This is a genomic window from Streptomyces sp. NPDC048191 (assembly GCF_040652655.1).
In the GTDB taxonomy this organism is placed as follows: domain Bacteria; phylum Actinomycetota; class Actinomycetes; order Streptomycetales; family Streptomycetaceae; genus Streptomyces.
This window is the reverse complement of sequence record NZ_JBEZMO010000019.1, coordinates 115,343-156,272: the sequence shown is the minus strand read 5'-3', so window position 1 is coordinate 156,272 and position 40,930 is coordinate 115,343. Positions and strand designations below refer to the sequence as shown.

The window sequence follows — 40,930 nt, the reverse complement described above, 5'->3', positions numbered from 1 at the left end:
GGGGCTTTCCTTGGCCTTTGACCCGACTTTCCGGTGGGGAGTGAACCTCTCTCCCCGAGACACCGTCCTAGAGGGCGCAATGTCGCCGGATGCCCATTCGGCCTCGGAGCGCGGGCCGCACAGTGAAGTGCAACGGCTGCGAAGCACACTGATTTCTGGTCGGTTCAGTTTCCGGCCGGCGGCTGGATGTAGTCCTCCAGGCGGGCCACCGCGAAGCCTTGTTCCCGGATGCGTTCGAGCAGATTGGCGAACATCTTCGTCATGGTGGCGCCCTTGAGTTCCGCAGGGCCGCGGAAATGGGCGAGGATGATGTCGCCGGGACGCAGTTTCTTGCCTGGCTCTTGGTACTGCATATTGCGTACCTGCATGGACTCGCGCCACCAGACGATCGCTCGCGGCCCGCACTCTCCCACCGCGATCTTGGTGTTGTTGTTGTACGCCCCGTAAGGCGGCCGGAAGAGGAACGGGGCGGTGCCGAACTGCTGGGTGAGGATCTTTTGGTCGCCGCACACCTCTTGCTTCTGGCGGACCAGGGGGATGGTGTTCATCGCGGGATGGTGCAGGGTGTGATTCTGGATGTGGTTGCCCATCGCCTGCAGTGCCTTGAAGTACCCGTAGTCCGACTTGATGGCGTCGTTCATCAGGAACATCGTGATCGGGATCTTCAGTTCCCGCAGCATCTCGATGAACCTGGGGTCCTTCTCCAGCCCGTCGTCGACGGTGATGAAGACGACCTTCTGGGATGTCGGTACGTGCGCGAAGACCGGAACCGGGCCGGTCGCGGACAGCTTGATGGGTTTGTCCGCCGGGGGCTCGGGAGCCGCGGGCAGCGGCGTCAGGCCCCACTTGTGCCAGGCGGCAGGCTCAGCCGTGACGTGCGACGCGGTCCCGGGCCTGCCGCCGACGGTGGCGGACGCCGACGGGGTGGCCGCCCGACCGGTTGCGCTGCCACCGCTCATGCCGCAGCCGCCTGCGGACAGGGCCAGGAGCATGCCGGCCAGCGGGGCGCAGAACCTGCCACCGCCTATGTTGCGTCGCTTCACCGTATCGGTCTCCTGACTGCAGAGCTGACCTTGACTCTGCTGGGAAGGTAACCGCGGCACGAAAGGCGAAGTTCAGCGGAGGGTGAGAATATGACCAAAGCCGACACCACCTCCGGGCACCATGGGGCTCATCACAGCCAATTCACGGCAGGAGGGAGGCCGGTGCTGCGGGTCCTGGCGGCCCGCGTAGCGGAGCGACGCCCGGATCGGGTGGACGACACCGGTCCCAGGTCGAACCGACGTCGCACCCCATGCCCGGAGCAGTCAATCGGCCTGGGCCGGCGCTGTCCTGTCGGGATCCGCGCGTGGGTTGCACGCCATTTTCAAGGCGGGGTACGCGCCCCGACCGCTGACTGGGACCCGCCACAGGGTCGGACCGGATCACAAAAAACCCACAAGAACCGCCCCTACGGTGCCTCGGCGGAAGTCGGCAACGAGGGGGAACACCGTGGATCGTTCACGTCGTCTGGGCGGACGCTACCGTCTGGAACAGGTCCTGGGGCATGGGGGGATGGCCGAAGTATGGCTGGCGTACGATCTGCTGCTGTTCCGCCCGGTCGCAGTGAAGGCGCTCCGGCCGGAACTGGCGGCCGATGCCGAACACTGGGCGCGTTTCCGCCGTGAGGTCGTCTCGACGGCCCTGTTGGGCCACCCGTCCGTCGTCGCCGTCTACGACGCGGGCGAGGACACGATCGACGGCCACCGCGTGCCGTACCTCGTGATGGAGTACGTCAAGGGCAACACGCTGCTCCAATTCGTGCGCGAGGCACGGATCGCTGGACCCGAGCACGCCCTGGAGCTCACCGCCGGCGTGCTGGAGGCGCTCGATCATGCCCACCGCCACGGCATCGTCCACCGGGACATCAAGCCGGCGAACGTCATGCTCTCCCACGAGGGCACCGTGAAGGTGGCGGACTTCGGCATCGCCCGCTCGGTGGATCGGGCGGGTACGACCCTCACCCGCACCTCGGTGGTGGTGGGCACGGCCGAGTACCTCTCGCCGGAACAGGCCCGGGGCGAGCAGGTGGACGTCCGTACCGACCTGTACTCGACCGGCTGCCTGCTGTACGAGCTGCTCACCGGCCGCCCCCCGTTCACTGGTGACACCCCGCTGGCCGTGGCCATGAAGCATCTCTCGGAACCACCGGTGCCTCCCTCTGCCCATGCCCCGCAGCTGCCTGCCGCCTACGACACCCTGGTGCTGCGCGCGCTGGCCAAGGACCGTGCGGACCGGTACCAGACCGCCGAAGATATGCGCGACGCCATCGGGGAGGTACTGGCGGGCCGTGCCATGGCGGTCACCTCGCCGTTGCCGGATCCACCTGCGACGGTTCGGCACACCCAGCTACCGCCGGCCCGGGGTCCCCGGAAAGAACCCCCCGTGCGCCGACGGCGCATCCGTCGGCCACTCCAGGCGATGGCGGTGCTGTTGGCGGCCGCCGGCGGCACCTACGTGATCGCCGGATCCCCCGCCCTTGCTCGTCCCGGGGTCGAGGCACCCTCGCTGATCGGCGAGACGATGCACCAAGCCCGATCGAGCGCCCAGGCAGTCGGCGTACGCGTCCAGGCCATCCGACACCGAGAGTGTCCTCACCCGGGCACGCCCGTCGGCCGAGTATGTGAGCAGACACCCGCGCCCGGCAGCGAGGTGCCACGTCACGCCATCCTGCGGGTCACTCTGTCTCCGGGCACACCTCATCAGGGGTAGAGCGGCCCTTGCGCCACCACCACCGTATCGTCAGCCGTCAACACGCCTCTCGGACACAACGCTTGAACATACGGTGACGAGGGCCTCGACCTTACGGTCGTGGTCCTCGTTTCGTGTTCGTAGCGGATGGTGATGCCCAGGGCGTCGTAGAGCGGGCCTTTCTTCTCGACGGCGGCAGTCTGCATGCGCTGTGCAATATCTCCAAAACTCTCAGTGATCTCCCCGATCTGTCGCGCGTCGAGCGGCGATTGCTTCTTCCGGTGGACGGCGGGGTGGGCGTCGAGCTTCTTCTGCGCGGCGTCCTTGTCCCGCTGGGCCTCGTTGATCCACTGGGTGACGACGGTGGGGTGGACTCCGGCGTCGAGGGCTGCCTGGTAACGGGCGAGCCGTCGCTCGCACTCCTTGATCGCGTGGCGTGCTTGAGCCTGCTCGGGCGTCTGGGGCTCTGCGATGCTCGCTGCGGCGCTCGCGTGGCTGAGCGCTTCGATGGTGGCGGAGAGCCGGTCCGGGGCGAAGGCCCGGGCGATCCAACGGTCCAGGGCCTGGCACACGGTGTCTTCGCGCAGGTAGACGGTGCGTGGGTGGGTGAGATCGGGGTAGAGGGGGGCTTCTTCCTCCTTGAATTCGCAGCGGTAGTTGATGCGGCTGCGGAGGGTGGCGGGCTGTCTTGTCTCGGTTGATGCTTGACGTTGTGGCTTCAACGGCTGCCGTAGAGCCTCGATGATGGCCCACGCCTCAGATGACGGAAGGCTGGGGTCTCAGTTGCAGGTGCCGCTGCCGGAGTCGCTGTACTGCAGCGCTGTGGAGTCGAAACCGGGGCCGGGCAGGACGGGCTTGTAGTCCCAGCTGTAGCTGTCGGACTTGAGGGTGAGCTTCATGACGCCGAAGGCGCTGGCCTGGGCGGTGACCACGTTCGGGTTGTCATAGTCGCCGGGCGAGCCGGCGAGGGTGTCGAGGGCCTCGCCGCCGGAGCCGACGATGAACTCCGGGATGCCGTGGGTCGGGTCGTACTGGCCGGCGGGGTTCATCGGGCGCAGCCGGGCGTACGCGTGCTCGTGACCGTTGAGGATGAGCGTGGCGTGGTGCTGGTAGAGGAGCTTCCACCAAGCGTCGGTCGCTGCACCCTCGGCGCCGCCGGCGCCCGGCGCGGAAGCGGGCACCGTGGCGGTAGAGGCCGTCGTGGCGCTGAAGGTCGCCTGGTGCCAGTACGCAATTGTGCACTGACGCCTGTTGGCGGCCAGGTCGTTCGATAGCCACTGGGTCTCCTGGCCAAGGAGGCCGCTGTCCGTCGTGGAGCAGTCGTGGTTGAACGCGTCGGAGTTGCACTCGGCGTTGAGCGAGACGATGTGCCAGTTGCCGAGGTTGTAGGAGTACCACCCCTGCTTGTCGGCGGTGTCGTCGCCGGCCTGGCCCTGGGTCTCCGGCGTGCCGGCCTGGTCGTGGCCGTTGAAGTAGCCGAAGTATCCGGCACCGTTCTGCCCGGCCTCGTTGTCGCCCTTCTTGGTGTACGGGTAGTACTCGTGGTTGCCCGGCGCCGGACGTTCGAGCATCCTCAGGCCGCCCCATGCCTGCTCGAAGGACTGTTCGAAGTCGGTCAGCTTGCCGACCTGGTACTGCTCGTCGCCCAGCAGTGCCACGGCGTCGGGGTGCATGTCCGTGGCCTGTTTGGCGGTTGCGAACTCGGCGCTCATGCCGCCCAGGGTGGGGCTGCCGCACTTGAGCGATGCCGGGGTGGCGGCGTTCTCGGCGTCGTCGGGCTCGCAGGCGATGTCGCCGACGGCCGCCAGGGTGTACGAGGCCGCGCTGTGGTGGGCGTAGGGCCAGTCGTTGTCACTCTGGTTCGCGGCGGCGACGGCGGTGCCGGTGACCGCGAGGACGGCCAGGCCGACGGCTGCGGAGGAGATCTTGGTGACGCGTCTCATGTGCGGTGTCCTTCCACGGCGGGAGTAGCCAACGCACGTTAGGCAGTTGATCTATCAGTTGACACAAACACGTTCCAACGGTTCGGTGAACTCCGTTCGTGGCAGGGCGACCGGGGCATCCCTGCTGTGGACGGCTGCAAGGTGGCCGTCTGGCCGGTCTGCCACCGCTGTTGCCCCGCCCACCGAACAGATCGTCGAACGGCCCGTCGGCAGCGTCGGTGGCTTCGTGGTCGCCGGACAGCGCATCCAGCTTGGCCGTGGCTATGCCCGCCAGGGCGTCACCGTCCACCTGAGCGAGAACGTGATCTGCGCCTTGCGCCGGTGATTAAGTCGTGTGCGCAGGCTGGCAGTTCGACGCCCTCTCGGTGGGGGAGCGGCAGCCTGGTCGCCCCGACGGTTCCGAGGCCATCGGTTCTCATGGTCCGCGCTGGCTTGCTGGTCGGCGTCAGAACGCTGGACGCAGCGGACACCCTCATCAATGCGTGGGATCTCAGTTGTGGCGAGGTCTGGGGGATGAGCCCCTTTGGGGGCAGCACCAGTGCCTCGGTGTGGGACAAGGTCGACCCGCGCCTTTTCCTCCAGGACGGCGGCCGACTCTCCCGCGCCCAGGCAGCGTTCAGAACGCCTACAACCTCCCACGGGTCGGCACTATCGCCGTGGGCACCGACAAACCGTCCCACCTGGGGGAACTCGTCGGACGCATCGCCCGACGCGGCATCGAGAACTCCACACATCTGGGCCGACACCGCTGGGTCGTCGAATGCACCATCGCCTGGCCCACCGGCTGCCGGCGCCTGCACCGTCGCTACGAGCGCAAGCCCGACCACTTCCTGGCCATCCCGCGCTGGCAGCTGCCCTCATCTGCTACCGCAGACTCCCCAAATGAAATGACCTGTTAGGAGATGACCCACGCATCCCTGCCCAGCTAGTTGTAGCCGTCGTCCATCGTGTTGGACGAGAGGAAGACTGGCCGCGTGAGCAACCGATCGCCGGCCCGCTGCAGGCACAACGCCACACCGAGACTCTCCGACCCCATCTCCCCTCCAGGTAGGTAGAAGAACTCGGGATCGGGTTCTCGGCGCTCGGCACGCACTTCCACCCAGCGCTCCAATTCGGAGGGAACACGGCCGACCAAACGCCGTGTCGTCCGCAAAGACCTGCGGGCCCCGAAGGGCGTCAACGTGCTGGAGCAGTTTCCGCGTCCACCTCGCCCTGCTGATCTGCGCAAATTTCGCGGCCGATCCTATCCCACAGCGCGGGGCGAAACCTCGTAGGCGTGCGCGTCAGCCGCCGGAGACCGCCCGCGGCGTCGGGGCTGGTCAGCCGCCGGGCAGGGGAAGCGCTACCCGTAAAACGTACGGATACTTACCCGGAAAACTGCCTCGTTCCTATGAAGTTACGCGCGCTCCAACAGTCTGTAATCAGGCCTCTGAGCTGGGACGATGCACGTCTGGAAGGGGTGAGCGGGCGTGCCGTCGTGGGGTGGAAGATGCCATGCCAGGCGCTACTCCGCGCCAGCCACCCCAGGGGGAATCCGTGGTCCTGCAGACCGTCATCCTTGCCAGCATCCCGGCGCTCATCAGGGCCGCGGGGAGCATCACCTCTGGTTCGGGACGCGGGCGGCGACTCTGCGGACGTCGTCGCCGACGACCAGGTCGGGGACGGCGCGCAACGCCTCGGTGAGCCTCGAGGAAATGGACGTCTGAAGCGCTCCGGATCTGATGGAGGGTCCCCTGATCCCGGAATGCTTCACACGCTTCCCAACCGCTACCCAAAGTCTCAGATGGTCGGCGTACCGGCTCCTTCGTCGAGCCGGTCGATAAGGATCACCGCCACGTCGTCCGCCAAGCGGCCTTCGGTGTGGCCGATCAATGCCTGGTGCAGTTGCTCAAGAAACTCCTGAGGCGTGGTGCCGCAGTTGATCGACTCCATGACCTCCGGCAGCGGGAAGAAGCCGTTGCCGGGGTTGCGGGCTTCGATCACGCCGTCGGTGTAGAGGAGTAGACGGTCTCCGGATACGAACGGATAGGTCTCAGGTTGCTCGGGAGGGCCGGTGATCAGGTCCTCCAGGCCCAGGGGCGGGTGCGGTGAGGCGGGCATCAAAGCCTGAGTTCGGCCCTTGTGAAGTACCAGCGGGGGCGGGTGGCCGCGGTTGACCAGTTGCACAACGGGTTCGTCGTTCGGCACTTGGGCGATGAGTGCGGTGGTGAACCCCTCCATCAGGGCTTCCTCGGGAAAGGTGCCCGGCACGGCGGCCTCCCGGCGCAGCGCGGCTGCGCAGTGGTTCATGACCCCCACCAGGTCGTTCTCGTAGTGCGCGACCACCCGGAACGCGCCCAGCGCCACCGCGACGGCGTGCATGCCGCTCAGCCCCTTGCCGCGGACGTCGCCCACGATCATCCGGACGCCGTACTGCGTCTGCACGGCCTCGTACAGATCGCCGCCTACCTGCGCCCCGGTCCCGGCCGCCAGGCACAGGCTGGCCGCCCGCACGGGGCCCAGGCGCTCGGGGACCGGCCGCAGAATGACCTCCTGTGCGGCAACGGCGATCCGGCGGACCTGGTCGAGCTCGCTCCTCCTGTACGCACGCATGACGCTGCTCGTGATGAAACCGGCCACGGAGACCAGAGCCAGCGCCAGGAAATTGGTATAGACCTGCAAGGTGCCCCATGCCTGGTTGTACGTGGCCGTGGTCACGCTGACCGCCAGCGCAAGCACCACCGCCAGGGCCGTGCGCTTAGGGCCCATCGTCACCGCCGCCAGCGCCGGCACCGCAGCGAGAAAGGGACCGGTATAGATGAAATGAGCAGGGGTGAGCTCGATGATCAGAACGGCCAGCGCGATCACAAACGGCACGCACTGCGCCAGCGCGAGCAGAACCCTGCTGTGACCACCCGCTCCCGTTCGAGAGGATGAGCAGAAGAGCGACACCACACCTTCAGCCTGCCTCGCCGACACCCTGACGGCCTCCCGGGGGACCAGCCTCCGCCAAGGGAAGCCGTCTCCTTCGCGGTCAGCCCGCGGGTCGGATCGACAAGGATCACGTGCCGGGACCGGGCAAAGCCGAAGAACTGCCGCAGCACGGTCAGCCGGCGCCTTCGGCCCTTCGGCAGTAGCACCAGGAAGGCTCCTTTCCGCGCTGGCTTGCGAGGAACACTCCGAGATCGCGCATGGTGGCGAGGGCGGCCTCCAGGGTGAGGTTGCTGCGGGGGCGGGTGCCAGCTCGGCGGGCCCGGTCCTGGGCCCGCATCCGCGGGACATCGAAGGCGGTGACAGTCGGGCGGAGGCGTTCGGGGACAGCGTCGACGCGGCGCTTGCGCCGTCCGGCGGCGAGCCGCTCGGCCTGGTCGGTGGGGAGAGTCAGGCCGCGGGCGGTGAAGAAGTCCTCCAGAGCGCGGGCGAAGATGCCCATGGACCCGCCGGGGCGGGGTTCGGCGTGTTCGTGACGCTGGACGACGGCCCCGACGACCCGGCCTTCCCTGGCGCCCCCAACCGGACCCCTTCCAAACATTCGCCGACCGCACTGCGGTGCGGCAGAAACTGCACGGACGGGTCACCAAGCTGGTCCCGTTCGGTGCCTTCGTCCAGGTCACCGACGGGATCGAGGGACTGGTCCACCTGCGAGAGCTCACATCGACGCCCGTGGAAAGTCCGTCAGATGTCGTCCAGGCCGGCGACGAGGTCACGGTCGTCGTCACTGAGATCGACCGGGAGCGACGCAGGCTGGTTCTCTCTCGACGACAAGACTCATCCGACCACCGGTGACTCCTCTACGCTTCCGCGACGCTTCCTCACGCGCGTTCCTGACCGTCTGAGCGCCGCCCGGCGCAGGGGAAGCACCGCTCCAACCCGGTGAACCTGGGAGCGTGTCTCAGCAACCAGCCCCCAGTGCGCCTTTGGGCATGAATCTCATGGCATGGGTGGGGCGCCGGGGAATCCGGCGCCCCACCGTGTCACTTCCTCGGACACGCCTGTTAGCCTGCCCATACCAAACCTTTTGGTATGGAGGAGAGGTCAAGGTGGGTGCGGAGAAGTGGGCGTGGCTGGACCAGGGCTTGACGTTGCTGGCGGAGCAGGGTGCGCCCGCGGTCACGCTGGATCGGCTGTGTGAGCGCATGGGCATGTCGAAGGGCGCCTTCTATCACCACTTCGGATCGATGCCGAAGTATCGGATCCGATTGCTCGACCACTTCGAGGCCAAGTGCACCACGGCGATCATCAACGGAGTTGAAGCGTCCGACACGCTTCCGGCCCGGGAGCGGCTGGCCAGGCTCCTGGCTGAAGTGACCAAGGACGCCGGCCCACCGCTGGAGATCGCGATGCGGGCCTGGGCGAAACAGGATCCCGAGGCGGCGCGGGTGCAGGAGCGTGTCGACGCAACCCGCATTGGATATCTGCGGGATCTGTGCGAACAGGCCGGCCATGGCAGACCGGATCAAGTGGCCAAGATGCTCTATCTGATGTTGGTCGGGGCGGAGCACCTCACGCCCCCGCTCCCGAAGCCAGAGCTGCGCGGCATGTACGAGCTGCTGATGCCGCTCCTGGACCGGTTGGCCTCCTGACTTCATGGCGATCGAGACGGATCTCTCACCCGACGTTCCCGGAAGGAACACTGCGTCATGAATGCCTCCGCCCGCCCCGAATCCCGTACATCCAACGCCAGAGGTCTCCGTCTGTGGGTTCCCCGCCTGATGCTCACTGCCGCAGCGGTGCACATGATGGTTGGCGTCGTCGCCTCGTACTCGTACTGGAGCGGCATCGTCTCCGACGGACTGTGGAACACCGTCCGCAACGACGACTACACCCGCATGATGGCCCTTTGGTTCATGATCAGCGGAGTTGCCTTCTTCGGCCTTGGGCTCCTTTGTAGAAGAGTTGTGCTCGCCGTAGGCGCGATGCCCGTGGAGACCGGATGGATCCTGCTGGCACTCGGAATCCCGGTGGCCGTACTGGAACCGGTCTCAGGCGGCTGGTCACTGATTGCCATCGGCGTGCTGGCAGTGGTGGCGTCGCGGCGCGACAGTGGCATGAGGGACTTCGACCGATCGGGTGGTCGACGAGCGGGAGGAACGCTCGCTCCAGGCGCGACCCCACTCAATACCGCGCCCTCTGAATAGGTGCTCTGCACCAGTGTGCGGTTCATGATCACTTGTGCGAGATGATCTCGGTATGAGGGGTGGCGATGGGCTGTTCGAGGTCGAACTGGTCAAGAAGAAGCAGCCGCAGGGTCGTCCGGCATCCGTGGACAAGACGTTCCGGGCCTTCGATCCGCACCAGGTCCTGTTGCTGCCACCTTCGCTGGACGAGTGGCTGCCCGAGGACCACCTGGCCCGGTTCGTCGCCGACCTGGTCGACGACGTACTCGACCTCGGGCCGGTCCTGGCGGACTACACCGAGAAGCGCGGCTACCCGCCCTACGACCCGCGGCTGATGGTGCGACTGCTGGTCTACGGCTACACCGCCGGCATCCGCTCGTCCCGGGCGATCGAGCGCAAGTGCGCCGACGATGTCGCATTCCGGTTCCTGGCCGCCGACCAGGCCCCGGACTTCCGCTCGATCGCCCGGTTCCGCCGCCGCCACCTGGACGCGCTGGCCGACCTGTTCCTCCAGTCGCTGCACCCGGCACAGAAGCTGGGCATGGTCAGGCTGGGCCGCGTCGCCCAGGACGGCACCAAGCTCGAGGCCAGCGCCTCCAAGCACAAGGCGATGAGCTACGGCCGTCTGGTCGACTATGAGGAACGGATCGAGGCCGAGCGCTCGCCCTTGCTCATGCCGCCGAAGACGGACATGACCAGGTCGTGGGCCTCGTTGTCCGGGTCGATCGGGCCGCCGACCTCCGGGACCCACAGCGGAATGCGGAAGTGGACGAAGATCGCGAAGGTGTTGCCGAACTGGCTGCCGTAGAAGGTGTGTTGCGGCTCCCCGATCACGACGGCGTCGAAGCCGCGGTTGGGTTTACGGAGGGCTTGGAGGGGAGCGTGACCAGGTGGTGCGAGCATGAAGGCGCGGGCCGCGCTGACCACGCTCATGACGGTCGTCAGCACCGCGGTTTCAAGGCGGCGCGCGGGGCGGGCGGACATGAGATCGGCCCGTCAGGATCCGGTGCCTCCAACGACGGGGCTGGGGCGCGGCGGGCGGGCGGGGCCGGCGGGCGTGACCGCACGCGAACCGGTTGCGCCCCGGGTCTCGGCGGCGAGCGTGCGGACGACGGCGTGCAGGCCCTCCTTCCCGGCGACCCGTCGCAGCCGATGAGCGGCGCCGCCGTCGGCCAGGGCGCGCTCCAGCAGTTCGTGCACGGTCCCCCAGTCACCGGACGTCTCCAGCGCCGGGCGCAGCCGGGCCAGCATGCCGAGCAGGACCACGCGGGCGGGCTCGGGGCACCGGGTGACCGGGTCGACCAGAGGGCCCTCGAGGCCCGACCGGGCGGCTCGCCAGGTGGCGCCCCGCAGCCACTCGTGACGGCCGGCGCACGCGGGGCCGTCCCGGTGGGCCAGCCGCTCGACCGCGTGCTGGACGAGGGCCCGGAAGAGACCCGCGACCAGCACGACGGTCTCCACGCGTGGGCAGGCGTCGCAGATCCGCATCTCCAGCGTGCGCTGGTGCGCGGAGGGCCGTACGTCGTAGTAGGCCATTCCCTCGTCACTGATGACGCCGGAGCGGATCAGCTCCTCCAGTGCCGCGTCGTAGGCGGCGGAACCGGAGTAGCAGCCGGCAGGTCCGGCGGTGGGCCAGCGCTGCCACAGCATGGTCCGCCAGCTCGCGTAGCCGGTGTCCGTGCCGAGCCAGAACGGCGAGCTGGCGGACAGCGCGAGCAGCGGCGGCAGCCAGGGCGAGACGAGGCACATGGCACGTACGCCCGTGTCCCGGTCCGGTACGTCGACGTGCACCTGCGCGCTGCACATCAGCTGTTCGTCGGCGACCCTGCGGTACTCGTCGGCCATGTGCCGGTAACGGCGCCCGGCGCTGACGTTGCGGGGGCTCGGCCGGGCCAGCGGCACGGTACCGGCGGCCACCACGACGAGGCCGAGCGAGGAGGCCGCCGCATCCAGCAGCCGTCGTGACCGGGCCAGGTCCGCGAGGAGGGCGTCAAGTGTGTCGTGCACCGCGCTGTTGCTCTCCACGACCGACTGCTGGAACTCGGTGGTGAACCCGGGCGTGTGCAGTCGGTCCAGTACGGCGCGGCCGCGTGGCACCAGGCGGCCGCTCTCCACGTCCAGCACGTGGAACTCTTCCTCTGCCCCGATACGCAACGTCATGGCACGGTCTCCCCTTGCCTGGGTGATCACTGGGCCGTCGCGTCCGCGTCCCGCCGGGAGCATCGCGGCTCCGGGAGATCCGAGTGCCCAGGCCGGGGCCAGCACAAGCGCTTCGCCCGTCGTCGGAGTTGGGCTGCGAATCTCACTACTCTGCTCTGGGCTTACGGCTCTCGCCGTCTGGGCCTCTCTCTGGCACATGGTCCGTGGCCGCGGCGAATTCTCCGTCAATCAACGCGAAGAACCCTCTTTCACTTTTCGTTGTGGCCGCCTCGTTCCATCAAGGATGAGGCCGGGGAAAGCGTACTTCCGATAATCCTCGGAACTTATGCCGAACCCCATGGCGCTGGCGATATCGGGGTAGTCCATGGCTAGTCTCGTGAGTTCAGCTTGAATCACCCGCGACGCTTGGAGCTGGCTCGTCCGGAGCTGTCGGGACTCCAGCAGCAAAGTTATGAACACTCCAATCAGCGCAATGGATGAGATAAGTTCCGATATTATCGCAATCTTTGTATCCATATTGCCGCCAGCCGGGCAATTGTCGGCGTCAATCAAGCCGCCTCAGCCGCCAAAGCGCTGCGCCACTGTCGATTCGAACCCATGGTAGGACCATTGCCGGTTCCCGGCAGAACAAGGAGACCACTCCATCTGCGGCTGGGTTTTCCTTGGTACTCAGGTTGCATGCGCGGTGTCCGGGGTGGTGACGGGGTGTGATCCCTGCGCTACGACCGGCTCATGCGGTACGCGCGAGGGGGCGGGCCGACGCCTGCCGAGCAGGACATGCGTGAGGCGTTACGGCTGGAGGCGGTCAAGCGGTTCGAGTCCGGGGCGGGCACGGCGCAGATCGCGGCCGAGCTGCGGGTGACGGACCGGTCGGTGCGCCGGTGGCGGGCGGTCTGGCGGCGTGGAGGTGCGGCGGCGCCGGCTTCGGCCGAGCCGATGTCGGTGGCAAGACTGGTCGCATGCTGGAAACGGTCATCACTTCATACCCTCAACGGCCTCCTGAGCGACCGCTGGCCAAGTGCCGCAGCCTGGCCCAGTCCGCTGGAGGTTCCGGCTCGGGGATGCCCGGGCGGTCGCGTGGCACCCGCACGCGCAGCGCGCCCGGCCAGGTCGTGGAGGTCACCGGCGTCGACATGGTCACCGCCTCGCCGTCGACGCCGACCGGGATCTGCGCCGCATCGGCGGTGATCTCGATCCGTTGCGTGGTCAGCTCCGTGACCCCCTTGGCGCTGTTGCCGCGGAGCAGATCGATGGCCTGACCGGCGGTGCGCACCCTGACACCGATCACGCCGAGAACGCCGCCATCCAGCCGTGCGCGGCGGCCAAGGCCGGCGATGTCATCTGTTCGGTACGGATTGTTGGACACCAGCAGCGCCTGCGGCGCCTCGATCCGTGTGCCGCCCGCTTGGGCTGTCAGCCGCGCTCCGTGGTGTCCTTGCAGCAGGTCCGGGAGCAGGTTCAGCGTCGTGCCGATCTTGTCGCCACGGTAGGCCGGGTTCTCCACGACCTGGGCGTAGGCGCCGAAGGAGGCGTTGTTGACGAACGGCTGTCCGTTGATCAACCCCAGGTCGACCCGCAACTCCACGCCGTCGGCCAGGGCGCCAAGGCAGGAGGCCGGGTCCTCCCGGTTCAGCCCCAGGTCCAGGGCGAAGTGATTGCGGGTGCCCGCGCTGATCACCACGAACGGTAGGCCGTGCTCGGCGGCGATACCCGCTACCAGTGCCTGGGTGCCGTCACCGCCGGCCACCCCCAGCAGGTCAGCGCCGTTGGCCACCGCCCGCCGAGCTACCTCGGCCACGTCAGTCGACCCGTCCAGGACGAACACCTCGGCGCCAAGGGCTTCGGCCTTGCGCTTGAGATCGAACTTCTCGACCTTCCCGCCGCCCGACTTCGGGTTCATGATCAGGTACGGATGCCGGGCCGGTGGCTGCGCCGGATACTCGGGCATTCGCCAGTCCGGCTGGTCCCCCTTCAGCGCCTGGCGCGCGGCCAGGCCCGCGAGGAGCCAGACTCCCGCCGACACGACGGCCACCCACAGCACGCCGCCGACCGCGAAAATGACGACCACCGCGATCGGCACCAGGACGAAGACCCCAAGCGACAGCCACCGCACGATGCCTCGCCGGGAGAGGAAGAAGTAGGCTGCCGCCACGCTCACCGCCGCGGCAGCCAGACCAACGGCGAACATGGCCAGGCTCTTCAGCTCGGCGAAGACCACCAGGATCACGACAGCCAGGCATGCCAGCACGAAGCTGAAGCGCGCTAGCCACCGCTGGGCGGACGTACCCCGTGCGACCGCTGCAGACGTCACTGTCTCAGCGTCGCATGCCGACGGCTCCGGCACCTCACGCAATCCGAAGAGGCAGCACGGCGTACGCCGAACCCGCTGACCAAGCCCATGATCAAGCACACCTGGACGCCCGACACCTGAACTCCTTGCACCGGTGGAGGGCCGCCCGCCCGGTACTTCGCGGTCTTGGCCGGTGGCCCTGTCTACTCGGCGGGGGTGGTGCCCGTCGCGGTGGCGGCGGGCCCGGTCCCGGTGCCGGTGACCGCGGCGACGGTCACCGTGTAGGACGTGCCGGGCGTCAGGCCGCCGACGACCCGGAACATGCCCTTCGCCGAGGGCTGCGTCACCAGGGCGTCCCGCCCGGTGACCTGGACCGTCCGGGCCGTCCCCGCCGGGTCGGTCAGCACGATCCGGTAGCCGGTGACGTGCGAGTCGCCGGTGGCGGTCGGCGGGGTCCACGACACCGTGGCCGCGGTCGCCTGGGCGTGCAGCTTGACCCCGGTGGGTGCCGACGGAAGAACGCTGCCGGCGGTGGGGGCGAGAGGAGCGGAGGGAAGCGATGGTGCGCTGCTGCCACGGGAGTTGAGCGCGCTGACGGTGACCCGGTACGGGGTGCCGTCGGTCAGCCCGGTGAGCGTGACGAGCGCCGAGGTGCCGAACTCGGCGGCCGGCACCGTGGTGGTCGCCGCGATGTGCCCGGCGGCGTCCACGGCGGTGGCCCGGTACCCGGTGATGGGCGAACCGCCGTCCGCCCAGACCGGATTGAAGGTCACCAGCAGGGTTCCGCCGGCGCCGGTCGAGGTGCCGACGCGGGTCGGGGCCGCGGGCACGGACACCGAGCCGAACCGCTTGCCGAGCAGCCAGCGGTAGGCCGGCTCGAGCCCGCCGTTCGCCACGACGTCGGCCGGGGCGTCGGCCGGCGAGGCGATGATGTGGTTGCCCTGCGTGACCAGGCCCTTGTTGGAGCTGTCGGCGTCGCCCTGCTCCCACCAGTTGCCGGACACCAGCGTCGGGTCGTTGTTGCCGAGGGCGTCCCGGTAGTCGGTGTGGCGGCTGGCGACGTTGGCGTACGACGCCCCGTACAGGACGTTGCCGGAGACCGTCTCGTAGGTGCAGCCGTTGTCGGTGTAGACGCTCTTGCCCAGGCCGAACTGGGTGTGGATGACGTTCCCGGTGACCTTCTCCCCGTCGGCCATCGAGGTGCCCGTCATGCCCTGGGTGTAGATGCCGCCGCCGTCGTCCAGACCCTGCATGTAGTCGGTGATGAGGTTGTCGGAGACCGTGTTGTCGTGGCTGTCGTTCGGGGTGGCCGGAGAGCCGATCTTGTCCGGCCAGCCGCCCCAGCCCATCGAGATGCCGGAGTAGCCGACGTGGTCGATCTGGTTGTGGGAGATCAGGTCGTGCTGGGTGTAGCCGTTGACGATGGGGACGCCTCCGGTGAACTCCCGTGGCAGGGCGTAGAGATGGTTGTCCGTCACCTGCACGTTGCGGGTGATGTCGCCGTCGTCGGCGGGCAGCGCGTTGCCGACGCCGCCGATCTCCACGCCGTTGCCGGAGATGTCGGTGAAGACGCTGCCGCGGACCTGGGAGTCCTGGGTGCCGTCGGCCAGCTCCAGTCCGGCCGCGCCGAGATGGACGAAGGCGTCGCGGGAGAAGTCGATGTTGCGCCCGTGGGAGACCGTGACGTTGCCGGGTTCCTTCGTCCATGCGCCGAACGGGCAGGCGCCGCCCTGGACGAAGCCGCACAGGCCCTCGGTGGCGTAGCCGGTGGGGCCGGAGATGGTGTAGCCCGCCTGGATCTCCGAGAACCCCTCGGGTGAGGACGGCGTGAGCCAGGTCGCGTAGCTGAACTGCAGCCCGCGGAAGGCGATGTCGTGCACCGGTGCGGTCGTCGTGCCGCGGCCGTCGACGAGCTTGTCCAGCAGCGGCGCCTCCACGTCGGCGCGGTGCAGGTCCTCGCCCTTGCGCGGCATGTAGTAGACGGCGTGCGCGCCCCGGTCCAGGTACCACTCGCCTGGAGTGTCCAGCAGTTCGCGGGCGTTCTCGATGTACGTGGCGTGGGCGCCGTTGGTGAGCGAGCCGGGGCCGACCATGCTGACCGTGCGGCCGGGGATGTCAGGGAACTCCACCCGCTTGTTGGAGTTGTCCCAGCACGGCTGGACCATGGTGATCGTCGTGCCGGAGGCCGAGGCGATGTCGCAGCGGGGCTGGGTCCACTGCCCGAGCCCGTCGCGCTGGACGTTCCACAGCGCCTCGCCGCTGGTGTAGACGAACTCGGCGCCGGCGATGTCGGGCCAGCGGGCCAGGGTGTCGCTGGAGGCGGTGTACCCGGTGTCGGTCCTGGTCAGGGTGACCGGGACCTCGCCCGCGGCGCGGTCGGCGCGCACGCCGTCGACGTACAGCTGCCGCGTGTCCGTGAGCCCTCGGGGTGCGGGCGCGGACCACAGGCCGGGATGGCCGGGGACCTCGTGCCAGCCGGTTACCCGGCGGCCGCCGCTGATCACGGACGCGCCGCTGCCCTGCCACACCACCTGGTGGCCCCCGGAACCGGAGTCGCGGGCGTCGAGGGTGAGCGGCGCGGACAGCCGGTAGGTGCCGGAGGCCAGATGCACGGTGAGATCGCCGGAACGGTGGCCGTCACGCGCCCGTACCAGTTGCTGGGCCCGCTGCAGCGTGCGTACCGGATGTCTGGCGTCACCGCTCGCGTGGTCGTCGCCGTTCGGGGCGACGTAGACGTCGGACGCCGCGCCCGCGTCCGCCCGCGGTGCGGCGTCCGCGGGTGCGGCCGCGACCAGGGCCCCCACGGCGAGGGCGAGCGCCGCCAGAGCCGGTACCAGTGGATGTCGGGACACGGCCATCCTCCTCCAGAGAGTCGGGGAATCGCGGGAAACATACGACCTCTGTCATGTCCGGTCAACGAAATGCGCAGGAACTGCGCTGCGAAAAAGGGGATTTGAGCATCATTCATCGGAGGAATGGCATCGGGCGAGGCCCACGTCGCGTCGAGCGCAGGCGACCGCAGCCCTGTGTTGGAACTGCACACCCTCCAAGGCAACGAATGCCACGTGGGAGTGCAAACAGCCGTCACCACAGCGACCGGGTGGTGTTGCGGGCGACGCCGCCACGCGGGTGGGCCGGCGTCACTCCGCAACATCACGCGCCGGGATCGTCAGTTCGCGCTGGTGGAGAAATCGGCGAAGTCGTCCTGGCTCGGGTAGCCGGGATTGTGGGCGGTGCCGAAGAGGCCGACGTCCTGGGTGACAGCGGCGGATGGGACTTTCGCGCTGCTCAGCTGCGTCCAGGTGGTGCCATCGGTGGAGTAGGAGCCGGTGTAGGTGGTGCCGGAGCGGACCAGCCGGATCCAGCTGGGCAGCACGGGCTTGCCAACGCCGGAGCCGTTGGCGGCGATGCCGGTGTCGAGCCGGCCGTCGCCGTCGGCGTCCCACTGCATGAAGTAGCCCTTTTTGGCGCTCACTCCGACGGTTACGTAGCCGGGCGAGGTGGTCGCGTCGGTGATGTCGTTGCGCACCATGATGCCGGTCTTGGCCCCGGAGTTCGCGTACTGCTGCCAGCTGACGCGAACCGTGGTGGTGGAGCCGTCGTGTTCCGCCCCGGGGACGTAGACCGCGCCGTACTCGTTCTTCGATCCGTAGACGTCGGCGCCGGCCGCGCGGATGCTCACAGCGGCGCCGACCTGCGAGAAGTTCGCCGGGTCCGGTGTGGAGTCGAAGGTGTGGAACGGGGTTTGGACCGGGGCGTCGAGCAGGACGGACGTGTGCCCTGCGGCGGATCCGGCGGCCTTGCCGCCCTTGCCCCGGTCCCAGAGGAAGCCGGCGGTGGCGTCGAGCCGAGCCGTCGGGAAGGGCTGGTCGATGGACGCGGGTGCGGTGACGCGGTAGGTGGTGCGGACGGTGTCGCCGGGAGCGACGGAGGCGAACGACCTGGGTGACAAGGGGGAAGCTGTCCAGCCCTTCGGGACCGCCAGGGCGACGTGGACGTGGGTCGCGGCCGTGGTGCCCCAGTTGGTGAAGTCCGTGGTGAGGGTAGCTTCCTGACCGGTGGCCAGGCTGTCGGGCGTGGTCACCGTGAGGCCCGTCTGTGGGCGGGCCGCGTCCGTGCCGGCCGTCCACGGGCGCACCCGGAAGAGGGCCGCGCCATGGGCGGGGACGGAGGCGGCGAGGGTGTCGCCGGAGGAGTGGGTGACCTCGTGCGTCCACAGGTTGTCGAGGCGGTAGGAGGAGGACGCCGGCAGCCCGGCGGTGGCCGGGGCGACCGAGACGGTCTGCGCGGCAGACCCGGTGTTGAACAGCCCGACGATCACGTCCCCGCCCGGCTCCGTCTTGGCGAAGACCTGCGCGGTCGCGCTCTTGCTCACCCGGGTTGCGTTGACGGCGTCCTGGTCGACTGCGATGACGTCACGGTTCGCCAGCAGTGCGAGGTCGGCCGGGTCGAGCTTGGTCAGGTCCGTGCCGAGGAGCAGCGGGGAGGCGGCCATCGACCACAGGCTCAGCTGGGTCTGCCGCTCGTCGGGTGTCAGCCCGTCGTCGCTGCCGTTGCCGACCTCGATCGAGTCGTAGTCGTTGAACGCGCCTGGTCCGCCGTACGGTTGCCAGGCCGCGACCTGGTCGAACCTGCCCGACACCTTCTGCCAGCTGGTGAGCGGAGTGCTCGATCCGTTGACGCCGCAGTAGCACTCGATGTCGCCGCCGGTGCGCCAGCCGTTGCTGGTGGCCTCCCAGGTGGCGACGTCGGCGATGCTGAGCGAGTTCGACAGTTCCAGGTGCATCGGGCGGCCGGTGGCGACGATGGCCTGGTGCCACGCCTGCATGTCCGGGCGGTTGTCGCCGGGGACGACGCCGCCGCCGGGACCGACGAAGTCCATCTTGATGTAGTCGACGCCCCAGGAGGCGAACATGTCGGCGTAGCTCTGCACGTACTCCTGTGCGCCCGGCTTGCTGAAGTCGATGCGGTAGCCCTCGTTGTTCGTGTTGCCGGGCCGTGTCGGATCCGCGATGTCCCGTATGTGGTAAGGGGTTCCGTAGATCGGGAGGTTTTGCTGGTAGGCCTCGGCCGGAACGCCCGGCGTCAGGTAGATGCCCAGCTTGAGGCCCAGGCCGTGCAGATACGTGGCGAGCACGGGGATGCCGTGGGGGAAGCGGGTGGTGTCCCAGGTGTCCCGCCCGTACGCGTCCAGGTGGTCGGACCATCCGGCGTCGATGTTGACGTACTGGTACCCGTACCGCTGCAGCTTGTCGTGCATGACCCGTGCCTGGGCCTTGATCCCGTCCTCGGTCAGGGTGCTGCCTTCGCGCAGCGCGCTCCAACTGCTCCAGCCCATGGGTGGCGTGGAGGAGGCGGTGGCGGTGGCGTCCGGCGGGGTTGTGGGCGGGGGCGAGGCCACAGCGGGTGACACCCCCGTGGCCAACCCGAGGGTCAGCAGTAGCGGCAGCAGACATCTGGTCAATTTCGCATGCACGAGCGGCTCCTCAGCACGGTCTACGGCAACGCGCCTCGTCTTCGGGGTCTGCGACGTCGGAACGCACACGTTCTACGGGTGAACCACCGTCGCGTCAACAGATTCATCCGATGAATCGGGGGGAGCAGGTCAGCCGCTGCGTGCCGCCCGGCGTCGCAGGAGTGCCCGGCGGTGCCCCGTCGGCGACACCGCAGCCACACTCGTGAAAGCCCCGATCTATCTACGGCGAACCACCTGATGACTCGGCCCAGTAGATCCGTCCCTGGTTGACTCATCCGATGTCTGGTGCTTCCCTTTTTGCCGTCGCCGTCCTGTGACCAGTGAGCGGAGCCCTCGCATGCCCCACAGCGGTAGAAACCGCCGGTCGTTGTCGGTGCTGTTGCTCGCCTACGGCATGGCCGTGGCGCTGGTCGGGCAGGCCCCGGCGGCGAGCGGGTCCACCTCGGCGACCACCGCGTGGCGAAACGGCTCGTTCCACGTCGATGTTCCCGGCATGGTGCACAGCTCCGATGTGGTCCTCGGCCGGCCCAATACCGCGTCAGCCCAGTCCATGCCCTTGGGTAATGGCGACCTCGGCGTCGGTGTGTGGGACGAGAACGGCCTGACTGTGCAGTTGGACAGGGCGGACACCATGCCCGACCGGCTGTCGCCCGGCCAGGTCGTCGTGCCGGGACTGGCGAAGCTGACGAGCGCCCCGGACTACCAGGGCCGGCTCGACCTGTACGACGGCACGTTCACCCAGAGCGGCGGCGGCATGACGGCCACCACTTACGTGCGCGCCGACACCGACCAGCTCGTCATCGACGTGACCGGAGCCGACCCGGCGGCCGACCAGACGGCGCAGTTGCACCTGTGGCAGCCGCGCACCGCGACCGCGTCGGCCGGCGCCACCATCGGCACCCTCGCGCAGACCTGGCAGGACGACACCCAACCGGGCGCGAGCGGCCGGACGTTCGGGGCACTCGCTGCCATCACCGCCGCCGGCCGTGACGTCAGTGCCGGCGTCGTCGACCCGCTCACGGTGCAGGTGAGCGTCAGACCCAAGCCGAACGGCTCGTTCCGCATCGTCGTGGCGTCGCCGCGGTGGACCGGCGGTGACGCGACGGCCACCGCTCAGCGGCTGCTGGCCGGTAGCGGCGACTCCGACACGTTCGGCCGGACCGCGGCCTGGTGGCACCACTACTGGGACGGCGTCGGGATGATCAAGCTGTCCTCGCCGGATGGTTCGGCACAGTACTTGGCGAACCTGCGGACGATCAGCCTGTTCGCCGAAGCTGCGGAGCGCGGCTCCGTACGCCCGGGCTCGCAGGCGGGCGTCGCCGACCTGTTCGACTCCGCCGGCGACACGCATTCCTGGGATCCGGCGTCGTACTGGGGCTGGAACCTGCGGATGCTGGTCACGGCGAACATGGGTGCCGGCGCGTACGCGAACAACGACGGCTACTTCGCCCTCTACCGCGACACCCTGCCGAACACCCTGGCCTGGACAGCCGGCCAGTTCGCCGGCTCGGCCGGCGCGTGCACGCCGGAGACCATGCGGTTCAACGGTGTCGGCGTCCAGGTGCACCTGGCCAACGGCCAGTGGGGCGCCAACCCGTACCTGAACTGCAGCTCGCAAGGGCCGGCCAACTACAACGCCAGGACGCTGAGTACCGGCGCGGAGGTCGCGCTGTTCGTCTGGCAGACCTACCAGGCGACCGACGACCTGGCATTCCTGCGGCAGAACTACCCGGTCATGGCCGACTGGGCCAGGTTCATGCTGTCGTACGCCAAGACCGGCACGGACGGATTCCTGCACACCAGCCCGTCCAACGCGCATGAGACCCAGTGGGATGTCGGCGATCCGACCACCGACATCACGGCGATGACCGCGATTTTCCCCGACGTGATCCAGGCCGCGCGGCTGTTGCACCGCGACCAGGACCTCGTGGCCGCGCTGACCGCGGCGCTGCCGAAGGTCCTGCCGTACCCGCGCACGGATGCCGCGACCATGACCCAGCAGCTCAGCCCGGCCGACGACAGCACCGGGCGGGATGTGATCGGCCAATCGGGACAGCAGGCCGCGAAGACCCACAACGCGGAGAACCTGGGCCTCGAACCGGTGTGGCCCTACGGGCTGATCGGCGACAGTGGCCAGCTGTCGGATCTGGCCAAGCGCACCTTCACCGACCGCCCCTACGTGGAGCACAACGACTGGAGTTTCGACCCGATCGACGCGGCGCGGCTCGGCCTCGGCGACGACATGGCGAAGGCACTGGTCGACCTCACCGAGACGTACCAGCAGCGCCCGTCCGGCCTCGCGTCCTTCGGCGCCACCTACAAGGAGCCCTATGCCGAGCAGGGCGCCGTCGTGACAACGGCATTGCAGGACGCGCTCGTCCAGGGCTACGACGGCCTGCTGCGCATCGCCCCGGCGTTGCCCACCGGCTGGAATGCGGACGCCACGGTGTCCATCCAGCACAAGAGCAAGGTCGACGTGCAGGTCCGCGACGGCGTGCCGGTAACGGTCGCCATTGAGGCCGGCGCGAACACCGCCCAACAGGTCCGCAACCCCTGGCCCGGCCAGAAGGTCAAGGTCGTCGCGAACGGCCACACGGTGGTCGGCCTCATGTCGGCAGCCCAGTTCACCGTGCCGCTGCGCGCCGGCCAGTCGTACCTCATCGAGCGGGACGGCGCGCCGGAGATACCCTTCGCCCCGGTCACCGGATCTCCCGCAACATCGGCCAGAACCCTCGGACCGGTTGAAATCGGTCTGCCGAAGGCGAGTTGAGACTCCCGACGCACGACCACGGGCCGGCCGCGACACCGATCACGGGCTTCAACGACTGGAAGGTGTTCGGTTGTGGGGTCAGCGAGCAGCTGATCGAGCAGACGGCGGATGCGAGGGTGGCCAACCGGACCCTCCGCCGAGCTGTCAGAGGCTGAAGCGTTCCTTCCCCGGCAACGGCCGCACGCGTGAGCGGAAGCCACCGGTACGGAAGGAACGCTGCAGCAGCCCCCGCCGTTGCCCGCACTCAGGTCTGCGGGTGGGTTTCGTACATGCGCACCGCCACGATCAGGCCGGAGGCGGCGGTGAGGGCGGCGACCGTCCAGACGGCGGTGGTCAGGCCGTAGGCGTCGGCGAGGGCTCCGGCCAGCAGGGCGCCGACGGCGAAGCCGCCGTCGCGCCAGAGGCGGTAGACGCCGACGGAGCGGGCGCGCCAGGCGGGGTGGGCGACGTCACCGATGGCGGCCAGCAGGGTCGGATAGACCAGGGCGGTGCCGACGCCGAGGAGGACCAGTGCGGTGGCCCAGACAGGGAAGCTGCTGCCGATCGCCACCAGGGCGATGGCCGCGGCCTGGATCAGCATGCCGGCGGTGATCAGGTGTTTGCGGCCGATCCGGTCGGACCACCAGCCGGTGAACAGCTGCCCGAGCCCCCACACCGCCGGGTAGAGGGCGGCAAGCACGCCGATCGCGGCGACGGACAGGCCGTGGGCGGCGAAGAGGAGGGGGAAGATGCCCCAGGCGAGGGCGTCGTTGAGGTTGTTGACCATGCCGGCCTGGCTGGCGGCGGACAGTGCCTTGTCATGGAAGCTGGTGATCCGGGCGATCTGGCCGGTGGTCAGCTCGCCGTGGTGGTCGGGGTTCTCGGGTGCAGGGTGGCGGGCGGCCTCGGCGCGGGCGTGGCCCCTGGTCTCGCGGACGGCGAGGGTGGACAGGCCCAGGGCGAGGGCGGCGTAGGCGGCGCCGAGGAGGAAGGGGCCGGGCCGCAGCCCCCAGTGGGCGGCGATGGCGCCGGTGGCCATGGCGGTGGCCGCGAGGGCGACGTAGCCGGAGGCTTCGTTGAAGCCCATGGCCAGGCCGCGCCGTTCCGGTCCGACCAGGTCGATCTTCATGATGACGGTGGTCGACCAGGTCAGGCCCTGGTTGACGCCGAGCAGGATGTTGGCCAGGACGATCCAGCCCCAGGCCGGCCCGAAGATCAGCAGCGCCGGCACCGGCAGCGCCACCAGCCAGCCGGCGACCAGCACGGGTTTGCGGCCGTAGCGGTCGGAGAGGGTGCCGGCGAAGAAGTTCGTGATCGCCTTGGTGGCGCCGAAGGCCACGATGTAAGTCAGCGCGGCGGTGTAGGCGGTCAGGTGGAAGACGTCACGGGCCAGCAGCGGCAGGACGATGCGTTCCTGGCCGAGCATGCCGCCGACCAGGGCGTTGACGGCGACGAGCAGGGTGAACTGGGCGAGGTTGGCGCGCATCCCGAGCCGTATGCCGCTTGCCTCGGCTGCGATGGTCATGAGTCCTCCGCGAGACGGTTGCCGGTGGCCCCACGGTCGCCAGGGCCGCCGATGAGGCCGGCAGCGAAGGCCCTGCTGCTCAGCCCGGTGCCGACGAGCGGCGGTGGGTGGGCGTCGGTGAAACCCATCGGATCCTCCGGTTTCCGGACGGGACTGGTCGCTCCGGCTCAGCGGCCGCGCAGCGCGGCGAGCGTGGCATCGAGGTCCGCTGCGCGGGGCCGGTTGTGCGGCAACTTGCCGAGCATGGCCGCCATGCCGCAGGTGTCGGTGAGGGCGGAGAAGACGAGGCCGCCCGCGATGCCGGCGGAGACCAGCTGGAAGGCCGGGTGCACGAGCAGACCGAGAAGCAGCCCCAGGAGCACCACCGCTCCGGCGGTGAAGCGGACCTGTCGTTCCATGCTCCAGCGGGCCCGGGTGTCGCAAGCGGCGGGCTGGTGCAGGTCATGCCCCTGCGCGGCCCACCCGGTGGTGCCGCCCGCGAGGGTGGCGGTCGGGATGCCCTGTTCGGCCAGGAGCTTGCAGGCGTTCTCCGAGCGGGCACCGGAGGCGCACACCACGAGGACGTCTCCGCGCCCGGCCGCGTGCCGGATCTCGGGCAGTGCGCGGCGGATGTGATCCAGGGGGATGTTGAGGGCGCCCGGGAGATGACCGGAGGCGTATTCGCCGGGGGTGCGGACGTCGATGACGGTGAGTTCGCCGAGTCGCTCTCGGGCCTCGTCGGTGCTGAGCGTGGTGGGGGTGAGGGGGCTGGTCATGACAGCGGTGATCCTTGTCGTTTCTTGATGGTCGTCTGGTCGTCGCCGTCCCGAACCGGGACGTAGAGTACCCCTAGGGGTATAGGCAGAGGAGTGGTCGTGGAACTGGAGCTCGAGGGCACGTCCCTGAAGGCCGTGCTGAACCGGCTGCGCCGGGCGCAGGGGCAGATCTCCGGGGTGATCCGGATGATCGAGGAGGGCCGGGACTGCGAGGAGGTCGTCACGCAGTTGGCGGCGGCCTCGCGGGCGCTGGACCGGGCGGGTTTCGCGATCATCGCCACCGGGCTGCAGCAGTGCGTGGCGGACATCGAGTCGGGCAGGAAGAACGGGCAGGACGCGGAGGCGATGCGCGCGCGGATGGAGAAGCTGTTCCTGTCACTGGCGTGAGGGCAGCCGCTACGCCACCGCGTCCACCAGCATGAAGCCGGCCACCGCGAGCAGGACGAGGGCGAACACGCGCTGCAGGGTGTCCCCGGGCAGCTTGGCCGACAGGCGTTTGCCGTCCCAGGCGCCGAGGATCGCCGCGCCGGCGAACGGTCCGATGACGGCCCAGTTCAGGCCGCTCGCCGTTCCGGCGCGCATGGCCAGCGCGGCGAGCGAGTTGATGGTGATGACCAGCAGACTGGTGCCCACCGCCGCCCGCATGCGCATGCCCAGGACGTTGACCAGTGCCGGTACGGCGAGGAAGCCGCCGCCCACGCCGAGCACGCCGGTGACCGCGCCGAGCCCGGCGCCGGCGGCCGCCGCCCGGACGGGCCGTACCGGTGTGGCGGTTCCCGGCGCCGGGCGGTGCCGCAGCATGCGTATCGCGGCGACCGCCGCGACCACGGCGAAGGCCACGGCCAGCGCGGCAGCCGGCAGGCGACCGGCGAGCGCCCCGCCCAGCATCGCCGGCCCGATTCCCGCCGCCGCGAACAGCAGCCCCGTACGCCAGCGGACCTGGCCGTCACGGGCGTGCGCGGACAGCGCCGTGGCGGAGGTGACGGTGACGATGACCAGGCTCGCGGTGGTCGCCGCGACCGGGGTGAAACCCAGCAGGTAGATCAGGGCGGGCACGGCCAGCACACTGCCGCCGCCCCCGAGCGCGCCGAGGGCCAGACCGATGACGGCACCGGCGATCAGCGCGAGGATCACAGCGCTCATGCGACGGTCCCGTCCCTGCCGTGCGCGTCCACCACCGGCAGTCCGGCGACGGCCCAGTCCTGCATGCCGCCGATCACGTCGACGGCCTCCACGCCTCTGGCGAGCAGCAGTCCGGCCGCCCGCTGCGAGCGGTTGCCCGAACGGCAGATCACGACGACGGGCTGCCGGCTCTGTGCTGCGGCGGGCAGTCCGGCACCGGCGGCGAGCGCAGTCAGGGGCAGGTGTACGGCGCCGGGCGCGTGCCCGGCCTGCCACTCGTGGGGTTCGCGTACGTCGAGCAGCAGGGCGTCACCGCCCCGTCCGGCGGCATGACCGGTGCGGATCGCGGCGTCCTGCACCGTCACCCGTCCCGGACTGCTTCCGCTGCGTCGAAAGAGGCTCGGCATGGTTCTCGCTCCTGTTCTCTCTCGGTTCTCCGGCCTGGTCACGGGGCGCCGACGGTGAGCCCGGCCGTCTCGGCCGAGGCGAAGGAGTCGTCCACGGCCACCACCTCCCGGCCGGCCGCGTCCAGCAGGGACGCGGCGATGGCGGCGCGCATACCGCCCGCACAGTGCACCCACACCTGACCGGCCGGCACCTCGCCGATACGGGAGTGCAGGGCGTGGACGGGGATGTGGACAGAGCCTTCGATGAAGCCGGCCGCCCGTTCGGAGGCCCGGCGGACGTCCAGGACGACGACGCCGTCCCTGGAGCGCGCCGCGAGGTCGGCGAAGGTGGCCCTGGGGAAGGAGGCGAGGGCCTCGCCGTCCCGTACCCAGTCGGCCGGCTCTCCGGTGGCCGCGGCGGCCGGCCGGTCGATGCCGACGCGGACCAGCTCGCGCTGGGCGGCGGCGAGCTGCTCGGGCGACTCGGCGAGCAGGGTCACCGGCTTGCCCCACGGGATCAGCCAGGCCAGGTAGGTGGCGAGCTGCCCCTCGGCCTCGAAATTGAAGGAACCCGCGAGGTGGCCCTCGGCGAAGGCGACACGGTTGCGCAGGTCGACCACCCACTCACCGGCGGCCAGCCGGTCGGCGATCTCCTCGGCGTCGGCGACGGCGGGCGGAGTGAGGTCGACCGGCGCCGGTCCGTTGGCGTTGGCCGGACCCATGTGGGCGTAGTAGGCGGGGACGTCGTCCAGGCCGGCCAGCAGGTCCGCGACGAAGGTGTCCACGTCATGGGTGAGCGCCTCGTTGGCCGCCTTCTCCTTGCCGATCGTGGTGGACTCGCCCTCCGCCTGGGAGGAGGAGCAGAAGCTGCCGAAGCCGTGGGTGGGCAGGACCGCCGTCTCGTCGGGCAGCTCGGCGGCCAGCCGGTGCGCGGAGGCGTGCTGGGCGCGGGCGAGGTGCTCGGTCAGCCGCGGTTCGACCAGGTCGGGCCGGCCGACGGTGCCGATCAGGAGCGAGCCGCCGGTGAACACCGCGGCCTCCGTGCCGTCCGCCTCCAGGACGTAGGAGGTGTGGTGCGGAGTGTGACCGGGAGTGGCCAGCGCCCGCAGCACCAGGCCGGACCCTCCCTCGATCTCCCAGCGGTCACCGTCGTGCACGGGCACGCGCTCGTAGGAGACGTGAGCCCCGGCGGGGACGAGGTAGGCGGCGCCCGTGACCCGGGCCAGCTCGAGGCCACCGGTGACGTAGTCGTTGTGGATGTGTGTCTCGACGACATGCGAGATCCGCACCCCGCGCCGTGCGGCCGCCGTGATCACCTGCTCGATGTCCCGCGGCGGATCGACCGCCACCGCCGTCCGCTCGCCGCCGGCCAGATAGCTGCGGTTGCCGAGCCCGGCGACCTCAAGGGTCTCGATGAAGAACACGGCGTACTCCCTTCCAGTGAAGAATTACCCCCGGGGGTATATGTCGACGATAACACTGATACCCCGTGGGGTATTCCGAAGGGCATGGCTGTGAAGCAGGTCACGGATGCCTGGCCCGCAGCTGGACACCTGTCAGCGCCGGGCAAGCGAACAGGAAGGGCCGACCCCATGCGTTACGACCGCACGGTGCGCAGCGAGAAGGACTGCGTTACCGCCGTCATCCGGGTTCGCGATGCCGCGGCGGCCCCGCGTGCGGGAGTGTCGACTTAACGGCTGATCTTGGTTGTTGAGGTGATCAGCGGTTGCTTGGGTTCAGGCAACTCGACGAACATCGGGCCATCGGAGAGGGTGCGGGATATCGCGTTGACCTGGCTGTAGAGGTGCGGTGTGATCACCCTATGGGCCTTGGTGACAGCAAGACGGATGCGGGCGTGGTCGACGACGCGATCGTCGCTGGGCGGATCATCCTCGGGCTGAAGACGCTACGTGATCACCTCGGCTGCTCTCTGCATGAAGCCCTCGACGCCTACGCTGCACGCTACGAGGTGCTGCGACGGGAACGTCCGGCCGACTTCACCAAGAGTCACGAGGAGTACTGGGCGAACTTCTACTCATGACCCAATAGACGCGATCTTGAAAACCGTCGTGGCGCGAGCCCACACCTACCACGCAGGTTGACGGCCCCTGACCAGGTAAGACGGTCGGGGGCCGTCGCGTTGCGTTGTGCCCGCTCGTCTCCGTGGCCTTGATCGCCTGGCGGGCTTGGGCTTGCTCGGGGGTTTGGGGCTGTGCGGCGCTTGCCGCGATGCCGGCCTGGCTGAGTGTGGTGATGGTGGCGGTTTGCCGGGCCCGCCGAGATGTCACCCTCTAGTCGAAAAGGCATAGACCAAAGCGCGCATTATGGGCGAAAGTCGCCTATCAGGAATTCAGTTCCGCCGACGCCGAGGTTGGGCCCCAGATGGCCTCCCGTGGCCGCGACATGGCAGACCAGGAAGTCGCGGATCTCCCCGGCCGGCCGGACCAGCTCTGGATGGCTCAGGTCCCTCAAGTCCGCGGGCTGGATGCGCGCGGTGGGCAGCCGATGCGCACCGCGCGAGCCGCTGATCACTGGAAGGCCGATGTCACGAGAGCCTTCTGCTCGACGCCGTGCCGGCGGGCCGAACCGACCGCGGGCGCGGGTGCCTCGGGCCGGCTCACGCACTCCACAGCGCGCCGGGTCAGCCGGTGCAGACGCGGCGCGACGAACGACCACGCACCCTGGTTCTCCGGCTCCTCCTGCACCCACCGCACGTCCGCGGCCGCGGGGAAGCGGGCGAGTTCCGCCGCGAGTTCCCCGGCGGGGAACGGGTAGAGGCGCTCCACGCGGACGATCGCCGTGTCGGTCGTGCCCGCAGCGTGCCGGTGGGCGTCGAGGTCGTAGAAGACCTTGCCCGAGCACAGCAGCACGCGCGAGACACGGGCCGGGTCCGCCGTGTCGTCCGGCAGGACCGGGCGGAAGCCGCCCTGGGTGAACTCGGCCAGGGCGGATACGGCCGCCTTCGACCGCAGCATCGACTTCGGGGTGAAGACCACCAGTGGCCTGCGGCCGTCCAGCGCCTGCTGCCTGAGCAGATGGAAGTAGTTGCCCGGCAGGGAGGGCATGGCCACGGTCATGTTGTCCTGCGCGCACAGTTGCAGGAAGCGTTCGATCCGGGCGGAGGAGTGGTCCGGACCCTGGCCCTCCAGGCCGTGGGGCAGCAGCATGGTCACTGCGGAGCGCTGGCCCCACTTCTGCTCGGACGAGGCGATGTACTCGTCGACGACCGTCTGCGCGCCGTTGGCGAAGTCACCGAACTGCGCCTCCCACAGCACCAGGGCTTCCGGACGGGCCTGCGCATAGCCGTACTCGAAGGCCAGCGCCGCCAGTTCGGACAGCATCGAGTCGTACGGTGCGAAGCTCGCGGCCCGCGGGCTGAGGGAGTTCAGCGGCGTGTGCTCCGCGCCGGTGCGCCGGTCGGTCAGTACGGCGTGGCGCTGGCCGAAGGTGCCGCGCCGGGAGTCCTGTCCGGCCAGCCGTACCGGGACGCCCCCCAGCAGCAGCGAACCGATCGCCAGTGTCTCCGCGGTGGCCCAGTCGACGGTGCCGGTGTCGAGCGTCGCCGTACGCCGGTGGAGCTGCGGCAGGACACGCGGGTGCACGGTGAAGCCCTGCGGCAGCTCCGTCTGCGATGCGATGACCTGACGGGCTGTCGCCTCGTCGATCGCGGTCGCCGTGCGCTGGGTGGCCGCCTGTCCGGCGTCGGCGCGAGGAAGGTCTTCGGCCGGTGCGGGTGCGGGCAGCGCCCGGGTCTCCGCGAAGGCCCGTTCGAGGTGAGCCTGGTAGTTGCGGCGGGCACCGTCCACCTGCCGCTCGCCGATGTCTCCGCGGCGTATGAGGGCCGCGGCGTACAGCGTGCGCACCGAGGCCTTGGCGGCGATGCGTTCGTACATCATCGGCTGCGTGATGGACGGGTCGTCGACCTCGCTGTGCCCGTGGCGCCGGTAGCAGACCAGATCGACCACGACGTCCTTGTGGAACGTCTGGCGGTAGTCGAAGGCCATCCGTGCGACGCGGTCGACGGCTTCCGGGTCGTCGCCGTTGACGTGGAAGATCGGGGCCTCCACCATCCGTGCCACATGGGTGGCGTACGTGCTCGAACGGCCGTTGGCGGGCAGGGTGGTGAAGCCGACCTGGTTGTTGACGACCACGTGGACCGTCCCGCCCGTGCGGTAGCCCGGCAGTTGCGACATGTTCAGGGTCTCGGCGACGACGCCCTGGCCGGCGAAGGCCGCGTCGCCGTGGAGGACGACCGGCAGTACGGGGAAGGGCTCGCCCTGGTCCCCGGCCAGGTCCTGCTTGGCGCGCACCACGCCCTGGGCCACCGGCCCCACGATCTCCAGGTGCGAGGGGTTCGCCACGACCGAGACGGCGATGGTGCCGCCGTCCAGGGCACGGTAGGTGCCCTCCGCGCCGAGGTGGTACTTCACGTCCCCCGAGCCCTGGACCGACCGGATGTCCACCGCGTCCTCGAACTCGTCGAATATCTGGCCGTAGGACTTGCCGATGATGTTGGCCAGGACGTTGAGCCGACCGCGGTGCGCCATCCCGATGACGGCTTCTTGGACACCGTCTTCGATGGCGCGGAGCAACAGGGCGTCGAGCAGCACGATGGCCGACTCGCCGCCTTCGAGCGAGTACCGCTTCTGGCCCACGTACTTGGTCTGCAGGAACGTCTCGAAGGCCTCCGCGGCTCCCAGCCGGTAGAGGATCCGCAGCTGTCCGGCACGGTCCGGGCGGCGCTGCGGCCCCTCGACGCGCTGCTGGATCCAGCGGCGTTCCCGCGCGTCCTGGATGTGCATGTACTCGAACCCGGCGGTGCGGCAGTAGAACTCCCGCAATGCGCCCAGCACTTCGTCGAGCGTCATCGTGGCGCGCCCGGCGAACCCGTCCACGGCGAAGTCCTCCGCCCGGTCCGCGTCGTCGAGTCCGAACGCGGCGATGTCGAGCTCCGGATGTGCTGCGGCGGGCCGCGCCATGAGCGGGTCCGTTCCGGCCATCAGATGCCCGCGCACGCGATACGCGTGGATGAGCGCCGCGACCCGTACCGCCTTGAGCGCCGCCTCGTCGGTGCCCTTGTGGTGTTGGGCTGAGGCGGTCGGAGAGGCCGCGGCGGCCGGGGACACCAGCGTGGCGAAGAAGTCCCGCCACGTCTGGTCGACCGAGCCGGGGTCGTCGAGGTAACGCCGTCGCTGCTCGTCCACGACCCATTCGTTGAGCCCGAAGTCCAGCCCGTGAGACGCTGCTCGAGCGGTGTCTGATTGCGACGCCATGGCGCGAACGCCTTCTTTCCTCTGTGAAGCCTTGGGACGGCGGACGCGGCTACGGCGGTAGTCCGCCTGCGTGTCAGGCGTTCGAGGACTTCGCAACCGTTGCGGAGACCGACCCGTTCGACCGCGTCGCAGTGACGACGCTAGGACGCCGGGAGTGCGGAGACGGATGGCCGGGCGCGCCACGACGGCCTCACATCAGGACATCGGACGGGTGACGGCCTGCTGCCTGCCGCCGTCGCACACTCGGAGTGCGGGCGGGTGACGCCGTCCTGATCCGAGGGCTTCGTGTCCGTCCGGCCCGGGACCGACGTCGTAGGGAATCCGGTTGTGATGCTGCGGCCGCGGGCTTGCGGCCTGAGAGCCGACCCCTGGGAAGGAACATGATCGACGACGATTTGTCGGACCCCACGCGGCGGGAGTTTCCAGGGGTCCTGCGGACCTTGGGCCTCGTGCACCGTGAGTTGCGGGCGCTGCACGGTCTGTCACTCCATGACTACCTCATTCTCGGCGCGCTCGCCGAGGCCGCGAGCGGATCTGTGCCCGTTGCCAAGCTGGCGGCGTTCCTCCAGGAGTCCGGGGACCGGATGTCCTACCTCCTCAGGGGCCTGCAGGCGGCCGGACTGATTGATCGCCGTCGTCGTGCCGGAGACCGCAGGACGGTCGAGGCCACCTTGACCGACGCAGGACGCTCCAGGTTCGCCGCCGCCGAGACGACCGCGCAGGCACTGATGCGCCAGCACCTCGGTCCGGGACTGGACGCACAGGAGCCGTCCGGCCGATCGTGTGACGTCACTTGATCTGCTCGTCTTCACGCCAACGGCTGTGGTCGGCGGACGGCACCTGGCCGCGGCTTCTGCGGCGGATACAGCCCGTGGCCCCGCCGCCCCGCAAGCGGTGTCAGCGCAGTGCGGCGACCGCCGTGCGATAGAGGACGTCCTCGGCACGGTCCCAGGACCAGCCGCTTTCGACCACCAGGGTGCGCCAGCCGGTGGGGCCGAACCAGTGTCAGAGTCACTCTGGAGCTGAGCAACCAGACCGAAGCGGTCCGCTCGTCGACCTGCTCGTCACGCCGGCCAACGTCCAGGACCGGGAGGCGGCGCGCGTCCTGCTGACCCGCCTTCACGCCGAGCACCCCAAGATCGTCCTGGTCTGGGCGGACAACGGCTACGGCGGAGACGAGTTCAGCACCTGGGCGCGGACCGCCCTCGGCATCACCTCAAGGTCGTCTCCCGGCCCAAGGAGGCCAAGGGCTTCGTCCTGTTGCCCAAGCGCTGGGTGGTTGAGCGGTCGAATGCGTGGACGGTGCGGGCCCGCCGCAACGCGAGGGACTACGAACGCCTCATGTCCCACGCCGAAGCCACGTCCACTGGGCCTTCATCACCCTCATGACCCGCCACCTCACCCGACGAAGCCGCGGGACCGAGGCGATCCCCACCCCCATTGCCGCAGCCGCCTGACGATCCCATCAGCTGCCGTTCGCTTCGGCGTCCCTCGACGCTCAACCGAACGGCAACCCGATCACCACCCAGCCACAGGGCGCCGTGACCTGCGGCAACAGGATGTGACACAGGCACTGATGCAGCGATGTGTTCACCGATCACATGCCGCGACACCCCACAGCTCAACCAGCCATCCTGTTACCGAGCCACGGCCAACCATGCACGAGGTCGTCAGGTGCGGAAGGAGCAGGAATGGCCCCAGCGCTCGCGGTGCGCGACCGGAGCGATGCGTCACGTGCTTTCGAAATTTCGAAGGTGCCGACGCTCAGTGGTGGTCGGAGGCCGGGGGCCGGGCAGTGCTGCTGCGCTCGACCAGGCTGGTGGCCAGGTCCACACGCAGCGCGGACGGTGGGTTGCCGCGAGCGAGGCCGATCACCATGCGCGCGGCGACCTCGGCCATCTCGGTCAGCGGCTGGCGGACGGTGGTCAGGGGCGGGCCGACCCAGCGGGCGATGGGCAGGTCATCGAAGCCGACGACGCTGAGATCCTCCGGGATGCGCAGGCCCAACTCCCGTGCGGCCTGGTAGAGGCCGAGCGCCTGCAGGTCGTTGCCGGTGAAGATCGCCGTGGGCCGGTCCTCGAGGCGCAGCAGCTCCAGGCCCACCCGGTAGCCGGTTTCGTGGTGGAAGTCGCCCTCGCGGATCAGTGCGGGATCGAAGGCGACGCCGGCCGTCTCCAGCGCGGCCCGATAGCCGTCGATCCGGGCGCGACTGCACATCATCCGCAGTGGTCCGGCGACCATGCCGATGCGCCGGTGGCCCAGGTCGAGCAGGTGGCGGGTGGCGGCGAGGCCGCCGTTCCAGTTGGTCGTCCCGACCGCCGGCATGTCCTGACCGGGGTCCCCTGCGGGGTCCATCACAACGAACGGGATGTCGCGACTGGTCAGTTGCGCTTGCTGGGCCTTGTCGAGCCCGGACAGCACCAGGACCACGCCCGTGGGGCGGCGGGCGAGCACTCCGTCCATCCAGGACTGCCCAAGGCTGAGCTGGCCCGAGGACTCTGACAGGACGACGCTCATTCCCTCCTCGCGGACGACGTTCTCGACCCCGCGGATGACCTCCATCGCCCAGGCGCTCTCCAACTCGTGGAACACCAGCTCCAGCAACAGGCCGGACGTGGCGCTGTTGCTGCGTCGCCGCTGGTAGCCGTGCTGATGCAGCAGCTCCTGCACTCGCTCCCGGGTGGCGGAGGCGACGTCCACGCGGCCGTTGAGGACTTTCGAAACAGTCGGAGTGGACACCCCCGCCTCGCGCGCGATTTCGGCGAGTGTCGCCGATCTGGTCACGATCCCTCCTGTGCTGCCCTGGGTGTGCGAAGTACGAAGTCCTCCGACGGTACGGGGCCGATAGTAGCTGGTCAGGGCGGAGCCGGTACGTCCGTATCGAGATGAACCCGCCAAATCCTTGACGGCGGTCGATGTGACGCCTAGGTTTCCCGCATCATTCGGCAATCTCTTCGAAACTATCGATGGACGGCGAGCCATGGGTTCTCTTCGCGTGACCGGTCACAACGGTGCAGTCAGGAACAGATTCGCCGCAGTGGCGGCAACGACCGTGCTGGTGCTCGGTCTGACCGCCGCGTGCGGGTCCAGCGGCGACTCCAACTCCGGGACGATCCATGTCCTCGTCTACGGGGACGCCGCGAACAAGGTCGAGAAGCAGATGGTCGACACGTTCAACAAGACCTCGAAGGTCAAGGCGGTGCTGGACACCGTCCCGGGCGCCGACTACCAGCAAAAGCTCAACACGATCATCAACACCCCGCAGGCCCCGGACATCTTCTTCAACTGGGGCGGCGGCAGCATCGCGCCCTTCGCCAAGAAGAACCTCCTGCTTCCCCTGGACGACATGATCGTCAAGGACCCGGGGCTCAAGTCCAACTTCCTCCCCTCGGTGTTCAACACCGCGGTGGTCGACGGCAAGTCCTACGGTGTCCCGATGCGCGGCACGCAGCCCGTGCTGCTCTTCAACAACAAGAAGGTCCTGGCGAGCGCCGGCCTGAGCGTCCCGCGGACCTGGGACGACCTGATCAACGCCGTCAAGGTGCTCAAGGCCAAGGGCCTGACCCCGATCGCGCTCGGCGGCGGCGACCAGTGGCCCACCCTCATGTGGTTCGAGTACGTCTTCGACCGGGTCGCCGGACCGGACCTCTTCCAGAAGGCGCTCGCGGGTGACAAGAGCGCGTGGGCCGGCCCGGACAGCCGGAAGGCCCTGGGCATGCTGAAGCAGCTGGTCGACGCCGGCGCATTCGGCAGCAACTTCGACTCGGTGAAGTTCACCGACGGCGGGTCCCCGGCGCTGCTGGCCAAGGGCAAGGCCGCCTTCGAGCTGATGGGCTCCTGGGAGTACTCCACCCAGCAGTCCAACAATCCCGACTTCGCCAAGAACGACCTCGGCTACAGCGCCTTCCCGACCGTCAGCGGCGGCAAGGGCGACCCGAACGACGTCGTCGGCAACACCAACAACTTCTACTCCGTCCTGAAGAAGACCCGACACCCCGACACCGTGGCGGCCTTCCTCAAGCTCATGTACTCCGACGAGTTCGTGAAGGCCCAGCTCGGCATCGGCAACCTGCCGACCACCACCAACACCGCCAAGTTCCTGTCCACCTCGGCCAGTCCTGACTACTCGCAGTTCCAGTTCAACCTGGTCAAGGCGGCGCCGTCGTTCCAGCTGTCCTGGGACCAGGCCTACCCGCCGGCGGCGGCCACGCCGCTCCACACGGCCATTCAGAAGTTCTTCGACGGCAAGACCGACGCCAACGGCTTCATCCGGGCGATGCAGTCGCTGTCCAACTCCTGAGTAGGACCGATGACCTCACTTTCTCTCGCAGCCGTGTCCGGCCGCCGCCTCAAGGCGCGCCAGTCCGGCGTCGGGGTGACCCGCCCGGGTTTCGCCTGGGCGGTACCCGCGACCGTCTTCTTCCTGTTGTTCGCGATCCTCCCGCTGGTGCTGGTCGCGGTGCTGTCCTTCACCAGCTGGGACGGCGTCGCCTCGCCGCACTTCAACGGGCTGGCGAACTGGACCAAGCTGATCCACGACCCGGTGATGACCCAGAGCATCTGGCTCACCGTCGTGCTCACCGCGCTCGGGGTCGTGACGCAGACACCCATCAGCATCCTGCTGGGCGTCTGGGCGGCCGGACCCCAGCGCAACCGGGCCGTGCTGTCCGCGATCTTCTTCCTCCCCCTGCTGCTCTCGGCGACCGCGGTCTCGGTGCTGTGGCGCGCCTTGCTCGACCCCAACTTCGGTATCCCGGGCCAGCTCCCCTGGCTTTTCGGCAACGGCAACCTGCTCGGCAGTCAGGCCGGTTCGATCGCGGTGCTGACCTTCGTCGGAATGTGGCAGTTCACCCCCCTGCACGCGCTGCTCTACCAGGGCGGCGCCCGCGCGGTTCCGCAGGTGCTCTACCAGGCCGCGGCGATCGACGGGGCCGGCACCGTGCGGCAGTTCTTCCACATCACCCTGCCGCAACTGCGCAACACCATGATCACCTCGGTGATCCTCATGGTCGTCGGTGGGCTCACCACCTTCGACACGGTGCTGATCCTCACTCAGGGCGGCCCCGGCACGGACACCACGGTCAGCGCCTACTACATGTACGAACAGGGCTTCAAGGAATACGACTTCGGCGCCGGCTCGGCCATCGCGCTGGTCCTGGTCGTGGTCGCCACCCTCATCTCCCTGGCCGTGGTCCGGCTCTCCGGCTACGACAAGATGCGCAGCACGGCGGAGGGGATCTGATGCGGCAGCGCCCCAACTACCTTGCCGGACTGGGCTCCCTGATATGGCTCGCTCTGGTCGGCCTGCCGCTCTACGTGCTGCTGATCGCGACCCTGCGCACCACCTCCAACTACTCCACCCAGGGCCCGCTGAGCTTTCCGTCCCAACTGACCCTGAGCAACTACTTCAACGCGTTCTCCAACGGCTTCGGGCAAGACTTCCTCAACACCCTGATCGTCACCGCCAGCGTCGTCGGCATCGTGCTGGTGGTGGTGCCGCCGCTCGCCTACGCCATCGTGCGCGCCCAGGGCCGCACCATCACCGTCGTGTTCCGGGTCTTCCTGCTGGGACTCGCGGTCCCCGCGCAGGCGGTGATCGTGCCGATGTTCTACGTGATCAGCCAGGCCGGGTTCTATGACCACCTGATCGGCGTCATCCTGCCCACCGCCGCGTTCTCGCTGCCGGTATGCACCTTGGTGTTGACCGGGGCGATGCGCGACATCACCCCCGACCTGTACGAAGCCATGGCGATGGACGGAGCGTCCCCGCTGCGGGTCTTCAGGCAACTGGTCCTGCCCCTGTCGAAAGGCGGGCTCTCCTCCATCGTCGTCTTCTCGGCCCTGCAGGCCTGGAACGGCTTCCTCTTCCCGCTGATCCTGACCCAGTCGGACTCGACCAAGGTGATCACCCTCGGTCTGTACAACTTCCAGACCGAACACGGCGTCGACGTCCCCGGACTGCTCAGCGCCGTGGTGCTGTCCATTCTCCCCATCTTCACCGTCTACCTGTTCGCCCGCCGCGCCCTGGTCCAGGGGCTCATGGGGGTCGGAGGAAAGTGACCGGCGACATGAACCCCACCGTCGAGTCCGCCACCACTGTGTGGCGGGACGTCTCGCTCGACCCCGCGATCAGGGCCGACGCCCTGATCGCGGCGATGACCCTGCGGGAGAAGACAGCGCAGCTGGTCGGCGTCTGGGTGGGCGCCTCCGACGAGGGCGGCGAGGTCGCCCCGCATCAGCACGAGATGGAGGAACCGCCGGACCTGGACGAGCTGCTGCCGCACGGTCTGGGCCAGCTGACCCGGCCCTTCGGTACCGTTCCCGTGGACGCCGCCGTCGGCGCGCTGTCGCTCGCCCGCTCCCAGCAACGCATCGTCGCCGCCAACCGCTTCGGCATACCCGCGATCGCCCACGAGGAGTGCCTGGCCGGGTTCGCGGCCTGGGGGGCGACCGCCTACCCGGTTCCGCTGTCCTGGGGAGCGACCTTCAACCCCGAGCTGGTGCGCACCATGGCCACCGCCATCGGGACCGACATGCGCGCCGTCGGCGTCCACCAGGGCCTCGCCCCCGTGCTCGACGTGGTGCGCGACGCCCGCTGGGGCCGCGTCGAGGAGACCATCGGCGAGGACCCGTACCTGGTCGGCACCATCGCCACCGCCTACGTGCAGGGCCTGGAGTCCGCCGGGATCGTCGCCACGCTCAAGCACTTCGCCGGCTACTCCGCCTCGCGGGCCGGCCGCAACCTCGCACCGGTCTCCATGGGCGCCCGCGAGCGTGCCGACGTCATCCTCCCCCCGTTCGAGATGGCGCTACGCGAGGGCCGACCGCGCTCGGTCATGCACGCCTACACGGACACCGACGGCATCCCCTCGGCCGCCGACCAGGAACTGCTCACCGGTCTGCTCCGGGACACCTGGGGCTTCGACGGGACGGTGGTGGCGGACTACTTCGGCATCGCCTTCCTCAAGCTCCTGCACGGCGTCGCCGGAAGCTGGGACGAGGCGGCCGGACTCGCCCTCGCCAGCGGCGTCGACGTCGAGCTGCCGACCGTCAAGACATTCGGACAGCCGCTGCTCGACGCGGTCGAGGCCGGTACCGTCCCTGAGGAACTGATCGATCGCGCCCTGCGCCGGGTCCTCGTCCAGAAGGCACAGCTCGGCCTGCTCGATCCTGACTGGAACCCGCTTCCGCAGGCGCTCTCCGGAGCGAATCCGACCGTTCCCGAGGCGCTGCGCGGCAGCGTCGACCTCGACCCCCCGGCCAACCGGCTGCTGGCGCGTGAGGTGGCGGAGCAGGCCGTCGTGCTGCTGCGCAACGACGGGACGCTGCCGCTCGGCCGCCCCCGCCGGATCGCGCTGATCGGCCCCAACGCCGACACCCCGACGGCCGTGCTGGGCTGCTACTCCTTCCCCGTGCACGTCGGCTCGCAACACCCCGAGGTCCCGACCGGCATCGCACTGCCCACGCTCCGCGAGACCTTGGCGGCCGAGTTCCCTGACGCCGAGATCTTCTCCGCACCCGGTGCGACGGTCGACGGCGACAGCACGGCCGGCTTCGCCGAGGCGGTCGAGGCGGCCCGCATCGCCGACGTCGTGGTGCTCGCCCTCGGGGACCGCGCCGGCCTTTTCGGCCGCGGCACCAGCGGCGAGGGATGTGATGTCGAGTCGCTGCAACTGCCCGGCGTACAGGAGCAGTTGCTCGACGCCCTGCTGGACGCCGGCACGCCTGTGGTGCTCGTCATTCTGGCGGGCCGCCCTTACACACTGGGGCGCGCCGAGACGGAGGCGGTGGCGATCCTGCAGTCCTTCTTTCCCGGGGAGGCGGGCACCGAGGCGATCGCCGGCGTACTCAGCGGGCGGGTGAACCCCTCCGGACGGTTGCCCGTGAGTGTGCCGCGGCACAAGGGTGTCCAGCCCTCCACCTACCTGGCCGCCCGGCTGGCCCAGGACAGCGACGTGTCCAGCACCCATACCAGCGCGGCCTACGGGTTCGGCCACGGGCTCGGCTACACGGAATTCGAGTGGTCCGCGCTCGACGTCGGCGTCGCGGAGACCGGCACCGACGGCAGCTTCCGGATCGCCTTCGAGGTCCGCAACACCGGCGAACGCTCCGGCTGCGAGGTGGTGCAGTTCTACCTGCACGACCCGGTGGCCTCCGTGGTCCAGCCGGTGCAGCGCCTCGTCGGCTACCGGCGCCTCCCGCTCGAACCCGGGGAAGTCTGCCGGGTCCTTCTGGAACTGCCCGCGGAACTGGCCTCCTTCACCGGCCGCTCAGGCCGTCGCATCGTCGAACCCGGCGAGCTGGAGCTGCGGATCTCCGCCAGCAGCACCGACCACCGCATCACGGTCCCGCTGCACCTGACCGGCCCGGTCCGGGAGGTCGACCACACCCGCAGGCTGCATCCCGTCGTCACCGTCGAGCCCCGCTGACGCAACGGGAGCCCGCGCGTGGACACGGACCTGCCCGAGGCTCAGCTGCGGCGCTCCCACAACAGCCAGGCGGACGGGACGACTTCGACGCCTGCTGGGAGGACACACTCACCGAGGCCCATTCGTACGGCGGCGAGGTCCGGCTGACACCGGTCAGCCGGACCTCGCGGACACCTTCGACGTCACCTTCCCAGGCTTCGGCGGGGAGCCGGTCAAGGCGTGGCTGCGCCTGCCGGGGACGGCGACCGAACCGCTTCCGGCCGTCGTGCAGTGCGTCGCATGCGGCGGCGGACTCACCCCGGTGAACCTGCGACCAGCAGTCACGGCACCTCCTGGACTCGCTCCACGGCGCCAGGCGGCCAGAAAGGAACACCTTCTGTGCATACGTACCACAACCCTGTGATCAGCGGCTTCCACCCCGATCCGAGCGTGTGCCGGGTCGGTGACGACTACTACCTGGTGTGCTCCAGCTTCGAGTACTTCCCCGGGCTGCCGCTCTTCCACAGCAAGGACCTCGTCCACTGGGAGCACATCGGCAACGTGCTCGACCGGCCGGAGCAACTGCCGCTGCCCCTCCCCGGTGCCAAGGCGTCCGGCGGCCTCTACGCCCCCACGATCCGCCACCACCACGGCCGTTACTGGGTCATCAGCACCAATACCGACGGCGGCGGCAACTTCGTCGTCTCCGCCGAGCGGCCCGAGGGGCCGTGGAGCGACCCGGTGTGGATCGACCTGACCGGGATCGACCCCGATCTGGCCTGGGAGGAGGACGGCACCTGCTGGTGCGCCTTCTCCGGGCCCGAAGGTGGCATCAACATGGCCAGGATCGACCCGGTCAAGGGGGAGGTGCTGGAGGGGCCCTTCGCCACGTGGTCCGGCAGCGGCCTCAAGTACCCCGAGGCGCCGCACCTCTACCGCATCGGCGCCTGGTGGTACCTGCTGATCGCGGAAGGCGGCACCGAACGTGGCCACAGCGTGTCCATCGCCCGCGGCCGC

31 protein-coding genes and 7 pseudogenes (1 of these 38 only partly in view) are annotated in these 40,930 nt (G+C 69.2%); 20 read left to right on the top strand and 18 right to left on the bottom strand.

Annotation, left to right across the window (positions count from 1 at the left end; all coding sequences use genetic code 11):
• Positions 1–164: 164 nt before the first annotated feature.
• Positions 165–1,043, bottom strand: coding sequence for a polysaccharide deacetylase family protein (locus tag AB0D93_RS28005; protein WP_362124680.1), 879 nt, complete (start codon positions 1,041–1,043; stop codon positions 165–167).
• Positions 1,044–1,455: 412 nt separating this feature from the next.
• Here AB0D93_RS28005 and AB0D93_RS28000 point away from each other — a divergent pair, with 412 nt between their 5' ends.
• Positions 1,456–2,751: a protein kinase gene (locus AB0D93_RS28000; RefSeq protein ID WP_362124677.1), complete on the top strand. Its 1,296-nt coding sequence runs from the start codon at positions 1,456–1,458 to the stop codon at positions 2,749–2,751.
• On the opposite strand, the gene AB0D93_RS27995 is transcribed toward AB0D93_RS28000, so the two are convergent.
• Both AB0D93_RS27995 and AB0D93_RS27990 read right to left on the bottom strand, forming a co-directional pair.
• Positions 2,742–3,452, bottom strand: coding sequence for a hypothetical protein (locus AB0D93_RS27995; RefSeq protein ID WP_362124674.1), 711 nt, complete (start codon positions 3,450–3,452; stop codon positions 2,742–2,744). The two genes, AB0D93_RS28000 and AB0D93_RS27995, sit on opposite strands and share 10 nt — an antisense overlap.
• A 57-nt stretch (positions 3,453–3,509) precedes the next feature.
• Complete coding sequence (locus tag AB0D93_RS27990; RefSeq protein WP_362124671.1) at positions 3,510–4,673, bottom strand: metallophosphoesterase; 1,164 nt, start codon at positions 4,671–4,673, stop codon at positions 3,510–3,512.
• A 125-nt stretch (positions 4,674–4,798) separates the two neighbouring features.
• Here AB0D93_RS27990 and AB0D93_RS27985 point away from each other — a divergent pair.
• The 3 pseudogenes from AB0D93_RS27985 to AB0D93_RS27975 all read left to right on the top strand — a co-directional run.
• Positions 4,799–4,980: pseudogene (locus tag AB0D93_RS27985) on the top strand (IS481 family transposase); the annotation flags it as partial.
• A 74-nt stretch (positions 4,981–5,054) separates the two neighbouring features.
• A pseudogene (locus AB0D93_RS27980) lies at positions 5,055–5,371 on the top strand (aldo/keto reductase); the annotation flags it as partial.
• Positions 5,372–5,559, top strand: a pseudogene (locus AB0D93_RS27975) (transposase); the annotation flags it as partial. It abuts the pseudogene before it with no gap.
• 893 nt (positions 5,560–6,452) lie between these two features.
• Here AB0D93_RS27975 and AB0D93_RS27970 read toward each other — a convergent pair.
• Together AB0D93_RS27970 and AB0D93_RS27965 are read right to left on the bottom strand one after the other, a co-directional pair.
• Positions 6,453–7,607, bottom strand: a complete 1,155-nt coding sequence (locus AB0D93_RS27970; protein ID WP_362124668.1) for a PP2C family protein-serine/threonine phosphatase — start codon at positions 7,605–7,607, stop codon at positions 6,453–6,455.
• A 151-nt stretch (positions 7,608–7,758) separates the two neighbouring features.
• Positions 7,759–8,085: a hypothetical protein gene (locus AB0D93_RS27965; protein WP_362124665.1), complete on the bottom strand. Its 327-nt coding sequence runs from the start codon at positions 8,083–8,085 to the stop codon at positions 7,759–7,761.
• Between the two features lie 116 nt (positions 8,086–8,201).
• Here AB0D93_RS27965 and AB0D93_RS27960 point away from each other — a divergent pair, with 116 nt between their 5' ends.
• From AB0D93_RS27960 to AB0D93_RS27945, 4 genes and pseudogenes are all read left to right on the top strand, one after another.
• The gene (locus AB0D93_RS27960) at positions 8,202–8,438 is read left to right on the top strand and encodes a S1 RNA-binding domain-containing protein (RefSeq protein WP_362124662.1); all 237 of its coding nucleotides are present in this window, start codon (positions 8,202–8,204) and stop codon (positions 8,436–8,438) included.
• Between the two features lie 254 nt (positions 8,439–8,692).
• Positions 8,693–9,235: a TetR/AcrR family transcriptional regulator gene (locus AB0D93_RS27955; RefSeq protein ID WP_362124659.1), complete on the top strand. Its 543-nt coding sequence runs from the start codon at positions 8,693–8,695 to the stop codon at positions 9,233–9,235.
• A 57-nt stretch (positions 9,236–9,292) separates the two neighbouring features.
• Entirely contained in the window at positions 9,293–9,790 is a 498-nt protein-coding gene (locus tag AB0D93_RS27950; protein ID WP_362124656.1) for a DUF6463 family protein, read from the top strand.
• Positions 9,791–9,860: 70 nt separating this feature from the next.
• Positions 9,861–10,427 (top strand): annotated as a pseudogene (locus tag AB0D93_RS27945) (transposase); the annotation flags it as partial.
• A 338-nt stretch (positions 10,428–10,765) separates the two neighbouring features.
• Here AB0D93_RS27945 and AB0D93_RS27940 read toward each other — a convergent pair.
• Both AB0D93_RS27940 and AB0D93_RS27935 read right to left on the bottom strand, forming a co-directional pair.
• The gene (locus AB0D93_RS27940) at positions 10,766–11,929 is read right to left on the bottom strand and encodes a YbdK family carboxylate-amine ligase (protein ID WP_362124653.1); all 1,164 of its coding nucleotides are present in this window, start codon (positions 11,927–11,929) and stop codon (positions 10,766–10,768) included.
• A 228-nt stretch (positions 11,930–12,157) separates the two neighbouring features.
• A complete protein-coding gene (locus AB0D93_RS27935; RefSeq protein WP_362124699.1) occupies positions 12,158–12,445 on the bottom strand; it encodes a DUF6082 family protein in 288 nt (95 codons plus the stop codon).
• Positions 12,446–12,661: 216 nt separating this feature from the next.
• Between AB0D93_RS27935 and AB0D93_RS27930 the strand changes: the two are divergent.
• Positions 12,662–12,835, top strand: a pseudogene (locus AB0D93_RS27930) (helix-turn-helix domain-containing protein); the annotation flags it as partial.
• A gap of 82 nt (positions 12,836–12,917) precedes the next feature.
• Here the strand turns inward: AB0D93_RS27930 and AB0D93_RS27925 are convergent.
• The 3 genes from AB0D93_RS27925 to AB0D93_RS27915 all read right to left on the bottom strand — a co-directional run bounded on the left by AB0D93_RS27925 (position 12,918) and on the right by AB0D93_RS27915 (position 19,695).
• On the bottom strand, positions 12,918–14,156 hold the full coding sequence (locus tag AB0D93_RS27925) for a diacylglycerol kinase family protein (protein WP_362124650.1): 1,239 nt from the start codon (positions 14,154–14,156) through the stop codon (positions 12,918–12,920).
• Between the two features lie 266 nt (positions 14,157–14,422).
• On the bottom strand, positions 14,423–17,071 hold the full coding sequence (locus AB0D93_RS27920) for a fibronectin type III domain-containing protein (RefSeq protein WP_362124647.1): 2,649 nt from the start codon (positions 17,069–17,071) through the stop codon (positions 14,423–14,425).
• A 317-nt stretch (positions 17,072–17,388) separates the two neighbouring features.
• Positions 17,389–19,695 carry an NEW3 domain-containing protein gene (locus AB0D93_RS27915; RefSeq protein WP_362124644.1) on the bottom strand — a complete coding sequence of 769 codons (2,307 nt, stop codon included), beginning with the start codon at positions 19,693–19,695 and terminating at the stop codon, positions 17,389–17,391.
• Between the two features lie 337 nt (positions 19,696–20,032).
• Between AB0D93_RS27915 and AB0D93_RS27910 the strand changes: the two genes are divergently transcribed.
• Positions 20,033–22,465 (top strand): DUF5703 domain-containing protein, encoded by a 2,433-nt coding sequence (locus AB0D93_RS27910; RefSeq protein WP_362124641.1) that lies wholly within the window; start codon positions 20,033–20,035, stop codon positions 22,463–22,465.
• Positions 22,466–22,709: 244 nt separating this feature from the next.
• On the opposite strand, the gene AB0D93_RS27905 is transcribed toward AB0D93_RS27910, so the two are convergent.
• Together AB0D93_RS27905 and AB0D93_RS27900 are read right to left on the bottom strand one after the other, a co-directional pair.
• Positions 22,710–23,969: an MFS transporter gene (locus AB0D93_RS27905; protein WP_362124638.1), complete on the bottom strand. Its 1,260-nt coding sequence runs from the start codon at positions 23,967–23,969 to the stop codon at positions 22,710–22,712.
• A 167-nt stretch (positions 23,970–24,136) separates the two neighbouring features.
• Entirely contained in the window at positions 24,137–24,724 is a 588-nt protein-coding gene (locus AB0D93_RS27900) for a rhodanese-like domain-containing protein (RefSeq protein WP_362124635.1), read from the bottom strand.
• 99 nt (positions 24,725–24,823) lie between these two features.
• Between AB0D93_RS27900 and AB0D93_RS27895 the strand changes: the two genes are divergently transcribed.
• Positions 24,824–25,111 (top strand): metal-sensitive transcriptional regulator, encoded by a 288-nt coding sequence (locus tag AB0D93_RS27895; RefSeq protein WP_362124633.1) that lies wholly within the window; start codon positions 24,824–24,826, stop codon positions 25,109–25,111.
• A 9-nt stretch (positions 25,112–25,120) separates the two neighbouring features.
• Here the strand turns inward: AB0D93_RS27895 and AB0D93_RS27890 are convergent, their stop codons facing one another.
• Genes AB0D93_RS27890 through AB0D93_RS27880 form a run of 3 tightly spaced genes read right to left on the bottom strand, consistent with a single transcriptional unit; the run spans position 25,121 to position 27,656 of the window.
• On the bottom strand, positions 25,121–25,867 hold the full coding sequence (locus tag AB0D93_RS27890) for a sulfite exporter TauE/SafE family protein (RefSeq protein ID WP_362124630.1): 747 nt from the start codon (positions 25,865–25,867) through the stop codon (positions 25,121–25,123).
• Positions 25,864–26,253, bottom strand: a complete 390-nt coding sequence (locus AB0D93_RS27885) for a rhodanese-like domain-containing protein (RefSeq protein WP_362124627.1) — start codon at positions 26,251–26,253, stop codon at positions 25,864–25,866. Before AB0D93_RS27885 ends, AB0D93_RS27890 begins: the two co-directional genes overlap by 4 nt.
• Before the next feature lie 38 nt (positions 26,254–26,291).
• Entirely contained in the window at positions 26,292–27,656 is a 1,365-nt protein-coding gene (locus AB0D93_RS27880; protein WP_362124624.1) for an MBL fold metallo-hydrolase, read from the bottom strand.
• Between the two features lie 398 nt (positions 27,657–28,054).
• On the opposite strand from AB0D93_RS27880, the gene AB0D93_RS27875 reads away from it, so the two are divergent.
• On the top strand, positions 28,055–28,273 hold the full coding sequence (locus AB0D93_RS27875) for a hypothetical protein (protein ID WP_362124621.1): 219 nt from the start codon (positions 28,055–28,057) through the stop codon (positions 28,271–28,273).
• Between the two features lie 320 nt (positions 28,274–28,593).
• Here the strand turns inward: AB0D93_RS27875 and AB0D93_RS27870 are convergent.
• Positions 28,594–28,734 (bottom strand): annotated as a pseudogene (locus AB0D93_RS27870) (1-deoxy-D-xylulose-5-phosphate synthase N-terminal domain-containing protein); the annotation flags it as partial.
• Between the two features lie 26 nt (positions 28,735–28,760).
• Positions 28,761–31,505 (bottom strand): multifunctional oxoglutarate decarboxylase/oxoglutarate dehydrogenase thiamine pyrophosphate-binding subunit/dihydrolipoyllysine-residue succinyltransferase subunit, encoded by a 2,745-nt coding sequence (locus AB0D93_RS27865; RefSeq protein ID WP_362124618.1) that lies wholly within the window; start codon positions 31,503–31,505, stop codon positions 28,761–28,763.
• A 380-nt stretch (positions 31,506–31,885) separates the two neighbouring features.
• Between AB0D93_RS27865 and AB0D93_RS27860 the strand changes: the two genes are divergently transcribed.
• Complete coding sequence (locus AB0D93_RS27860) at positions 31,886–32,302, top strand: MarR family winged helix-turn-helix transcriptional regulator (RefSeq protein WP_362124615.1); 417 nt, start codon at positions 31,886–31,888, stop codon at positions 32,300–32,302.
• Positions 32,303–32,481: 179 nt separating this feature from the next.
• Positions 32,482–32,697 (top strand): annotated as a pseudogene (locus AB0D93_RS27855) (transposase); the annotation flags it as partial.
• Positions 32,698–33,269: 572 nt separating this feature from the next.
• Here the strand turns inward: AB0D93_RS27855 and AB0D93_RS27850 are convergent.
• Positions 33,270–34,289 carry a LacI family DNA-binding transcriptional regulator gene (locus AB0D93_RS27850; RefSeq protein ID WP_362124612.1) on the bottom strand — a complete coding sequence of 340 codons (1,020 nt, stop codon included), beginning with the start codon at positions 34,287–34,289 and terminating at the stop codon, positions 33,270–33,272.
• A gap of 253 nt (positions 34,290–34,542) precedes the next feature.
• Here AB0D93_RS27850 and AB0D93_RS27845 point away from each other — a divergent pair, with 253 nt between their 5' ends.
• The 6 genes from AB0D93_RS27845 to AB0D93_RS27820 all read left to right on the top strand — a co-directional run.
• Positions 34,543–35,805 (top strand): extracellular solute-binding protein, encoded by a 1,263-nt coding sequence (locus AB0D93_RS27845; RefSeq protein ID WP_362124609.1) that lies wholly within the window; start codon positions 34,543–34,545, stop codon positions 35,803–35,805.
• A gap of 9 nt (positions 35,806–35,814) precedes the next feature.
• Positions 35,815–36,747 carry a sugar ABC transporter permease gene (locus tag AB0D93_RS27840; protein ID WP_362124606.1) on the top strand — a complete coding sequence of 311 codons (933 nt, stop codon included), beginning with the start codon at positions 35,815–35,817 and terminating at the stop codon, positions 36,745–36,747.
• Positions 36,747–37,565, top strand: a complete 819-nt coding sequence (locus AB0D93_RS27835) for a carbohydrate ABC transporter permease (RefSeq protein ID WP_362124603.1) — start codon at positions 36,747–36,749, stop codon at positions 37,563–37,565. Before AB0D93_RS27840 ends, AB0D93_RS27835 begins: the two co-directional genes overlap by 1 nt.
• A 95-nt stretch (positions 37,566–37,660) precedes the next feature.
• Positions 37,661–39,934, top strand: coding sequence for a glycoside hydrolase family 3 N-terminal domain-containing protein (locus AB0D93_RS27830; RefSeq protein WP_362124696.1), 2,274 nt, complete (start codon positions 37,661–37,663; stop codon positions 39,932–39,934).
• The gene (locus AB0D93_RS27825; RefSeq protein WP_362124693.1) at positions 39,906–40,337 is read left to right on the top strand and encodes an acetylxylan esterase; all 432 of its coding nucleotides are present in this window, start codon (positions 39,906–39,908) and stop codon (positions 40,335–40,337) included. The genes AB0D93_RS27830 and AB0D93_RS27825 overlap by 29 nt, the downstream gene beginning before the upstream one ends.
• Positions 40,313–40,930: the 5' end (the start) of a glycoside hydrolase family 43 protein gene (locus tag AB0D93_RS27820; protein ID WP_362124600.1), read on the top strand. It continues 918 nt past the right edge of the window; only the first 618 of its 1,536 coding nucleotides appear in the window; the start codon lies at positions 40,313–40,315; its stop codon lies beyond the right edge, outside the window. Before AB0D93_RS27825 ends, AB0D93_RS27820 begins: the two co-directional genes overlap by 25 nt.

Excerpts from the sequence above, each read along its gene's own strand:
- AB0D93_RS27865 (WP_362124618.1), bottom strand. The coding sequence starts at position 31,505 with ATGGCGTCGCAATCAGACACCGCTCGAGCAGCGTCTCACGGGCTGGAC.
- AB0D93_RS27860 (WP_362124615.1), top strand. The coding sequence starts at position 31,886 with ATGATCGACGACGATTTGTCGGACCCCACGCGGCGGGAGTTTCCAGGG.
- AB0D93_RS27890 (WP_362124630.1), bottom strand. The coding sequence starts at position 25,867 with ATGAGCGCTGTGATCCTCGCGCTGATCGCCGGTGCCGTCATCGGTCTG.
- AB0D93_RS27965 (WP_362124665.1), bottom strand. The coding sequence starts at position 8,085 with ATGGGCATCTTCGCCCGCGCTCTGGAGGACTTCTTCACCGCCCGCGGC.
- AB0D93_RS27935 (WP_362124699.1), bottom strand. The coding sequence starts at position 12,445 with ATGGATACAAAGATTGCGATAATATCGGAACTTATCTCATCCATTGCG.
- AB0D93_RS27840 (WP_362124606.1), top strand. The coding sequence starts at position 35,815 with ATGACCTCACTTTCTCTCGCAGCCGTGTCCGGCCGCCGCCTCAAGGCG.
- AB0D93_RS27830 (WP_362124696.1), top strand. The coding sequence starts at position 37,661 with ATGACCCTGCGGGAGAAGACAGCGCAGCTGGTCGGCGTCTGGGTGGGC.
- AB0D93_RS27950 (WP_362124656.1), top strand. The coding sequence starts at position 9,293 with ATGAATGCCTCCGCCCGCCCCGAATCCCGTACATCCAACGCCAGAGGT.
- AB0D93_RS27990 (WP_362124671.1), bottom strand. The coding sequence starts at position 4,673 with ATGAGACGCGTCACCAAGATCTCCTCCGCAGCCGTCGGCCTGGCCGTC.
- AB0D93_RS27885 (WP_362124627.1), bottom strand. The coding sequence starts at position 26,253 with ATGCCGAGCCTCTTTCGACGCAGCGGAAGCAGTCCGGGACGGGTGACG.
- AB0D93_RS27940 (WP_362124653.1), bottom strand. The coding sequence starts at position 11,929 with ATGACGTTGCGTATCGGGGCAGAGGAAGAGTTCCACGTGCTGGACGTG.
- AB0D93_RS27910 (WP_362124641.1), top strand. The coding sequence starts at position 20,033 with ATGCCCCACAGCGGTAGAAACCGCCGGTCGTTGTCGGTGCTGTTGCTC.
- AB0D93_RS27875 (WP_362124621.1), top strand. The coding sequence starts at position 28,055 with ATGGGCCTTGGTGACAGCAAGACGGATGCGGGCGTGGTCGACGACGCG.
- AB0D93_RS27900 (WP_362124635.1), bottom strand. The coding sequence starts at position 24,724 with ATGACCAGCCCCCTCACCCCCACCACGCTCAGCACCGACGAGGCCCGA.
- AB0D93_RS27905 (WP_362124638.1), bottom strand. The coding sequence starts at position 23,969 with ATGACCATCGCAGCCGAGGCAAGCGGCATACGGCTCGGGATGCGCGCC.
- AB0D93_RS27835 (WP_362124603.1), top strand. The coding sequence starts at position 36,747 with ATGCGGCAGCGCCCCAACTACCTTGCCGGACTGGGCTCCCTGATATGG.